Annotated in this window: 48 protein-coding genes (1 of these 48 cut by a window edge); 24 read left to right on the forward strand and 24 right to left on the reverse strand. The window is 60.4% G+C overall.

What is annotated here, in order from left to right:
- Nucleotides 1-574: 574 nt before the first annotated feature.
- The 5 genes from glgB to ACSQ8V_RS19185 all read right to left on the reverse strand — a co-directional run bounded on the left by glgB (nt 575) and on the right by ACSQ8V_RS19185 (nt 12,826).
- Nucleotides 575-2,791, reverse strand: a complete 2,217-nt coding sequence (gene glgB / locus ACSQ8V_RS19165) for a 1,4-alpha-glucan branching protein GlgB (RefSeq protein WP_436206772.1) — start codon at nt 2,789-2,791, stop codon at nt 575-577.
- Nucleotides 2,784-6,173: a maltose alpha-D-glucosyltransferase gene (treS, locus tag ACSQ8V_RS19170; RefSeq protein WP_436206773.1), complete on the reverse strand. Its 3,390-nt coding sequence runs from the start codon at nt 6,171-6,173 to the stop codon at nt 2,784-2,786. Before treS ends, glgB begins: the two co-directional genes overlap by 8 nt.
- A 100-nt stretch (nt 6,174-6,273) precedes the next feature.
- Nucleotides 6,274-9,654, reverse strand: coding sequence for a maltotransferase domain-containing protein (locus tag ACSQ8V_RS19175; protein ID WP_436206774.1), 3,381 nt, complete (start codon nt 9,652-9,654; stop codon nt 6,274-6,276).
- A gap of 431 nt (nt 9,655-10,085) precedes the next feature.
- Complete coding sequence (gene glgA / locus ACSQ8V_RS19180; protein WP_436206775.1) at nt 10,086-11,747, reverse strand: glycogen synthase GlgA; 1,662 nt, start codon at nt 11,745-11,747, stop codon at nt 10,086-10,088.
- A gap of 422 nt (nt 11,748-12,169) precedes the next feature.
- A complete protein-coding gene (locus ACSQ8V_RS19185; RefSeq protein WP_213766624.1) occupies nt 12,170-12,826 on the reverse strand; it encodes a DUF1345 domain-containing protein in 657 nt (218 codons plus the stop codon).
- A gap of 29 nt (nt 12,827-12,855) precedes the next feature.
- Between ACSQ8V_RS19185 and ACSQ8V_RS19190 the strand changes: the two genes are divergently transcribed.
- The 6 genes from ACSQ8V_RS19190 (at nt 12,856) to ACSQ8V_RS19215 (ending at nt 20,130) form a co-directional block, all read left to right on the forward strand.
- Nucleotides 12,856-13,116, forward strand: a complete 261-nt coding sequence (locus ACSQ8V_RS19190; RefSeq protein ID WP_436206776.1) for a hypothetical protein — start codon at nt 12,856-12,858, stop codon at nt 13,114-13,116.
- Nucleotides 13,113-13,667: a sugar dehydrogenase complex small subunit gene (locus ACSQ8V_RS19195; RefSeq protein ID WP_436206777.1), complete on the forward strand. Its 555-nt coding sequence runs from the start codon at nt 13,113-13,115 to the stop codon at nt 13,665-13,667. Before ACSQ8V_RS19190 ends, ACSQ8V_RS19195 begins: the two co-directional genes overlap by 4 nt.
- A gap of 149 nt (nt 13,668-13,816) precedes the next feature.
- Complete coding sequence (locus tag ACSQ8V_RS19200) at nt 13,817-15,418, forward strand: GMC family oxidoreductase (protein WP_436206778.1); 1,602 nt, start codon at nt 13,817-13,819, stop codon at nt 15,416-15,418.
- Between the two features lie 23 nt (nt 15,419-15,441).
- A complete protein-coding gene (locus ACSQ8V_RS19205; RefSeq protein WP_436206779.1) occupies nt 15,442-16,830 on the forward strand; it encodes a c-type cytochrome in 1,389 nt (462 codons plus the stop codon).
- Nucleotides 16,831-16,985: 155 nt separating this feature from the next.
- Nucleotides 16,986-17,723: a metallophosphoesterase gene (locus ACSQ8V_RS19210; protein ID WP_213766619.1), complete on the forward strand. Its 738-nt coding sequence runs from the start codon at nt 16,986-16,988 to the stop codon at nt 17,721-17,723.
- A 1,093-nt stretch (nt 17,724-18,816) separates the two neighbouring features.
- Entirely contained in the window at nt 18,817-20,130 is a 1,314-nt protein-coding gene (locus ACSQ8V_RS19215; protein ID WP_436206780.1) for a DNA topoisomerase IB, read from the forward strand.
- A 36-nt stretch (nt 20,131-20,166) separates the two neighbouring features.
- Here the strand turns inward: ACSQ8V_RS19215 and ACSQ8V_RS19220 are convergent, their stop codons facing one another.
- The 3 genes from ACSQ8V_RS19220 to ACSQ8V_RS19230 all read right to left on the reverse strand — a co-directional run bounded on the left by ACSQ8V_RS19220 (nt 20,167) and on the right by ACSQ8V_RS19230 (nt 21,752).
- A complete protein-coding gene (locus tag ACSQ8V_RS19220; protein ID WP_436206781.1) occupies nt 20,167-20,904 on the reverse strand; it encodes an RES family NAD+ phosphorylase in 738 nt (245 codons plus the stop codon).
- Nucleotides 20,901-21,323 (reverse strand): MbcA/ParS/Xre antitoxin family protein, encoded by a 423-nt coding sequence (locus ACSQ8V_RS19225; RefSeq protein WP_213768113.1) that lies wholly within the window; start codon nt 21,321-21,323, stop codon nt 20,901-20,903. Before ACSQ8V_RS19225 ends, ACSQ8V_RS19220 begins: the two co-directional genes overlap by 4 nt.
- 156 nt (nt 21,324-21,479) lie before the next feature.
- Complete coding sequence (locus ACSQ8V_RS19230) at nt 21,480-21,752, reverse strand: DUF2866 domain-containing protein (protein WP_213768114.1); 273 nt, start codon at nt 21,750-21,752, stop codon at nt 21,480-21,482.
- 211 nt (nt 21,753-21,963) lie between these two features.
- On the opposite strand from ACSQ8V_RS19230, the gene ACSQ8V_RS19235 reads away from it, so the two are divergent.
- Nucleotides 21,964-22,185 carry a hypothetical protein gene (locus ACSQ8V_RS19235; protein WP_213768115.1) on the forward strand — a complete coding sequence of 74 codons (222 nt, stop codon included), beginning with the start codon at nt 21,964-21,966 and terminating at the stop codon, nt 22,183-22,185.
- Nucleotides 22,186-22,204: 19 nt separating this feature from the next.
- Nucleotides 22,205-22,567: a hypothetical protein gene (locus ACSQ8V_RS19240; protein ID WP_436206782.1), complete on the forward strand. Its 363-nt coding sequence runs from the start codon at nt 22,205-22,207 to the stop codon at nt 22,565-22,567.
- Nucleotides 22,568-22,610: 43 nt separating this feature from the next.
- Here ACSQ8V_RS19240 and ACSQ8V_RS19245 read toward each other — a convergent pair whose 3' ends face one another.
- From ACSQ8V_RS19245 to ACSQ8V_RS19255, 3 genes are all read right to left on the reverse strand, one after another.
- Nucleotides 22,611-23,399, reverse strand: coding sequence for an SDR family NAD(P)-dependent oxidoreductase (locus ACSQ8V_RS19245; protein WP_436206783.1), 789 nt, complete (start codon nt 23,397-23,399; stop codon nt 22,611-22,613).
- A gap of 218 nt (nt 23,400-23,617) precedes the next feature.
- Complete coding sequence (locus ACSQ8V_RS19250) at nt 23,618-23,773, reverse strand: DUF3309 family protein (protein WP_213768117.1); 156 nt, start codon at nt 23,771-23,773, stop codon at nt 23,618-23,620.
- 319 nt (nt 23,774-24,092) lie between these two features.
- A complete protein-coding gene (locus ACSQ8V_RS19255) occupies nt 24,093-25,688 on the reverse strand; it encodes an inorganic phosphate transporter (protein ID WP_436206784.1) in 1,596 nt (531 codons plus the stop codon).
- A gap of 216 nt (nt 25,689-25,904) precedes the next feature.
- On the opposite strand from ACSQ8V_RS19255, the gene ACSQ8V_RS19260 reads away from it, so the two are divergent.
- Together ACSQ8V_RS19260 and ACSQ8V_RS19265 are read left to right on the forward strand one after the other, a co-directional pair.
- Nucleotides 25,905-27,338: a CHAD domain-containing protein gene (locus ACSQ8V_RS19260; protein ID WP_436183339.1), complete on the forward strand. Its 1,434-nt coding sequence runs from the start codon at nt 25,905-25,907 to the stop codon at nt 27,336-27,338.
- A 53-nt stretch (nt 27,339-27,391) separates the two neighbouring features.
- Nucleotides 27,392-28,234, forward strand: a complete 843-nt coding sequence (locus tag ACSQ8V_RS19265) for a TOBE domain-containing protein (protein ID WP_436183340.1) — start codon at nt 27,392-27,394, stop codon at nt 28,232-28,234.
- On the opposite strand, the gene ACSQ8V_RS19270 is transcribed toward ACSQ8V_RS19265, so the two are convergent.
- The 4 genes from ACSQ8V_RS19270 to ACSQ8V_RS19285 form a co-directional block, all read right to left on the reverse strand.
- Nucleotides 28,197-28,919 carry an ATP-binding cassette domain-containing protein gene (locus tag ACSQ8V_RS19270; RefSeq protein ID WP_436206785.1) on the reverse strand — a complete coding sequence of 241 codons (723 nt, stop codon included), beginning with the start codon at nt 28,917-28,919 and terminating at the stop codon, nt 28,197-28,199. The genes ACSQ8V_RS19265 and ACSQ8V_RS19270 overlap by 38 nt on opposite strands.
- 11 nt (nt 28,920-28,930) lie before the next feature.
- Entirely contained in the window at nt 28,931-29,605 is a 675-nt protein-coding gene (gene modB / locus ACSQ8V_RS19275; protein ID WP_213768122.1) for a molybdate ABC transporter permease subunit, read from the reverse strand.
- Between the two features lie 39 nt (nt 29,606-29,644).
- A complete protein-coding gene (gene modA / locus ACSQ8V_RS19280) occupies nt 29,645-30,385 on the reverse strand; it encodes a molybdate ABC transporter substrate-binding protein (protein WP_436207960.1) in 741 nt (246 codons plus the stop codon).
- 1,172 nt (nt 30,386-31,557) lie between these two features.
- Nucleotides 31,558-32,253 (reverse strand): phosphatase PAP2 family protein, encoded by a 696-nt coding sequence (locus ACSQ8V_RS19285; protein WP_213768124.1) that lies wholly within the window; start codon nt 32,251-32,253, stop codon nt 31,558-31,560.
- 269 nt (nt 32,254-32,522) lie between these two features.
- On the opposite strand from ACSQ8V_RS19285, the gene ACSQ8V_RS19290 reads away from it, so the two are divergent.
- Nucleotides 32,523-33,662, forward strand: coding sequence for an extracellular catalytic domain type 1 short-chain-length polyhydroxyalkanoate depolymerase (locus tag ACSQ8V_RS19290; protein ID WP_436206786.1), 1,140 nt, complete (start codon nt 32,523-32,525; stop codon nt 33,660-33,662).
- 132 nt (nt 33,663-33,794) lie between these two features.
- Nucleotides 33,795-33,968 carry a DUF3563 family protein gene (locus tag ACSQ8V_RS19295; RefSeq protein WP_075645337.1) on the forward strand — a complete coding sequence of 58 codons (174 nt, stop codon included), beginning with the start codon at nt 33,795-33,797 and terminating at the stop codon, nt 33,966-33,968.
- A gap of 163 nt (nt 33,969-34,131) precedes the next feature.
- Here the strand turns inward: ACSQ8V_RS19295 and ACSQ8V_RS19300 are convergent, their stop codons facing one another.
- The 5 genes from ACSQ8V_RS19300 to ACSQ8V_RS19320 all read right to left on the reverse strand — a co-directional run bounded on the left by ACSQ8V_RS19300 (nt 34,132) and on the right by ACSQ8V_RS19320 (nt 37,707).
- Nucleotides 34,132-34,551 (reverse strand): organic hydroperoxide resistance protein, encoded by a 420-nt coding sequence (locus ACSQ8V_RS19300; RefSeq protein ID WP_213768127.1) that lies wholly within the window; start codon nt 34,549-34,551, stop codon nt 34,132-34,134.
- 159 nt (nt 34,552-34,710) lie between these two features.
- Nucleotides 34,711-35,163 carry a MarR family winged helix-turn-helix transcriptional regulator gene (locus ACSQ8V_RS19305; protein WP_213768128.1) on the reverse strand — a complete coding sequence of 151 codons (453 nt, stop codon included), beginning with the start codon at nt 35,161-35,163 and terminating at the stop codon, nt 34,711-34,713.
- A gap of 164 nt (nt 35,164-35,327) precedes the next feature.
- The gene (locus tag ACSQ8V_RS19310) at nt 35,328-36,146 is read right to left on the reverse strand and encodes a BPSS1780 family membrane protein (protein ID WP_436206787.1); all 819 of its coding nucleotides are present in this window, start codon (nt 36,144-36,146) and stop codon (nt 35,328-35,330) included.
- Nucleotides 36,147-36,149: 3 nt separating this feature from the next.
- Nucleotides 36,150-37,127: a homoserine kinase gene (locus ACSQ8V_RS19315; RefSeq protein WP_436206788.1), complete on the reverse strand. Its 978-nt coding sequence runs from the start codon at nt 37,125-37,127 to the stop codon at nt 36,150-36,152.
- 181 nt (nt 37,128-37,308) lie between these two features.
- Nucleotides 37,309-37,707, reverse strand: a complete 399-nt coding sequence (locus ACSQ8V_RS19320; RefSeq protein ID WP_213768131.1) for a hypothetical protein — start codon at nt 37,705-37,707, stop codon at nt 37,309-37,311.
- Nucleotides 37,708-37,929: 222 nt separating this feature from the next.
- On the opposite strand from ACSQ8V_RS19320, the gene ACSQ8V_RS19325 reads away from it, so the two are divergent.
- Entirely contained in the window at nt 37,930-39,462 is a 1,533-nt protein-coding gene (locus ACSQ8V_RS19325; protein ID WP_213768132.1) for an AMP nucleosidase, read from the forward strand.
- Nucleotides 39,463-39,543: 81 nt separating this feature from the next.
- On the opposite strand, the gene ACSQ8V_RS19330 is transcribed toward ACSQ8V_RS19325, so the two are convergent.
- Nucleotides 39,544-40,293 (reverse strand): TIGR00730 family Rossman fold protein, encoded by a 750-nt coding sequence (locus tag ACSQ8V_RS19330; RefSeq protein WP_089160369.1) that lies wholly within the window; start codon nt 40,291-40,293, stop codon nt 39,544-39,546.
- A 1-nt stretch (nt 40,294) separates the two neighbouring features.
- On the opposite strand from ACSQ8V_RS19330, the gene polA reads away from it, so the two are divergent.
- The 3 genes from polA to ACSQ8V_RS19345 all read left to right on the forward strand — a co-directional run bounded on the left by polA (nt 40,295) and on the right by ACSQ8V_RS19345 (nt 45,523).
- On the forward strand, nt 40,295-43,033 hold the full coding sequence (gene polA / locus ACSQ8V_RS19335) for a DNA polymerase I (protein ID WP_436206789.1): 2,739 nt from the start codon (nt 40,295-40,297) through the stop codon (nt 43,031-43,033).
- A gap of 65 nt (nt 43,034-43,098) precedes the next feature.
- Entirely contained in the window at nt 43,099-44,457 is a 1,359-nt protein-coding gene (locus ACSQ8V_RS19340) for an NAD(P)/FAD-dependent oxidoreductase (RefSeq protein ID WP_213768134.1), read from the forward strand.
- Nucleotides 44,458-44,647: 190 nt separating this feature from the next.
- Nucleotides 44,648-45,523 (forward strand): dienelactone hydrolase family protein, encoded by an 876-nt coding sequence (locus ACSQ8V_RS19345; RefSeq protein WP_436206790.1) that lies wholly within the window; start codon nt 44,648-44,650, stop codon nt 45,521-45,523.
- A 255-nt stretch (nt 45,524-45,778) separates the two neighbouring features.
- Here ACSQ8V_RS19345 and ACSQ8V_RS19350 read toward each other — a convergent pair whose 3' ends face one another.
- Complete coding sequence (locus ACSQ8V_RS19350) at nt 45,779-46,648, reverse strand: sulfurtransferase (RefSeq protein WP_436206791.1); 870 nt, start codon at nt 46,646-46,648, stop codon at nt 45,779-45,781.
- Nucleotides 46,649-47,079: 431 nt separating this feature from the next.
- Between ACSQ8V_RS19350 and ACSQ8V_RS19355 the strand changes: the two genes are divergently transcribed.
- Nucleotides 47,080-47,970, forward strand: a complete 891-nt coding sequence (locus ACSQ8V_RS19355; RefSeq protein WP_436206792.1) for a hypothetical protein — start codon at nt 47,080-47,082, stop codon at nt 47,968-47,970.
- An 82-nt stretch (nt 47,971-48,052) separates the two neighbouring features.
- Here ACSQ8V_RS19355 and ACSQ8V_RS19360 read toward each other — a convergent pair whose 3' ends face one another.
- Entirely contained in the window at nt 48,053-49,159 is a 1,107-nt protein-coding gene (locus ACSQ8V_RS19360) for an aromatic ring-hydroxylating oxygenase subunit alpha (protein ID WP_436183348.1), read from the reverse strand.
- Between the two features lie 297 nt (nt 49,160-49,456).
- On the opposite strand from ACSQ8V_RS19360, the gene ACSQ8V_RS19365 reads away from it, so the two are divergent.
- From ACSQ8V_RS19365 to folE2, 4 genes are all read left to right on the forward strand, one after another.
- On the forward strand, nt 49,457-49,768 hold the full coding sequence (locus tag ACSQ8V_RS19365) for an exodeoxyribonuclease VII small subunit (RefSeq protein ID WP_158935703.1): 312 nt from the start codon (nt 49,457-49,459) through the stop codon (nt 49,766-49,768).
- Complete coding sequence (locus ACSQ8V_RS19370; protein ID WP_436206793.1) at nt 49,765-50,649, forward strand: polyprenyl synthetase family protein; 885 nt, start codon at nt 49,765-49,767, stop codon at nt 50,647-50,649. Before ACSQ8V_RS19365 ends, ACSQ8V_RS19370 begins: the two co-directional genes overlap by 4 nt.
- Before the next feature lie 127 nt (nt 50,650-50,776).
- A complete protein-coding gene (gene dxs, locus ACSQ8V_RS19375) occupies nt 50,777-52,711 on the forward strand; it encodes a 1-deoxy-D-xylulose-5-phosphate synthase (RefSeq protein ID WP_436206794.1) in 1,935 nt (644 codons plus the stop codon).
- Nucleotides 52,712-52,819: 108 nt separating this feature from the next.
- Nucleotides 52,820-53,638, forward strand: coding sequence for a GTP cyclohydrolase FolE2 (gene folE2 / locus ACSQ8V_RS19380; RefSeq protein WP_436206795.1), 819 nt, complete (start codon nt 52,820-52,822; stop codon nt 53,636-53,638).
- Between the two features lie 43 nt (nt 53,639-53,681).
- On the opposite strand, the gene tsaD is transcribed toward folE2, so the two are convergent.
- Complete coding sequence (tsaD, locus tag ACSQ8V_RS19385) at nt 53,682-54,710, reverse strand: tRNA (adenosine(37)-N6)-threonylcarbamoyltransferase complex transferase subunit TsaD (RefSeq protein ID WP_436206796.1); 1,029 nt, start codon at nt 54,708-54,710, stop codon at nt 53,682-53,684.
- 204 nt (nt 54,711-54,914) lie between these two features.
- On the opposite strand from tsaD, the gene ACSQ8V_RS19390 reads away from it, so the two are divergent.
- From ACSQ8V_RS19390 to dnaG, 3 genes are all read left to right on the forward strand, one after another.
- Nucleotides 54,915-56,126 carry an NAD(P)/FAD-dependent oxidoreductase gene (locus ACSQ8V_RS19390; RefSeq protein ID WP_436206797.1) on the forward strand — a complete coding sequence of 404 codons (1,212 nt, stop codon included), beginning with the start codon at nt 54,915-54,917 and terminating at the stop codon, nt 56,124-56,126.
- A gap of 367 nt (nt 56,127-56,493) precedes the next feature.
- Nucleotides 56,494-56,940: a GatB/YqeY domain-containing protein gene (locus ACSQ8V_RS19395; RefSeq protein WP_436206798.1), complete on the forward strand. Its 447-nt coding sequence runs from the start codon at nt 56,494-56,496 to the stop codon at nt 56,938-56,940.
- 84 nt (nt 56,941-57,024) lie between these two features.
- Nucleotides 57,025-57,671, forward strand: partial view of a DNA primase gene (gene dnaG, locus ACSQ8V_RS19400; protein WP_436183354.1) — the 5' portion only. Its footprint extends 1,243 nt past the window's final position; the window shows 647 of its 1,890 coding nt (coding positions 1-647); its start codon is at nt 57,025-57,027; its stop codon lies off the right edge, out of view.

A 57,671-nucleotide genomic window follows, 5' to 3' on the forward strand; every position in this document is an offset into this window, starting at 1 on the left:
CTCAAGAAAATAAGTGCGCAAACCGGGCGGCAAATCCACTAAGAAACGGAGCAGCAAATACGCGTGAGGTCGGCCGTGCTGATTCCTGGGCAATGGTGCTTGCCCGAGAGCGTTGGGGGCGAAGCGTGTTCGTGTCAGGATTCGCGAGAAGGAGGGGTTCAAACATCGGTGGTTCTGGCGAGCACCGTGCTTTTGGGGCACCTATGAATCAAAACTGCACGCTGTGGACACTTAGGGTAGCGGGTTGTAAAAGCGTTTTCTTTGCTTCGTTTCTTTGTCGCTTTGGACAAAGAAATGACGTGCCGCCACGCACAGTGGCTAATAGTGGTAAAGAGAAAATCCAACTCTCGCAGACCACCACGGCCGAAAGCAGCAACCCGGCATTGACTCCGACCACTAACCCCAGAACCTGGCACCCCGGCACTGACTCCGACTGCTAACCCCTTAAAGCACCCCCGTCACCCAACCTCACCCCCACCCTCTAACTCGCCCCACAACCATAAACCGCCCCACCAAACCCCAACCCGAGTGCGAACGAAAAATCCTCGACCAAGTGCGAACGAAACCCCCCCTGTTAATCGGCCCTCAAAACGATGGTCGCCAACGGCGGTAAAGTCAGAGCAGCCGACCACTCCCGCCCATGACTCGAAACATTCTCGGCGTGAATCACGCCCCCATTCCCCATATTCGATCCGCCATACACCGACGCATCCGAATTCACAATCTCACTCCACTTCCCACCCCTCGGCAACCCCACCCGATATCCCAGCCGCGGCACCGGCGTCATATTCGAAATCACCACGCACTCTCGCCCCTCACCATCCGTACGCCGGAACGCAAACACACTATTGGCCGCGTCATCGCCGATCAACCAGTCAAACCCGTGAGGATCGCTATCAAGCTTGTACAGCGCCGGCTCCTCTCCATACACCCGGTTCAAATCGCGAACGAGCTTCTGCAAGCCACCATGAAACGCATCGTCAAGCAAATGCCAGTGCGGCGATGCATCGTGATTGAACTCGCCAAACTGACCAAACTCACCGCCCATGAACAACAACTTCTTGCCCGGATGCGTCCACATGAATCCCAGATACGCACGCAGATTCGCAAACTTCTGCCAATGATCGCCCGGCATCTTCCCAATCAACGAACCCTTTCCATGAACCACCTCATCATGTGAAAGCGGCAACACAAATCGCTCGGAATACGCATACACCATCCCAAACGTAAACATGTTGTGGTGGTACTTCCGATTGACCGGATCCTCTTCCATGTAGTGCAACGTGTCATGCATCCAGCCCATGTTCCACTTGAAATCGAAACCAAGCCCACCGTGCTCAAGCGATGCCGTCACACCCGGCCACGCTGTCGACTCCTCAGCAATCGTAATCGCACCAGGAATCTGGCGGACTTCGTGGTTAAGGCGCTTGAGAAATGCTATCGACTCCAGATTCTCGCGGCCGCCATACATGTTCGGCACCCACTCGCCCGCCTTGCGCGAATAGTCCCGATACAACATGGAAGCCACCGCGTCCACGCGCAATCCATCGACGTGGTAACGCTTCAACCAGGCCAACCCCGACGCCACGAGGAACGCGCTAACCTCGTTACGGCCGAGGTTATAGATCATCGTGTTCCAGTCCTGGTGGTAGCCCTCTCGCGGGTCCGCATGTTCGTAAAGCGGCGTGCCATCGAACTCGATCAAACCATGCGCGTCGTTCGGGAAATGCGCCGGCACCCAGTCGAGAATGATCCCCAGCTCGGCCTCATGCGCGCGGTTCACGAACTCAGCGAATTGCTCCGGCGTCCCAAACCGCGCCGACGGCGCAAACTGCCCCAACGGCTGATATCCCCACGACCCGCCAAACGGATGCTCCGCAATCGGCATGAACTCCAGATGCGTGAACCCCATGCTCTTCGCGTACGGAATCAGGCGCTCGGCAAGCTCATGCCAGTTCAACCCGCGATTGCCTTCCTCCGGCACCCGCAGCCACGATTCCGCATGCACCTCGTACACGGAGATCGGCGCGTGCATGGTCTGCCTGGGTCCGCGTGAGTTCATCCACTCACTGTCGGTCCACGCGTATCCATCGATAGCCTCAGCATCCGCCACCACCGAAGCCGTCGCCGGCGGCAACTCGCTCTGCATCGCGCACGGATCGGCCTTCAGCGGCAACGTGTGGCCTTCTCGCGTGACAATCTCGTACTTGTAGCGCGTGCCCGCGCCAAGCCCCGGCACGAACAGTTCCCAGACGCCGGCGCTATGGCGCAGGCGCATGGGATGCCGGCGGCCGTCCCACGAGTTGAAGTCGCCCACCACCGAGACGCGTCGCGCATTCGGCGCCCATACCGCAAAGCGCACGCCGGCCACGCCGCCATGCACGACCGGCCGCGAGCCCAGGCATTCCATCACCGCGTACGGGTCCCCGCCGGAAATGCGGTTCAACGCTTCATCGTTTAATACGGGGCCGAATGAATAGGTATCGGCGACTTCCTGCGGCGTACCGTGCCAATCGATATTGAGCCGATACGCCTGCATCTCGTCGATAAACCCAATAAACAACCCCGCCGGATGAACCTGCGTCAGCGTGCCAAGCGGCTTGCTGCTGTCGCGATCGAGCACCTGCACACCGCTTGCACCGGGCAACAGCACGCGGACCACGGGGCCGGCGTCGGTCTGATGAAGCCCAAGCTTCGAAAACGGATCGGGATGGCGAGCTTCGACGAGCGCGTCGATATCGAGCGGATGCAGACCTTCGGTCAGCAGTTTTTCGTCTGTGCGCTTATTCATGTTCGGTTCCATCAGAGGTGTCCTTGAGTGCGGCGTCCACAGGTCGCGTGCCAGGGGCAGCCGGCGCGCCCGTATCGCCAAGCAGGCGGCTCGCGAGCGACGCGAGGCCACGCAACGGCAAGCCGATCCACGTCGGACGGTTCGCCGCTTCGTAGCGAATTTCGTAGGCTGCCTTCTCGATCAGGAAAAGATCGAGCAGGGCGGCGAAGGTGGCTGCATCGCCGGCAATCGGCTGTGGTGAAGCCTCTACCGCCGCGTGATATTCGAGCAGGAAACCTTCCTCGCCATGACCACGCAGGCGCTCGAACAGCGCACGCCTGCGATCGGCGGTCGCTTGTGGCGCGTTGCCGGTCGTCGGTTGCGCAGCGGCGCTGGCATACGACAAGGAACGCAATAAACCGGCCACATCCCGCAACGGACTCGATTTCTTGCGGCGCTCTTCCAGCGGCCGCGCAGGTTCGCCCTCGAAGTCGATCAGGAACGCGTCGCCCTGCGCCATCAGCACCTGACCCAGATGGAAGTCACCGTGAATGCGGATGCGCAGCGCATCGGCGTTTTCAGGCACGAGCCTTTGCACGGCCGCGAGCAGCAAATCACGGCGATCGAGCAGGCTCTGCGCCATCTCGCGGTCGTGCTCGCTGAACTCCAGAAGCTTCGATGCGAGGATATCGAGCGCAGTGACAAGCAGCGTGTGCGTGCCGTCGTTCCAGCCACGCACGTCCTTCTTCGATGCCTTCTCCGGCGCAAAAGCGGGGTCATCCGAAGGTTGAGCGAGCGCAACATGCAGTTCGCCCAGCCGCCGTCCGATGATCCCCGTGACTTTCCGATACCCCTCGATCCCGAGCATTTCCTTCTCGCGGTCCACCGAGTGGTCGCCGGTATCCACGGCCAGCGCGAGTTCATCCACGGTCCGGCGCAGGTAATCGAGCACGTAATTCCACGCATCGCCCTGGTTGTCGATAAACCCTTGCAAGATGCACAGCGTATGCGGCACGCCTTCCGGGTCCACCCGCACCACTTCGCCGAATAGCGGTCCCGTATTCTGGTAACCGAGCTTCGTCAGGTGCCGGCTCATTTCGGCTTCCGGATGAATCCCGCCGACAAGCCGGCGCACGAGTTTCAGTACGATCTGATCGCCGATCACGAGCGAGCTGTTGCTCTGCTCCGCCGCCAGCCAGCGAATTTCCGGCGGTGGTTCTCCAGGCTTGAAGTTGGCGGCAAGCGCGTCGAGCCGTTCGGTGGGAATAAAGCGGATCTCGCTCTTCTGCACCGTGGGAATGACCGCCCGCTGCAAGAGCTTCTTCAGCACGCCGTAGGTGAAGTTCGGGACGGCGAAGGCGTCCGTGATATGGCCGATATTACGAACCTGGCGCACACGGGCGAGCGCGAGCTGCATATAGAGCGGCGAAGTCGTTTCGGTGCCCCATGCAATGGTGAGCGGCAGCACGTAGCGTTCGACGTGATCGCCGACATCGGCTTCGATCTCCGTGAACGCAAAACCCGCTTCCGGAATGGTCGTCAATGCCGCCAGACGCACGCCTATCAGCTTCTTGTCCTTCGAAGCAAACCAGCGCCGCTTGCTCAAATAAGACGGCAGCACTTCCGACTCCAGCAAGCGCACGTTTTCCGGTGTTGGGCCGGTCTGGCCGGCGCGGATCACCATTGTCACGAATTCGGGCAATTGCTCGGACGGCGCCTGGCTCCATGCCGGACGCTGATTGCCCGGACACAACTGGAACCACAGGAAACCGTACGGCGGGAAGGTCAGCAAATACGTGAGCTGCCCGATCGGCGGGAACGCGGAATCCGCGGTCATTTCCAGAGGCACCGACCCGGCGTACTCGGACAAATCGAGTTCCACGGCCTGCGGCGCCCGCGACAGATTCGCCACGCACAGGATTGGCGGTTCACCCTCGACCTCACGCAGATACGCCAGGATCTTGCGGTTGTTCGGACGCAGGAAACGAATGGTGCCTCGGCCAAACGCCTGTTTCCCGCGACGCACCGTGAGCATCTTGCGGGTCCAGTTGAGCAGCGAGTGCGGGTCTCGGCTTTGCGACTCCACGTTGACGGCGTCATACCCGTAGAGCGAACCCATCACGGGCGGCAGCACGAGTTGCTCGGGGTCTGCGCGCGAAAAACCGCCGTTTCTATCCGATGACCACTGCATCGGCGTACGCACGCCGTCGCGATCACCCAAGTGAATGTTGTCGCCCATGCCGAGTTCGTCGCCGTAATAGATCACGGGCGTGCCCGGCATGGACAGCAGCAGCGAATTGATCAGTTCAATCCGGCGCCGGTCGCGCTCCATCAACGGCGCGAGACGGCGGCGAATGCCGAGATTCAGACGCGCGCGCCGATCGCTCGCATACGTGTTCCACAAATAGTCGCGCTCGGAATCCGTGACCATTTCCAGCGTGAGTTCGTCGTGATTGCGCAGGAAAATGGCCCACTGGTTGGTCGGTGCAAGATCCGGCGTTTGCCGCATGATGTCCGTGATCGGGAAGCGGTCCTCGCTCGCAATCGACATATAGATGCGCGGCATCAGCGGGAAGTGGAAGGCCATGTGGCATTCGTCTTCGTCGCCGAAATACTCCTTCACGTCTTCCGGCCATTGGTTCGCTTCGGCCAGCAACATCCGGTTCGGATATTCCGCGTCGATAGTCGCGCGGATCTTCTTCAAAATCGCGTGTGTTTCCGGCAGGTTCTCGTTGTTCGTGCCTTCGCGTTCGACGAGATACGGCACGGCATCCAGCCGCAAGCCGTCGATCCCCATGTCGAGCCAGAAGCGCATCACCTGCAGCACTTCCTTGAGCACGGCGGGGTTGTCGAAGTTCAGGTCCGGCTGGTGGTTGAAGAAGCGGTGCCAGTAGTACTGCCCCGCGACCGGATCATGGGTCCAGTTGGACGGCTCCGAGTCGATGAAAATAATCCGCGTGTCTTCGTACTTCTTGTCGGTGTCTGACCAGACGTAGTAGTTGCGATGATTCGAGCCCGGCTTCGCGAGGCGCGCGCGCTGGAACCACGGGTGCTGGTCGGACGTGTGATTGATAACGAGTTCGGTGATCACGCGAATGCCGCGCGCGTGCGCTTCCTGGATGAAACGCTTCACGTCGGCGAGCGTGCCGTAATCGGGATGCACGTTGCGGTAATCGGCGATGTCGTAACCGTCGTCGCGCCGTGGCGACGGATAGAACGGCAGCAGCCAGATCGTATCCACGCCGAGTTCGGAGATGTAGTCGAGCTTCGCCAGCAGGCCGGGGAAATCGCCGATGCCGTCGTTGTTCGCATCGAAGAAAGACTTGATGTGGATCTGATAGATGATCGCGTCTTTGTACCAGAGCGGATCGTTGCTGAGAGTCGAGTTCTTGTTACGCTTCACGTGTCGCTCCTTGAGCCGCGACGGTGTTTCGTCCCGGCTGTATGAGTTGTTCTGTGCCACGTCGGCGAGTGCCGTCGTGATGATGACTGTCAGGTGACGCTCAGAGGGGAGTCGGCGCCCGTGGCAAACCCCATGTCGGCGCGATTCTCCAGATCGCGAACGGCCGCGTGTTCGGGTCGAGGCGGATATGCTGCTTTTTGCCGCGCCATTCGAACCGCTCGCCCGTCATCTGGTCCTCCACGGCCAGTGCGTCCCATTCCTGCACGCCCCAATTATTCAACGTCTGCCACGGCAATTCCACGTCCGCGCCCTGTTCGTTGAACGGATCGAGATTGATTGCGACCAGCACGATGTTGTCGCGCGCGGCATTCGCTTTCTCGAAGAACAGGATGTTGTCGTTGTGAGCGGGAAGGAAGTTGACGCCGAGATGTGAATGCAGCGCCGGATTCGCCTTTCTGATCCGGTTCAGCGCCGTGATTTCCCCGACGATGTTGCCCGGCCGGTTCCAGTCCCAGGCCCGGATCTGATACTTCTCCGAATCGAGATATTCTTCGCTGTTCGGCAGCGCGGCGGCTTCGCAGAGTTCGAAGCCGCTATACACGCCCCATAGCCCCGACAGCGTCGCGGCGAGCGCGGCCCGGATCACAAAACCGGCGCGGCCTGAGCGTTGCAGGAAACGCGGGTTGATATCGGGCGTATTGACGAAGAAGTTCGGCCGGAAATAGTCCTTCGCGTCCGTCTGCGTCAGGTCATGCATGTATTCCAGGAAATCTTGCTTCGACTCGCGCCAAGTGAAGTAGGTGTACGACTGCGAGAAACCGAGCTTGGCGAGCCGGTTCATCACGCGCGGACGCGTGAACGCTTCGGCGAGGAACATGGCGTCTGGGTGACGCGAGCGCACGTCGCCGATCACCCATTCCCAGAACGGCATGGGTTTGGTGTGCGGATTGTCGACGCGGAAAATCTTCACGCCTGCCGCGATCCAGAACAGGAACACGTCGCGCAACGCGAGCCAGAGTTCCGGCTTCGCGTCCTGCGCGTAGAAGTCCGGATTTACGATGTCCTGATACTTTTTCGGCGGATTTTCCGCATAACGCAGCGTGCCGTCGGGGCGCCACGCGAACCACGTGGGATGCTCCTTCAGCCACGGATGATCCGGCGCACACTGCACGGCGAAATCGAGCGCGATCTCCAGACCGTGGGCACGCGCGGCTTCCAGCATCTGCTTGAAGTCGTCCAGGTTGCCGAGTTCCGGATGCACGGCGTCGTGGCCGCCTTCCTTGCCGCCGATAGCGTACGGGCTGCCCACATCGCCGGGTAGGGCCGTCAGTGTATTGTTCTTGCCCTTGCGGTTCGCCACGCCAATGGGGTTGATCGGCGGGAAGTACAGCACGTCGAAGCCCATCTCGCGGATGCGCGGCATCTTGCCGATTACATCGACAAACGTGCCGTGACGGTTCTCGTCGTCGCTCATGGAGCGCGGGAAGATTTCGTACCAGCTTGCAAAGCGCGCGGCGGCGCGTTCGGCGTCTATCCGATACGTCACCGGATCGCGCGACAGGAACGGCCGGTGCCGCGCCGCCTCGATCGCCAGCGCCGTTTCCGGTGCGAGCGCCAACGCGAGGCGGGTGTCTGCATCGGCCTTGGCGAACTGCTTGACGATCCGTTCCAGCGGTTCCGTCTGCACGCCTTCCGCGGTTTTCACTTCGGCCAGGATCAACGCGAACAAATGGCGCGCTTCCTCCAGTTCGAGTTCAACCGTCTGTTCGGCCTTCAGCTTCTTCTGCATGTGATCGATCAGCGAAGCGAAGTCGTCGCGCCACGCGATCACGGTGAATTCATGACGGCCTAAGCGGTCCAGCGGAATGTGCGTCGTCCACAGATCGTTGCCGAGCGGCAGGACCGGCACCATTGGCGCTTCGTGCCAGTCGGTTTCATCGGCGGCGCGCCATTGCACGGCGGCCGCGATCTTGTCGTGGCCTTCCGCGAAAATCGCCGCCGTGATTTCAACCGCTTCACCTACGATCCGCTTCGCCGGAAAGCGCCCGTGATCGACCGACGGCGTCACGCTTTCGATCGCCACCCGCGGCGCCACCAACGCCTCGTTCACCGACTTCTTGTCAGCTGCCTTGGCGCCGCGCTTGACCTGGGGTTGCGCCAGCAGGATGGGCGGCTCGGCCGCGCCGCGCAGCAGTCGCACTTCGCCAGGTTGCAGCAGGAAAGGCTCGAGCGGCAGCGGCGTTTCCGTCGTGTCCTCGTCAATTGCCCGAAACCGCGTGAAGTTGCCCGGTGCGCCGTCCAGCAAATGACGGGTATCGACATAAACCGGCGTGGTGAGGTCCGGGTTCAGCACGATCAGCGCCGCCTCGGCCGCGACCCGCAGGTCCGGGCCGCTGCCGCGCAGAATGGCCGCGTAAGGCGTGCCCGCGCCGGTCAGCGCGCGCAGTTCGCCCGTGCTCGCCAGCGCCGCCGAGTTGCGTTGCAACGCGTTGGCGTGCGCCACTTCCGCCGATACGTTAAAGCGCGCGCCTTCCCTCGCGCGCCGGAATTCTTCCGCGCTGCCGTGGTTGTAGGTGAGCGGCTGCGTGACGCCGTATTCGAATCCCATGGGCACGAGGAGGCCGGTGCCTATGCCCGCCGCCGTGTACAACGCGCGCCGGTAGGCACGTTCTACCAGCGACGAGTCGCCGGTGTCAGGCAGATCGTGGAGCAGGCGCGAGCCGTAGGGCTCTTCTGGAAACGCAATGGGCGGCGCGATGCGAAATAGCGCGGCGTGTTCATCGAAGAGCCAGTTGCTCTGGAAATCCCACCATCGCGACGATGAAAACACCGAGTCGAAACCGGCATCGGCGAGAGCGGCGAGGTCCTGACGGCTGATGCCGACGGTCCATGCCAGCCATTTCGTTTGCGGATGACGTTCGCGAACGGCCGCACCGAGCCTGCGCCACACGTGGGCCGGCACCTTGTGCGGCGCCTCGAAGCGAAAGCCGCCAATGCCGGCATCGGCCAGCAGCATCAGCTCGCGCGCCCACCATTCGGTGAGCGCCTGGGCCGCTTCGCCATCAGCGAAATTCGCATGCGCCGCGCTTTCTTCATGCGGCGCATGACGCGGATCGAGCCGGGCTTCAGCCGCTTCGAACGGATGGAACCAGTGCCGGTTGTCCCGGAACAAGCCGCCTTCAGCGCTCACCTGGTCGAGGGTGATATCGACCAGCAAGGTCAGGCCGTGCTTGCCCGCCTGACTTGCAAGCAGACGCAGGCCCTCGCTCGCGGGTGCGTCGGATTCGAATACAGAATGGAGTTTGTGATGATCGGCCACGGCCTGTCGATGGCCGTTGCTGCCTGGCTGGAACGGCGCGCCGATCAGGACGTGATCGAAGCCCAGCGCGGCGGCATGTTCGAATTGTGCGGACCACTCGCGCAATGGTCCGACGAGAAGCGGATCGATAAAATAGATTCTTGGTGCGTATGCTTGAAGCATGTGATGGTGTTCCATCGGTCGTCTTTTCCAGTTCGTCCTGCTATGGCGTGGATGCGGGAAAACGCGATCGCGCTCAACCAGGCAATAAACCAAACCGCAAGAACGGCTACGGCAGACGAGCCTCAGACAGTCTTCAAAGCACCAATTCCGGGGTAACGAGTGCGGTGCGTATCGACTATCAACCATCGACGTCAGGTCATCAGGCGATACGCCGTTCGGTGCGGCGCCAGGGTCGCTTGAGGGACACAGCACGTAGCGTGCCGCGCCTCTTTCGCGTTTCCTGGGGTATGTCGGAGCCTGAGCGTAGCCAATGGTTCGCGACCAGCATGCGGGTTCAGGTCAGACGACATGCGTTCGCGGCGCACTGCAATCCAGTGCGCTGCGAACGGCCAACCCTGTAACCGTACCATCGAAAAGGGGTGTGTGGAACGTCAGGCGCTGCGTGCGACGAATTGCGCCAATTGTGCCTGTTGCGCTTCACGACGCTCGGCCTCGGCCACCGCCATGACCGGTACTGCCCGAACCCTGCCCGGCACACGGCGCGTGCGCAACGGTGCTTTGGCGGGACGCATATCGGTGAGACTCGCGTATAGCTGGACATACTTCGCTACCGCTTGGTCCCAGCCGTAATCGCGCGCCATCGCGTTGCGTTGAAGCGCGCGCCATTGTTGCGGACGCATGAAGGCGTCGATGGCGCGCGTGGCGGCGGCGATCACGTCCTGCACACGGTCGCCATCGAAGAGGAACCCGGTCGCCGGGCGCGAGGACGTTGCGCCCTCGAAGCCGCCAACGGGAGATGCCTGGAAACCCGTCTGATGCCCCGCAGAGTCGGCTGCTTCGGCCGTATCCACGATCGTATCCGCCAGCCCGCCCACGCGCGATGCCACGGGCAATGTGCCATAACGCATGGCGTAGATTTGCGTGAGGCCGCAAGGCTCGAAGCGGCTGCCATGCAGCAGGATGTCAGCACCGGCATGCAGCACGTGCGCGCGGCGCTCGTCGTAACCTATATAGACACCCACCCGATCCGGCCAGGTCTGCGCCAGCCGCTGGAACGCGGCTTCTATATATGCTTCGCCTTTGCCGAGCACGGCAATCTGCAAACGCGGATAGTGTTCCAGCAGCGCGGGAATGGCTTGCACGGCGACATCGGCCATTTTCTGCGATGTCATCCGGCTGCCGAGCGCGATCACCGGCGCGAAGGGGTCGGTGGGAAGGCCGAACATCTGCTGCAACTCGCGCTTGCAGGCGTGCTTGCCGCGCATATCGTCGAAACAATAATGGCGGGCGATTTGCGGATCGGTCCTCGGGTCCCAGGTATCTACGTCGATACCGTTGATGATCCCCGACAGCTTGCCGGCGCAACTTTGCAGCACGCCTTCCATCAGGTGGCCAAAGCGCGGCGTGAGGATTTCGCGAGCATACGTTTCGCTGACGGTAGCAACGTGGTCGGCATGGACAATGCCGGCTTTCATCAGACTCAATGCACCATAAAATTCGATGCTCGCAGGTTCGGTCAACGCGGGCACGAGCCATTTGGCAGGCACGCCGAGCGCTGCACCAAGCGAGAGCGAATAGTTGCCCTGGAACGCCAGATTGTGGATCGTGAAAACGCTTTTTGCGTGCACGCCGGCTTGCTTCATCAAGAGCGGCGTGAGTCCAGAATGCCAGTCATGCGCGTGCACGATATCCGGCTTCTTGAACCCTCGAACGCCTTCGGCAATCTTCACCGCCGCCGCCGATAACGACGCGAAACGAATCGCGTTGTCTTCGTAGTCGCGTCCTTTCGCGTCTTGATAGAGGCCTTCGCGTGCGTACAAATGATCCATGCGCAGCAGGATCACGGGCACGCCGGTTTCTGGCATGCGGCCGCGATACAGCGCGCCGTCCCCGCCGGGGAGCCCCGTCACCGAAGCCACCTTCTGTAATCCCTCGACCATCTGCAGCGCTTTCGGATAGGCCGGCATGAGTATCGCGGCATCAACTCCGGCTTCACGCAACGCAACGGCGTACGCGCTGACCATGTCACCCAGTCCGCCGGTTTTGGCTAGCGGCACAGCCTCGGAAGCGACAAGCAAGACGTTCAAGGACAAAGCTGACTCCTGGCGTTTGATGGATGAAAAGCGATGGGATGCGCTTGGGGCCAGAAGAATCTGCGGCGCATGCGTCCGGTGCTTTTATCGGAGGGAAGAGAGGGTGCGGGATAGCTAGAGCAAGGCGTGTGCCATGTTCTTAAGAATCTGCTGAAACCGGGGAAAAGAGACGGGCTCTGATAAGCCCTGAGGTCGACGTCAGGCGGACCTGGGAAGCCGTGTAAAAAAGCACGCGCTGCGGGCGGCGTTTTTACACGGAGAGTTCGGGAATCGTTATACGAAAGACGGGGTTGGTGGTGCGCTTATCCATCGAGACGCAAGAATTGTCAGCCCTCCAGATTAATTTATCCGAGCCGGAAATTACGCCCGAAGGCATTCAAGCGTGACGGCAATATTTGCTTCTTGGGTCAGATCAAATCAGCTCAAGGCCCAAGTAAGCTGGCCGCCGTGTTGACACATAATCCGATCACCGCGGCGTTGAAGAAGAACGATAAGACGGATTGCGCGAGCGCCGCTCGCCGGACTTCATTGGAGCAGAGCACGACATCCGAAGTCTGCGACGCGACCGCGATCGTGAATGAGAAATAGAGGAAGTCCCAATAGTCCGGCTTGAGATGGGCATCCGGGAATCTCAGCGATGTCTCGTCGCCCTCTGACTGATAGTAGTGACGTGCGTAGTGGAGTGTGAAGATGGTCGGGATGAGGAACCACGCGCCCAGCATTGTGAATGCAGTCAGCAGATAGTGGAGCACCGCGCCGCGCAAGCCCAGGTTCTTGGCCATGGCGAGCTCGAACACAATGGCGATGAGGCTTGCTATAGCGGCCAGGCTGATGATGAGCAGCACCATGCCTGCATTCTCATCCTCGCGTTCGGCGAGCTTCTGCACTTTGTCTTGACGCGCAAGCGCCATCTGAATCCAGATAAGCACGAGATACAGCCATACAGCACTGTCCCATCCAATGAGGCCGCGCACGATCGGCTTGAAGTCATGTGGAACCAAAAGCGCCACGATCACACCAATCACGAGTGCAATGACTGCCCGCGGGCGATAGCGAAGTACTTGGGGAACGAGATTCATTTTTTATAGCGGTCTGGTTATGGCGGGTTATGGCGGTTATGGCGTTAAGCTGGCACGGAACGGTATCGGGCAAGACACAGCAAGATGCGGTGCTTCACGGTCCTAAAGTGCCGCGATTATTGCCCGTGCGCCTTTCAATTGCCAGCGGCCAAGGGCTGGTTGTTATCCGCTTCATCGTGCATGCCTCGGCCGCCGCAAGGCGTGCCTTAAAAAAACTGCTCGGGGGATATCGACAGGTGCAATCGATCATCGCCTCTCTGAACAACGCGAATTGGGACTTCACACCATGACACAACTCGATCACCCCATGGCGCGCGCACAGTCGGCCACACGCCGGCGTTTTGTTCTCGGCGCGTGTGCGTCAGCAGCCGCGCTCGCGTTCACTTCTGTGGGTTTCGGTTTCCCAACATTCTTTACCCGAGCTTTCGCCGATACCCCGCCTGCAGGTCTCGACGGTTTCCTGCTGCTCTCGCGCAAACTGACTGGCCGCACCACGTTCGATCCCGCGCTGGCGCAGCGCGTGTATGACGCGCTGTCGAAGTCGGACAGCGAGTTTGTGGGCAACGTGAGCGCCCTGAACGTGTGGCTCGCGGCGCATGGCGGCGTGCCGTCGGATACGGTGACGCAAGCGCTCAAGGCGGACACGCCCAAGCTCGCCGGCACGGTTACCGCGATCATGCGGGCGTGGTATCTCGGTCTTGTCGGCGATGCGCCGCGCGTGAGCGTGGTGGCCTACGAGCGCGCGCTGATGTTCGATCCCGTCAACGATGTGCTGACCATTCCGTCGTATTGCCGCGACGTGCCGTTCTACTGGGCGCAGAAGCCGCCTGGCGCGGCGTGAACCCAACGCATCGAACGTATCAAGAACGCATCAAGCCGGCGCGCTGCCTGGCAACATCTGCCTGACAACACAATTGACAGCAGGATTGTTGGCACGCTCGACAGCGCGACCGAAGCAAATAAAAACCACCCCTCACAGGACAACAACAAATGGCAAATTCGAATTCGGCCGATGTAGTGGTCGTCGGATCGGGGGTTGCGGGCGGACTCGTTGCGCATCAACTCGCGACCGCGGGCGCATCCGTGATCCTGCTCGAAGCCGGGCCGCGTATTCCGCGCTGGCAGATCGTCGAGAACTTTCGTAACTCGCCGGCCAAAGCCGACTTCGCTACGCCGTATCCGTCCACGCCTTACGCGCCGCATCCCGAGTATTCGCCTGAGAACAACTATTTGATCCAGAAGGGCGAGTATCCGTACGCGTCGCAATACTTGCGGCTCGTAGGCGGGACGACCTGGCACTGGGCAGCCGCTGCGTGGCGCTTGCTGCCAGCCGATTTCAAGCTGAGGACGCTCTATGGCGTAGGTCGCGACTGGCCGATCCCTTACGAGACCCTTGAACCCTGGTACTTCGCCGCCGAAGTGCAGCTTGGCGTGTCCGGTCCGGGCAATAACGTTGATCTTGGTTCGCCGCGTTCCAAACCGTATCCAATGGATATGCTGCCGCTGTCCTACATGGACCAGCGTTTCTCCGATGTCCTCAACGCGCAGTCTTATCATGTGGTGCCGGAACCGGTCGCGCGCAACAGCCGCCCGTACGATGCCCGTCCAACCTGCTGCGGCAATAACAACTGCATGCCGATTTGCCCGATCGCCGCCATGTATAACGGCATCACGCATGCGGAGAAAGCCGAGCGAGCCGGTGCGAAGCTGATCGCGCAAGCGGTCGTCTACAAGATCGAGAGCGACGACAAAGGCCTGATCACCGCCGTCCATTACAAGGACCCGAACGGCAACAGCACGCGTGTCACCGGCAAGCTCTTCGTGCTCGCGGCTAATGGAATCGAAACGCCGAAACTGATGTTGCAGTCCGTATCCGACAGATTCAAGAACGGCATTGGCAACAGTTCGGATCAGGTCGGCCGCAACCTGATGGATCACCCGGGCACCGGCGTGACCTTCCTTGCCAACGAACCCGTGTGGCCGGGACGCGGGCCGATGGAAATGAGCTCGGTAGTGAACTTCCGTGACGGCGCTTTCCGCTCGGAATACTCGGCGAAGAAGCTGCATTTGTCGAATGGCGTCCCTACCATGTCGGTCACGGCGGACCTGATCGCCCAAGGCGTGACCGGAGCGGAACTGGACCGCCAGATCCGCGACCGCGTCGCGCGCACGATGAACATCAACAGCTTCCACGAGCATCTGGCCGAGCCGCAGAACCGGGTGGTGCCCTCGTCGGATCGCAAGGATTCGCTCGGCATCCCGCAGCCCGAGATCTATTACTCGATCAACGACTACGTGAAGAAAAGCGCGGCGGACACACGCGTCCAATATGCGCGGATTGCGGAGTTGTTCGGCGGCACGGAGATCACCTTCGACGATAAATTCGCTCCGAACAACCACATCATGGGGACGACCGTCATGGGCGCGGACCCGAAGGATTCCGTCGTCGATTCCGAATGCCGCACGCATGATCACGCGAACCTCTTCATTGCCGGCAGCGCGGTGATGCCGACGGCGGCATCGGTGAATTGCACGCTGACGTTGTCCGCGTTGTCGCTGCGTCTCGCCGACAAGCTGAAGAAAGAACTTTGATTGCGCGCCGACGGAGATCCACGATGAAGAACCCCAAACCTCGCGACGCGAAGACCTTCAATAACCTTAGCATTGGCAAGCTTGGCAAGCGCCTGGGCGGCGCGCTCGCCGTTCTTGCGCTTGCCGTCACGGGCGTGAGTTTCCACACGCTGATTCAGTCGGCGCACGCGCAGACTGCCGCGACTGAGCCCACGGTCGTGCAGCGCGACACGCTGGCCGGCGCGGCGCTGATCAAGCGCGGCGAATATCTGGCGCGCGCGGGCGATTGCGTGGCGTGCCATACCGCCGACAAAGGCCGTCCGTTCGCGGGCGGTTTGCCGATCAGCACGCCGTTCGGGACTATCTATACGCCGAATATCACGAGCGATCCGGATACCGGCATTGGCCGCTGGAGCGACGCCGACTTCCTGCGCGCGATGCACGAAGGGATTGGCAAAAGCGGTGAGCGCTTGTACCCGGCTTTCCCTTACGCCGAATATACGAAGGTCACGGGCTCGGACGTTCTCGCGATCCGTGCCTATCTGAATACGCTTGTGCCGATCCACTACACGCCGCCGCGCAATGCGCTGTCGTTTCCGTTCAACCAGCGATGGCTGATGGTGTTCTGGAACATGTTCAATTTCAAGGAAGGGCGTTTCGTGCCCGACCCGCAGCAGAGCGCGGAATGGAATCGGGGCGCTTATCTGGTTGGCGGACTCGCGCATTGCGAGGAATGCCATACGCCTCGCAATGTGATGCAGGGCCTGAAGACGAGCGAGCGCTTCAGCGGCGCCGAGTTGTCCGGCTGGCATGCGTTCAACGTCACGCCTGACAAGACTGCGGGCATTGGCGGATGGACCGACGACGAGCTGACGCAATATCTTGCGACCGGTGTGGCGCATGGCCGGGCGAATGCGGCTGGCCCGATGGCGGATGTGGTGCAAAACAGTACGCAGTACATGACGTCCGAGGATCTGCGTTCGATCGTGGTGTACTTGCGCTCGGTGCCCGCGCAGAGCGGCGGCGACATCCATCCGCGTGATTCCTTTGGCAAGCCGACCAGCGCGGAGGTCACGGCAATGCGCGGAACGGCGATCAGCGGGGTGAATGGCGCGCAATTGTTTATCGCCAACTGTGCGACTTGCCATAGCTGGACGGGCGAGGGTCGGGGCGGCAACGCGCCGGGGGCATATCCATCGCTGATTCATAACGGCGTGGTGGGGGCATCGGCGGCTAACAATCTGACAATGGTCATATTGCACGGCGTGAGTCGTCAGACGAAAGACGCTACCGCTTTCATGCCCGCATTCGCGGATGAACTCAGCGATGAACAGATTGCCGCCATCAGCAATTATGTGACGAAGACGTTTGGCAATCCGCAATCGACGACGTCCGCCGATCGGGTCGCCAAACTCCGTTCGACACCGCAATAAATACGGTGTGATTCAGCTTAGCGCGGCAATTATTGCCGCGCTAAGCCGATCGTGTTGCACATTGATGGCGGTCGTTCCAGAATGTGCAGGGATGCGTTGTTGGAAAGCGAGTTGGCGCGCATAACTGTGCGTTTTGGAAGATTAAGATTACTGCCATGACTGCCTCTACTTACCCTGTCGTTTGCTGGCATCCGGCGAACAAAGTTGGCCGTGACCTTGTGGTTGGCGATTTGCACGGTTGCGTCGATGCCCTGCGTTATTTGCTTAGCGAAATTGCTTTCGATGGTTCGCGTGATCGCCTGTTTTCCGTGGGCGACCTGGTCGATCGCGGGAGCGATTCGCTTGGCGGCATCGACTTGCTCGATAAGCCCTGGTTTTACCCTGTGCTTGGCAATCACGAAGACGCGTTGTGCGCGGTTGCTGCGGGCAAGATGCAGCGCCACATGTGGTATTCGATCGGCGGCGCGTGGGCGGCGAACCTGACGGATGAGCAACTGAAGGGGATTGCGACGAAGTTGGCGAGTGTTCCTTTGGTGCGAATTGTCGGCGATGGTCCGACGCGGTTCAACGTGCTGCATGCGGAATTTTTTGGCAGCGACGCTGATCTGGAAGTGGCGTATTTTCCTGACGATGTGCGCCAGCAGTTGTTGTGGGGGAGGTCGCTTGCGCTGGGGACGGGGAAGGCTGCCTGGCAGCGGGGGTTATCGCCGACTTATTGTGGGCATACGCCGATGAAGGCGATCAAGCAGATCGGGTCGCAGATTTTTATCGACACAGGCGCTTATACCGATGACGGGCGCCTCACTATTGTCGAGGTGGGGACCGATCAGCGCTGGTCGGTCAAGCAGGGTTGGGCGAGTGCGGAAGGGGCTAGGGAGTTGGCATTACCGTAGGGGGGTCGTTCGCACTCGGGTTTGGGTTGGTGGGGTTTGGGGTTAGTTGGTCGGAGTTTATGCCGGGGTGCCTGGTTCCGGGGTTAGCGGTTCTGGGTCTGTGCCGGGGTGGTCGGTTCTGGGGTTAGTGGTCGGGGTCAGTGCCGGGTTGCTGCTTTCGGCGTTAGTGGTCTGCTTGACTCGGATTTTCTCTTTATCACTATTAGCCACTGTGCGTGGCGGCACGTCATTTCTTTGTCCAAAGCGACAAAGAAACGAAGCAAAGAAAGCGCTTTAACCGCTCTACCCTAAGTGTCCACAGCGTGCAGTTTTCATTCATAGGTGCCCCAAAAGCACGGTGCTCGCCAGAGCGGAGGATGTGTGAACCCCTCCTTCTCGCGAATCCTGACACGAACACGCTTCGCCCCGTACGCTCTCGGGCAAGCACGAGGCGCCCAGGAACCCCACGGCCTCACGCGTATTCGCTGCCACGTTTCTTGGAGCGTTGGCCAAGCGTGCGCTGTTTTTTGGTGGACTACACGGCCAAACGCATACTTACGGCTTCATGTTTAGTGGGCTATTGCGCGGCATGCACGATTCTTTTCGCCAGCTACGGCCCGATGCATCCGCGCGGCCCGTTTCTCGATGGGTTAGCGACGTGGTCCGTCGCGTACATATTTGGAGGGAGGTCGTCCGCGGATAGCGCGGGGTGCTCCTTGGGCAGGTTCAATCACTGGTGGCGAAGCGTGTGGGTATCCGTGTTCGGAGAAGGAGGGGTTCACACATCCTCCGCTCTGGCGAGCACCGTGCTTTTGGGGCACCTATGAATCAAAACTGCACGCTGTGGACACTTAGGGTAGAGCGGTTAAAGCGCTTTCTTTGCTTCGTTTCTTTGTCGCTTTGGACAAAGAAATGACGTGCCGCCACGCACAGTGGCTAACAGTGATAAAGAGAAAATCCGACTCTCGCAGACCACTAACACCGAAAGCACCACCCCGGCATTGACCCCAACCGCTAACCCAGAACCCTGGCAACCCGGCATAAACTCCGACCACTAACCGTGAACCCTACCAACCCAAACCCGAGTGCGAACGAAACCCCAGCGAGGCACGCAGTGACATCCCCCGAGCAACCCCACGACCAACAACCGCAGAGCGAGATCAAGGGCTGCCCGGAAGACCTGCCCCCAGGTCTGCGCTACGTCGATGACTCCCGCCCCGGCTACACTCGCACATGGAAAAACGGCGCCTTCGTCTATTTCAACACCCAGGGCAACCCCCTCTCTGACGACGCCGACATCAAACGCATCAACGCCCTCGCTATCCCTCCCGCTTACACCAACGTCTGGATCTGCCCCGACTCGCGCGGCCACCTGCAAGCCACCGGCCGCGATGCCCGCGGCCGCAAGCAATATCGATATCACCCGCATTGGCGCGAAACCCGCGACGCCACCAAGTACGAACGCATGCTGGCGTTCGGCGCCGTATTGCCGAAACTCCGTGCCCGCGTAACCCGGGACCTCGACCTCGAAGGTATGCCCCGCGACAAGGTCCTGGCCACCGTGGTCAAGCTCCTCGACACCACGCTGATCCGCGTAGGCAGCGAAGAATACGCGCGCGAAAACAAGTCCTACGGACTAACCACCCTGCGCAAGAAACACCTGAGCGTCAAATCCGGCACGCTACGCTTCCAGTTCCGCGGCAAAAGCGGAATAGAACACGATGTCTCGGTGAGCGACCCGCGCATCGCCAGGATCATAAAACGCTGCATGGACCTGCCCGGCCACGACCTGTTCCAGTACCTCGACGCGAATGGCGAACGCCACACCGTCAGCTCCTCCGATATCAACGACTACCTCCACGACATCACCGGCGCCGACTTCACCGCGAAGGACTACCGGACATGGGCCGGCAGCGTGTTCGCGCTGGCGGCGTTGCGCAAGCTGGCGTGGGAAACCGTGACCGAAGCGCGCAAGCACGTGGTCGGCACGATCAAGGAAGTATCGAAGATATTGCGCAACACACCGGCCGTATGCCGCAAATGCTATGTCCACCCAGCGGTGATCGAAGCGTTCGAAGCCGGTGAACTCGCCGATGAACTGCCACCCTCCCGCCGATCCGGCCTGAAAACCGACGAAACCTTGCTCGCCATTTTTCTGGAGAAGGACGCAAAGCGCCGAGCCCGGGAAGCGGCGCGCGGTCGCAAGAATCCCGCAAATGGCGCTGATCCGCAGCTCGCCGGACTGCTCGACAAGTCCAGTCAAAAAGCGAAAGCGGCTGCGCTAAAGAACTCGTCGAAGGACGTCAGCACGGAGGCGCTGGCGAAGGTGTCGAAGACCGCCACACCGAAAAATGCATCGGCAGCCGCGCGCCCCGCGAGCAAGAATATCGCGCGCGTACGGTCATCGACGGCGGTGGCTATCAGATAAATCAACTAATTGAGTTGCCCAGCTAAATTGCCCGGCCTAACCGACCTTGCTCATTTCGAAGACGTTGGTCACGGCCTCGCCATTCCATTCGTATTCCAGATAAGCAGCATGATGGCAATCGCGCAGCAACGTAGTGCGAAAAGCGGCGAGGCATTCGCCGCCGTGATCCCGCACCGACGGATACGCGATCCCCGGCGCCCCCGCTTCCCGCACAGCCCGTCCCAACGCCTGCCCCGCGACGTAACTGGATGGCGAAAGAATCGCGGGATCGAGCGCAGCTTGTTCCAGCCGGCCTTTGCACAGATCGATGACATCGCCTTGCGCCAGCACGGTGTAGAGCCGCATCTGCTGACGCAACGGCGCTTGTTTCGTATCCGCGAGAAACAGCGCGGAGTGGTAACGCGTTTCCTCAATGGCCGAGCGCCGGTCGCGCGCGCAATAAAACACGCCGTAGCTGCCATCGGAGAATCGGCTGCCGTTCGGGTTCAGATGGGTGAAGGCGGCCATGATCGGACCGTAACCGGCGCCGAACTGACGCTCGGCGAGCGGCACCAGATCCAGGTCGCCCACTTCCGTGCGCAAGCGGTCATTGGTCATGGCCTCGAGCGCGTAAAGGGCATCGAAATCCTGAGGCGACGCAACGCGATCGAACAGGTTCACGGCAGGGAAACGCGTAGGAATCACGCGATAAGCCGGCGACCAATTGAGGTCAGCGTGCGGCCAGTCAGCGTGCCAGTCGTTTTCAGCTTGCGGCAGATTGGATAGATCGCTCACGCCCAACCGCCTCGCATCGCATCGAGATATTGGCGAACCGCCACGAGATCGCTCACGTTGCCCGCGAGCATGCGGTCAAGCGCGCGTCGTCCGCCAAACGGCGGCGCGGTATTCGCGCGCTTGATCCAGCCATCCGCGGCTTCGGCTTGTGGCAACAGGATCTGCAACGCCTTGTAAATGCCGAGAATCAGCGAAAGCCGCTCGAGCGTGTCGCGCCCAAGACGCGCCGTTTGCGGCGTGGCTTTCCACTTGAAGAACGTAGACCGCCCCGGAGAACCGAGCAAAACGATCTGCTCATCGGCTGACAGGGCCCAGTCGCGCGCGATATTGAAAAATGCACGCAAACCTGCCGCGGACATGTCCGCGATCGACGGCTGTGGCGTAGCAATTGGACCCGGAACGCGTTGAGCGCGTGGCATATGGATAAGTCTCGTTAAGAACTTGATTCGTATATTAGTCTATTTGTGGACTAATTCAAGTTTTAACTGCGACCGGGAGCCGCGCCCCAAGTGTATGTCTGTTCGCAGCGGGGCCAAAAAGCGCCGCTGCTGGTGTTTAGCGTGGTATGGGAAGCGTTATTCCTGGACGTTCCCATCTGAATCCGTCGGACCGTAGCGCCGCCCCGACACGTGCGCGCGCAATACTTCTGCGATCTCTGATGTAGTGAACTCTGCCGGCACGACGCTGAACTGGCTGCAGGGATCACTCTTACGCGCCCATTCGACCATTCGATACGCCTTGCCCCACGGTCTTTCCACGGCCTCGGAAAGCCGGCATTCGTGCAGCGGCAGGGCGTGGTCGGTTTTCATCGTGGACTTGATGTTCTGAAACGATGCGCTGGCGGCCATGACGTGTCCTCGCGGTGAAAGCCCTGATTTAAAAGCCGCCGCCGGTGGCGGCGATAAAAGCTGGCGTTTGTAATGTGCCTTCCGACAATTAAGTGCAACTTAAAACCAGACGGGTTTACGTGCACACTGCTCATCGCCGCGCGAATGCTTTTCCGTCGCCCGGCATTACTGTATATTCATACAGGTGAATGCTTTTGCATGGACACGAAACATGAACAGTCATTCCTCTGCTGAAGCCGCTGCGCTCGCCCGTTACGTGCAGGCTACCCGCGCGGTATCGGCCGCTTTTGACGCTACGCGCAGCGAACCGGAACTGGACGCGGACGGCCGCACGGTCGCGCTGGCACTGCAACGGCTGGACAGCGCGTTGCTTGAACTCGACACTTCGCAGCGCTCCCTGGACGCTATACTTTTGCGCGCTGGTGGGCACTGAACACTCTGGAGCACTTGCTGTGAGACCTGTTTTATCCACACTCTCTTCGAACGTCGTGCTTGCGGTCCTGGCCGGATTCATGGGTCTGGGCTCGCTCGCCGCCGCTGCGGCGCAGCGGTACGTCGAAGTCTGGAATCCGCCCGAAGCGCAAATGCATAAATCGAAGGCCAAACCGCGCTGCGTGCAGTCGGCGCAGGTAAAGAAAAAGCGCAAGAGCGGCCCAGCCGTCAAGCAGGTCGCCGATAAAACCAGCATCGCACCACCGGCGCTCGCGCCTGCCCCGGCGAATCCGGGACACGCGAAAATGGCGCCCAAAGGGACGGACTCAACGCCGCGCCTGCCGCCGCTGATCGGACCGGACGGACGCGTATTGCGCGTGTGATCCTGAGTTCGGGGCGTTGATCCAGTGCGCGGTGTACACCGTTCTAAAAAGCGGACCGCACAACTCCGCCGTCCACCCGCAGCGCAGCGCCATTCGTAGCGGACGACGCTTCCGAGCACACGTACACCACCATATTCGCCACTTCTTCCGTCGTGGCAAAACGCTTCAGCAGCGAACTGGGCCGCGCCGTTTCGAAGAAGCCTTTCTCGAACTCTGCGAACGATTTGTCGCCCATGCCCTTCGCGGCCATTTCGTCGAGACCGTCAGAATGCGTCGGACCGGGTAATACCGCGTTCACCGTCACGCCGGTGCCTGCGCAGTGTTCGGCGAGCCCACGCGACAATCCCAGTTGCGCCGTCTTCGTCACGCCGTAGTGAATCATCTCGACGGGAATCTGTATGCCACTCTCGCTGCTGATGAACACCACGCGACCCCAGTTCTTCGCTTTCATCTTCGGCAGATAAGCACGCGCCAGCCGTACGCCTGACATCACGTTGGTATCGAAGAAACGCAACCATTCGTCATCCGGAATTTCCTCGAACGGCTTTGGATCGAAAATGCCGAGGTTGTTCACCAGCACATCGACAGCCGGATAGCGTGCAACCAGAGAATCGATCTGGCTGGCGTCGGAGAGATCGCCGGCGAAACCTTCCGCGTTCGCGCCGGGCACCCCGGCACGTAGTTTCGCCAGGGCTTCATCGACGGATGCCTGTTTGCGCCCGTTCACGATCACACGCGCACCTTCACGCGCCAGTCCGGTGGCAATGGCGAGGCCAATGCCTTTCGTCGATCCCGAGACGAGCGCGAGTTTGCCTTCCAGATGCAGGTCCATGAAATGTGTACTCCTTGATCAGTCAATTTCGAAGAGCGCTCAGAAGCGAATGAAAACCGCCCGCCACAAGGGATGTTCTCCTTCTGGCAGGCGGTAACACAACAGTCTGCAGCAGTTTCACGAAACGCCGCTGCACCTGAGCGCCCTGGCGTTCGCCGTTTATCTTGCATCATCGCCACATAGTGGGGCGGGCGGATGACGCAGCGATTGACTTAAATCTATAGTCGTCCCATGAGCAGCAGCACGATCACAACGATCACGACCACGCCCAGGATCCCACTTGGGCCATACCCCCAGCTACGGCTGTGCGGCCATGAGGGGAAAGCGCCGAGCAGCAGCAGGATCAACACGACAAGCAAGATTGTTCCGATCATTCCACTTCCCCTTAATTATTAAAGTCTGCTGAAGAGTGAATGGCGATGCCGCGTTTGATGCGGCGTGAGTATCGGCGGATTGCTTCTTTACGTGTCCGCTGCGCCAATACCCTCGCGATTACCGCTTTCTTACAGCAAGCGCTGTGCCCGTCGGGAAAAGCATGTGGAGTAAGGCGGGTGGCCGAAAGAGGAACAAACAGCCGTCGGCTATCGGCAAATTCTGCAAGCACGCGAGGGGTTTGAAAAAACCGCTCGCGCTTTAATACGAAGGGGCTTAAAACCGCGTTTGGAAAAGCCCGTCAAGTCTTCCATGTGCCGCTTAGAACAGCCCGCGGAACACCCAGAACAATCCCGCGGCCAGCGCAATCGAAACCGGCAAGGTCAAAATCCAGGCAAGCGCGAGGCTGCGCACGGTGCGCCACTGCAGTCCTGAACCGTTCGCAGCCATAGTTCCCGCGACCCCTGAGGACAGCACGTGGGTCGTACTGACGGGCAAGCCGTAGACGTCTGCCGCGCCAATGGTCACCATCGCGACCAGTTCGGCCGACGCCCCTTGTCCATACGTCAGATGGGTCTTGCCGATCCGTTCGCCGACCGTCACCACGATCCGCTTCCAGCCGACCATCGTGCCCAAGCCGAGCGCCACCGCCACGGCCACTTTCACCCACGTCGGAATGAACTTGGTCGCATGGTCGAGCTGGCCTTTGAAGTTCTTGAGCACGGCGGCGTCATCGGCGGCGAAAGCAGGGGCGTTTTGCTTGTCCATCAGGCGCAGCGCTTCGGAGGCCACATACATATTGTTGCGCACGTTATTCACGATATTTTGCGGCACGGCCGCCATCGAGGACGCAGGCCCGACTTGTCCGTCGATGATCTCGGTGAGCTGCTCCAGCGCGACAACCGTGTCCGGCGCGACCGTCTTGGTCTGCACGTAGCGCTGCACCGTACCGCGCGGGTCGGCAACGGGGGCGGCGCCGTTGGTGTACTTGCTGAGCACTTCGGAGGCGTGATGGCCGACCGACAGGAAGGTCTGCGTCTCGGCCGGCGTAACGGCCTTGTTCAGCGCATAGGCGGTCGGCACGGTGCCGATCAGGATCAGCATGATGAGGCCCATGCCTTTCTGGCCATCGTTGGAACCGTGCGCGAACGACACGCCCGTGCAGGTCAGGATCAACAGGCAGCGAATCCAGAATGGCGGCGGCGTGTTTTTCTTCGGCTCTTTATAGAGCGCGGGAACGCGCACCACGAGCTTCATCACGTAGAGCAGCAAACCCGCCAGGATGAAGCCGACCACCGGCGAGAACAGCAGCGACTTGCCCACCGCGACCGCCTGGCCCCAGTCGACGCCCGAGGTTCCCGACGGGCCGTGCATCATCTGGTTCATCAAGCCGACGCCGATCACCGAACCAATCAGCGTATGGGAGCTCGATGAAGGAATGCCCAGCGCCCAGGTGCCGAGATTCCAGATGATCGCGGCGATCAGCAACGCGAAGACCATCGCAAAACCCTGCGATGTCCCGACGCCCAGGATCAGTTCCACCGGCAGCAGTTGCAGGATGCCGAACGCCACCGCGCCGCTCGACACCAGCACACCGAGAAAATTCCACATGCCCGACCAGACGACGGCGAGGTTCGGCGCGAGCGAATTCGTATAGATGACGGTGGCGACGGCGTTTGCCGTATCGTGGAAACCATTTACGAATTCGAACCCAAGCGCGATCATCAAGGCGACGCCGAGCAGGATGTAAGGCAGCATTGAAGACTGTTGGACCGACTCCAGGTCGTGCATCAGGTGCGTCACGCAATAGATAATGCCAACGCCGATCACGACGAGGAATATCGGCATGCTCAGCCTGCGTCCGAGCGAGCGAGGTCCGTTGCTGTCGTTGCTGTCGGGAAGAGTCAAGTCAGGCATGGAACGTCCTTTGGGCTAGAGGCTGCGCGAGTACGGAAGGGAATTCAGGCGTAAGGAAATACCGGCAAGGCGTCGCTTCTGGCGAAATGCGTTGCTCATGGTTGCATAGGCTTTATGTCGGTTTGATGACGCTTGAAACAATGAAATTCGTCTGATCTGACGGTGTGGTTTGCGACTTGCTGCCCGGCAAGGACAGCCGCTCATCATGGGGAAGTTATGTTGCAACTCGTCGAGTTGAGGATGGTTGCTCTGGATGCGCCGAACGGTCCGCCAGCCGAAGCGCTGGCGCGATTGAGCCGGTTCGCAACGGCGCGCCGGACGGATTTCGTGCTGCGATCGCACAAAGCCAGGACGAAGCTGGCTGATTGGGAAGTCGCAATCGAGACTGACGATGACCATCGGGTTTTCGTGGCAAGGCGCCGTGACTGGCCGCTGATCCGGCGAATTGAAACCGAGGCAGGGCCTTTTGACACGCTGCATGCCTGGATCAAGTCGGAGGCAGTGCTAACTGATCTCAAGAACCTTCTCGGCGATACCAGCTTTGCATTGAGCGAAGCCACCGAGACGGCGATCGTCGAGTGGGATACGCCCGGCGAGATGGATACCGGTGTGCACGTGCGCGCCACGCTGCGGCTTGACCCGGATCACCCGGCAATGCTCACGCTAACCGCTGCCCCCGACGCACGCGAGGCGCTGTTCGCGACCGCCCATGAGATCGCGGAGACGCTGTCGTTCCTGATCGTGCCGATCGCTATCGACCGCTCTTCGCGTGAGCCGGTCAGGGCCGGCAAGCTGAAGTTGTCGAAAGACGCCAGTCCGACCGATGCATTCGTCGAGATCGGCAAGTCGGTTGCGGCGCAATGGTTCGGCAACGACGCTGCATCGCGCGGCGGGCTCGAGGTGGAACACGTGCATCAGTTGAGAGTGGCGCAGCGCCGCTTGAAGACGGCGCTCAAGCTTTTCCCCGAATGGATCGACGGCACCTGGACCACCCGGGTCACACCCGATCTGAAATGGTTCGGCGACTTGCTGGGTGATGCCCGCGACTGGGACGTCTTCGCCGACGCTACGCTTGCCGCCTACGCGGCATCGGATGACTCGCAGCATAAGGACACGTGGAAACCGACGCAAAGCGCCGCCGATATCCACCGCATCGCGGCCCGCCAGCGCCTGCAGGACGCGATGAATTCCCCGCGCTACGCTCTTCTCGCGCTGTCGTTTGTCGAGTGGTTCAGCACGCTCGAAGCGCCCCCGAAGCATGCAGACCAGACGCTCGCCGCTTATGCGCAGAAGCGCATCACGAAGCATTATCGGAAGATCGAGCGGGCGCCGGATCTCACCACGCTCGATGCACCCACGCGACACAAAGTGCGGATACACGCCAAGCGCCTGCGTTACGCACTCGAATTTTTCAGCTCGCTGCTGACCCGGAAAACCCGTAAGCAAGTTGAAGACGCATTGGGGAATCTGCAAAGCGTCCTGGGCGATGGCAACGACGCGGCCGTCGCTGCTCAGCGGCTGGCCGATCTGAAAGAAGCCAGCGATTTCCAGAAGGGTTTGGCGAAGGGCTTTGCCGTCAACGCGCAACGGATGAGCGCAATGGAAGGCGAGCGCATTCTGCGCAAGATAAAACCGCCGCGGATCAAGTGAATGCATCGATATAATCTTCCGTACTCTCTTGCCACGCGCCCCGCGCTCGCCCCATGACCGAAGAATCCCGTAGTACACCGCACGATGCTATCGAAGTAGGCGGGTCAGTCTGGCTTCGCAGCGGAGAGGTCACGCTTGGCGGAGCAGCGCGCATCGCGTTGCTCGCGGCCATCCAGCAGACCGGTTCGATCACGGGCGCGGCGAAGGCAGTCGGAATGAGTTACAAAGCGGCGTGGGACGCCATCGACACCATGAACAACCTCGCCGGCACCACGCTCGTCGTCCGTGCCACGGGCGGCAAGGGCGGCGGCGGGACCACGCTGACGGCGCAGGCGCTGAGACTGATCGATACCTATCGGGTTATCGAACGGGAGCATCAGGCGTTTCTCGAACGCGCGGGCGCGGCGATTGAAGGTTTCGCGCAGGACTGGCGGCTTATTGGACGAATCGGTATGAAAACAAGCGCACGCAACCAGCTGTTTGGCACGGTCAGTAAAGTCACGCGCGGTTCCGTCAACGATGAAGTCGAACTCGCGTTGCCCGGCGGCCAATTCATTGTCGCGGTGGTCACGCACGAAAGCACCGCATCCCTCGGTCTCAAGGAAGGCGTTGAGGCGTTTGCGCTTGTGAAGGCGTCGTGGGTAATGCTGATGGTCGATGACGCCGGAGGGTCTTCCGGACCCGTGCGGATCTCGGCGCGAAACCAGTTGCGCGGCAAGGTGTCGAGCGTGACGCCGGGTGCGGTGAACGCGGAGGTTTCTCTCGCACTGGACGACGCTACCACCGTCACGGCAATCATCACCAATGAGAGCGTGACCACGCTCGGCCTCGTGCAAGGTCAGGTTGCCATCGCGGCGTTCAAGGCGTCGAGCGTGATTCTTGGCGTGACGGATTGAGGGTGTCGAGCGCATCGTCCGGCTGCACGATGCCTTCGCGCAAACTCACGACCTGATCGCCGAACATGGCAACGTCGTCTGGATCGTGCGTAATGAGCACCATTGGAATATCCAGGCGGCTTTGAAGATCAGCCAGTTCCTGGCGCATGCGCTGGCGCAAGGTCATGTCGAGCGCTGAAAAAGGCTCGTCGAGCAAGAGCAATTGCGGATGCGGGACCAGTGCGCGCGCCAACGCAACGCGTTGCTTTTGCCCACCCGACAATTGCGCCGGAAACTGCCGGGCAACCTGGGTCAGATCGAACGCGTTCAACCAGTAGTCCACATTGGTGTGCGCAACGTGTTTCGACGGATTCCACCAGCCGCGCTTCAGGCCGAAGGCAATGTTCTGGCGCACGTTCAGGTGCGGGAACAGCGCGTAGTCCTGAAACAGGTACGCGATCCGGCGCGCTTGCGGGCTCAGGTCGATTGCGTTGGCTGTATCCAGCAGCGTGGTTCCATTCAGGACGATTTCGCCTTCATCCGGCTTGATCAGGCCTGCAATGGTTTGCAGCGTCAGGCTTTTGCCTGCGCCCGACGGCCCGAACAGCACGATGCGCTGACTGGTTGAGCGAAACGCGATATCGAGCATGAAATCGCGCTCGGGCGTGATGAAATGCTTGCGCAGGCGGACGGAAAGGGCGGTCATGGCGGTTACGTTTAACGCACCGATGCGGTGGAGCGCTGCGGCAGCAGCCGTCCGGCTGCGAGCAGGATGACCACGCACGTGACCGAGGTCACGATCACGAGGATGTTTGCGGTGCTGTCATCGCCGGCCTGGACTGCGGCATAGACGGCGACCGAGAGCGTCTGGGTCCTGCCCGGCAAGTTCCCCGCGATCATCAGCGTGGCGCCGAACTCCCCCAGCGCACGCGCAAATGCGAGCAGCGCGCCGGCCAGGATGCCGCGGGCGGCGAGCGGCAGCGTCACGCGGAAGAACACGGCGGCTTCGCTGACGCCGAGTGTGCGTGCCGCGCGTTCGAATTGCGGATCGACCGTCTCGAATGCGGTACGCGCCGACTTCAGCACGAGCGGAAACGCGACCACGGCGGACGCGATTACCGCGCCTTGCCAGGTGAATACCAACTGGATGTCGAACTTGTCGAGCCATGCGCCGATCACGCCGCGCCGGCCTAGTAACACGAGCAGGTAATAACCGAGCACGGTCGGTGGCATGACCAGCGGCAGCGTTAGCAACGAGTCGACGAGCTCACGCGCCGACGAACGCCAGCGTGACAAACCGAATGCCACGGCGACGCCGAGCACGACATCGATTGCTGTCGCCCATCCCGCTACTTTCAGCGACAACAGCAATGGAATCCACGCCTGGTCCATGGTTTTGCGTTCTATCTGGGTTCTATCTATATAGCAGCGTTATTTCACTGGCGGTTTGAAGCCGAATTGCGCGAGCGTTTTCTGGCCGTCCGGTGACAATACGTACGCGATGAACTGCTGGGCATCGGCGGCGTGTTTGCTCTGGGCGACCTGGGCGATGGGGTAGGTAATCGATGTTTGTGTCGGCACGTTCAGCGCCACTTTCACGCGATCCGGCATCACGGCGGCGTCGGTGCTGAATACGAAGCCCGCGTCCACTTCGCCGCGCGCCACGTAGTCCAGGCTTTGGCGCACGTTGGCCGCGAGCACGCCCTTGGCGCTGACTGCGTCCCATACGCCGGCTTCCTTCAGCGCGCCTTCCGTATAGCGGCCGACCGGCACCGATGCCGGGTCGCCGTAGGCCACGCGTTTCACGCTGGCGGCCGTGAGATCTTTGACGCTGGCGGGCGCAAACGTGCTGTCTTTCGGGACGATCAGTACGAGCGAGTTCGCGGCAAAGTCGCGACGCGAGTCGGTATCGATGACCTTTTCGTCGATGGCCTTGTCCATGGCCTTTTGATCGGCGGAGGCGAACACATCGGCGGGAGCGCCTTTCACGATTTGCTGCATCAACACGTCGGAGGCGCCGAAGTTCATCAGGACTTTCGTGCCGGGATGCTGTTTCTCGTAGGCGTCGCCGATGGCTTTGAACGCATTGGTCAGGCTTGCCGCGGCGGAGACGACGATTTCATCGGCGTGGGCGGCGGATTGCAGCGTGAATGTGAAGACAGCGGCGATCAGCGAGTGTTTGAGATTGAACACGATGGACAGGTCGAAGGGAATGGAAAGCGTATCGTAATATAGTTGGGGTTATAACGGGAGGGGGTTTTCGTTCGCACTCGGGGTTTGGGGTGGGGGGGGTTGGGCGTTGGGGTTGGCGATCGGGGTCTATGCCGGGTTGGTGCTTTCGGCCGTGGTGGTCTGCGAGAGTCGGATTTTCTCTTTATCACTATTAGCCACTGTGCGTGGCGGCACGTCATTTCTTTGTCCAAAGCGACAAAGAAACGAAGCAAAGAAAACGCTTTTAAACCACGCTACCCTAAGTGTCCACAGCGTGCAGTTTTCATTCATAGGTGCCCCAAAAGCACGGTGCTCGCCAGAGCCACGGATGTGTGAACCCCTCCTTCTCGCGAATCCTGACATGAACACGCTTCGCCCCGTACGCTCTCGGGCAAGCACAGTTTGCCAAAGGACCCGCACGGCCTCAGGAGTCTTCACTGCTTCATGACTTGCAGGTTGGCGGCGTAGTTAGCGCGGTCGTCTTTGCAGGTTACGGTCGGACGCATATTTACAGCGTCGTTCTTTTTTGATTGCTTGCGTGGCCTGCACCTTATTTTCGCCTACTATGGCCTTGCGCATTTCGATGGCCTCGTTTTTGTGCGGGTTTGTAATATGGTTCGAAGTGCGTACTAATCTGGTGGTTGGTTGTCCGTGGATAGCGCGGGGTGATTGGCGAAGCTGGCCCGGGGGCCCTCCAGCGCAAGCCACTCACCCAACCTACCACGAAACGAAGCCTTAAATGCGGGTGGGGCCGAGCGGGTTGCCGGGCGAATGGTGCTTGCCCGAGAGCGTACGGGGCGAAGCGTGTTCGTGTCAGGATTCGCGAGAAGGAGGGGTTCACACATCCGTGGCTCTGGCGAGCACCGTGCTTTTGGGGCACCTATGAATCAAAACTGCACGCTGTGGACACTTAGGGTAGCGTGGTTTAAAAGCGTTTTCTTTGCTTCGTTTCTTTGTCGCTTTGGACAAAGAAATGACGTGCCGCCACGCACAGTGGCTAACAGTGATAAAGAGAATATCCGACTCAAGCAGACCACTAACACTGAAAGCAGCAACCCGGCATAGACCCCGACCACTAACACTGCCAACCCGAACCACCCCATCCCCCAAACCAAGCGCGAGCGAAAACCCTTTTACGATTCCGACGTCCCCGAAAACCTAACATCGATATGTTGCGCCGGCGGTGCAATGGGCTTGTCATAGCGCCCCGCTTTCCATCGAGCACGAATATAAGGTTGCTCACGGCCTGACAAATGCAGGGCAATATCAGTGATCCAGCGCTGCGAAGGCACCGAAATCCCATAGAGCGTGATGGCCACCATCGCAAGACTCACCACAACCGGCGCCCCTGACAACTTGCCGGGTTCCGCCCGCCACGCGAACACTACGAACACCAGCGCAGCGAGCGCGCCGAGCCCGCATCCTGTCACCACTTCCGACACTGAATGCGCATTCAACAAGATTCGCGACACGCCGACCACAATTCCGATCAACACGCCCACCGACACTCCCGACGCGCGCACCCACCTACGCCCCGGCAAACACGCGACGAACAACGCAACAGGCAACACCGCCGACGACACCATGGCATGACCGCTGATTCCGGTGAAATCCAGATCGCGCACACCGACACCCCATCCTATGAACGCGATTTTCGTCAACGCCACGAGCCCGCTGGCAGCGCCGAGCACACCAAGCCAGCACGCTGCGTAACGCCATGGATAACCAAGCGCCAGCCATGCGGCTACCGCGAGTGCGAGCGGAATCATGACCCCGACGCTGCCGAGCAAAGTAATGGAGAGCCAGAGTGAATGCGGCAAGTCAGGCATGAAGATTGATTCTGCAGAGCAGGGAAAGCCCACAGTATATCTGCCCAAGCGCGCTCCGAAATTTTTAGAGGGAATCTAAAAATAACAATGGATTGAATCAAAGTTCCTGCAACGTACCGTATCAACTGCGTACATGTCGGCAACGTGACGCAATGTGAAATTCAGTGGTACGCGCACGGTCCCGGAATAGATGCTATTGTGCACTGCACAACATTCGTCATTCTCGAACGGGTTTGGCGATCCATTCTTCTGTGCGGACCCTTAATTCGATGCCAAAAAGCCTGACAAAACTCTGGCTACGAGGCTTGAAACGCCTTGTAGCGACTCAGATCGCTCCGCCCCGAGCGCCCAAAACGCGCGCTCCGGCGCGGCCTGTTCGCGCCAAGGCGGCCAAACCGGTCGCGGCGAAACCGAAAATCTCGGCCAAACCACGCGTCACTCGCGAGTCACGGGTGAGGCCACGAGCCTCGGCGTGGGCAGCGGGAAAGTGGAGCCGGTCGTTCCATTCGGCCCCGCCGGCCGCGGGCCGGTTCGTCAATCACCTGGCGTACGCGTTGTATCTGCCGACTGGCGCATCCCTCACGGACATGCCGCTCGTCGTGATGATGCACGGCTGCCAGCAATCGGCCGAAGAGTTTGCGCAGGGCACGCGCATCAATTTGCTGGCGGACCGTTACGGATTTGCCGTGCTGTACCCCGAGCAATCGAAAACCGCGCACGTCCACCGCTGCTGGCACTGGTACGAAGATTCCGCCAATTCCGGCGGAGGTGAAGCGGCGGCGGTTGTTTCCCTCGTGCGCGAGATTGTTGCGCTTCACCATTTCGACTCCGAACGTATCTATCTGGCCGGTATGTCAGCCGGTGCGGGGCTGGCAGTCATGCTCGCCGTCAAATATCCGTCGCTGTTCGCGGCTGTCGGATTGCACTCAGGCGTGGTTTTCGGCGACGCAAACTCCGCGATTGGTGCAATGGACGCTATGCGGCGCGGCACCCGTAGCGACCCTGTCGGCTTGATCGATGCCGCAGTCGACGTCGCCGATTACCCCGGCATGCCGGCCATCATCGTGCACGGCGAGCTGGATTCGGTCGTATCGAAAATCAATGCCGAGCAACTGACGACGGAATTCCTGCGCCTGAACCGTTTCATCGACGCAAACGGTGCGTGGCGCAACGGCGAACGCCGCGAGGAAACTCAAGCCGACGGCACTGTTGTGACGGACTACGTCAAAGGCGGCCGGCGAGTGATCAAGACGTGCATCGTGCGCGGGTTGGGCCATGCCTGGAGCGGCGGTGACGACACCGTGCAGTTCCATTCGTCCAAAGGCCCGGACGCGTCGGCCATGCTGTGGGAGTTCTTCAAATACCAGCGCCGCGTGCAATCGGCCGTGCGTGACGAGACCCTGGTTTAGCCCTCAAGTGTTGTAAAAAAGTCTTTCGTATCAACGTGATTCTTTTTTGAGCGCTAGCATTTGCTTAGGGATTACCCTATACTTCGTTCAAAGCACTAGGTAATTACCCTAATCAATCAAGCGAGGTTCACCATGTATCTGCTCAGCCGCCTCTTCCTGTTCCTGACGAAATCCGCCGACCAGCGTGACAAGGAGCGTAACGATGCTTATCTGGCCGAAGCCACTGACATTTACGACCTCGAATACCGCATGCAGAAGCTGGATCGTCGTGCATCGTCGCGTCATCCCTCGTGGCTCGCGCAGTAATTCGTTAGTCAGAGTAGAAGGACAAGCAGGATTCGCCACGCTGAAAACGGCGTTGTCGAAGCAAAAAAATGCCGGCCACGAAGGCCGGCATTTTTGCGTCTGGTGATTGCTGGAGCAACAAGCGCGGGCTTTCTATTGCTTAAGTCTCTCCGCGCCTTCGAGCTCAGACCAACTTGACGCGTACGTCGACGTTATTGCGCGTCGCGTTCGAGTACGGGCACACTTGGTGAGCCGTCTCTACCAGCTTTTGCGCTTCAGCCGCGTCCAGTCCCGGCAGTGAAACCCGCAATTCAACGTCCAGTGCAAAGCCACCCTTGTCGTTCGGGCCCACGCCCACGTCGGCGGTAACCGTCGTGTCGGCGGGAACGGTCTTCTTTTGCTGACCGGCGACAAACTTCATCGCGCTCAGGAAACAGGCCGAATAGCCAGCGGCAAATAGCTGTTCCGGGTTCGTGCCGGCGGCGCCCGAGCCGCCCAATTCCTTCGGCGCGCTCAATTTCACATCCAGGTTTTCATCCGACGATACTGCCCGGCCGTCGCGGCCACCCGTGCTCGTTGCGGTTGCTGTGTAAAGGATGCTCATGATGTTCTCCTGTTCAATGGTTGCCGCTCGGCGGCAGAAAGAGGGTACTGCAGGTCTGAATCCGGTAACGCGGTGTCAACGGGATTAAATATATCGCGATAATGATTTGTGTGCAAACTAAATTTGCGAGTGAGCGATTGGTTGTGACTATCGGAGTTTTTAGGCTTCGTTGTGTTCCATCAGCGACGCGCGTAATCGCATCAGATCGTCGCGCAGCTTGATGAGCCGGTCGGCGTCCGATCCGGCGGCGCAATAGATTTCGCCGGGGATATCGCGGATAGCCTTCTTCAATTCACGACCGGCGTCGGAAAGATGGACATGCACCTGCCGTTCGTCTTCAATACCCCGTACGCGCTTGACATACCCCTGCGCTTCAAGGCGCTTGAGCAGAGGTGTCATGGTCGCCGAATCGAGGCTTAGCCGTTCGGCCAGCTGCTTGACGGTCAGATTGTCGCTTTGCCACAGGACCAGCATGGTCAGGTACTGCGGATAGGTCAGTCCGACCTTGTCCAGCAGCGGTTTGTACGTCTTGGTCATCGCGAGCGAGGTCGAGTACAGCGCGAAGCAAAGCTGGGCGTCGAGTTCGAGCGGGATTTGCGGGGAAGAGGTCATGGCAGTCGCGCCTGAGTACGCTAAAACGGATATGACGCTAGTGTACGCAAATATTTAGCGCACTAAGCAAGCCGCGTGTTCTCGCTTCACGGCACGCCACAAAACAAAACAAAACAAAACGTCGATGACTGGACAGTCATCGACGTTCGTTCATCCGGGAAGGTTCACACCGACGGTTCGGACGGATCCGGGATATCCGGTGAATCTTCCGATTGCACACCGAAACAGCCGCGATACGTGGCGTAAAACGAGCAATACAACGCGGTCGTGACGAGGATGGACGCCGGCATCAATACCGCGAGCGCCATTTCCTGCGCGGTGCCGAGCACTTGCATGAGCGCGCTGAGTCCGAAGGACACGGCGAGCGCAATTCCAATCCACAACACGCCGTAGATGACGAACGCACCGCGATTGCGCCAGCAACTGACGAAGCTGAAAAACAGCGCTTTCACCGGCGGCACGTCGTGCCAGGCGACCAAAATAGGTGCGAACCAGAACAGCATGGCGACCGGCAGGTAACAGACCATGGCGACCAGCACCGCGAGCGGGTTGAAGCTTGCTGCCACGGTTTCCGGATCACCGGCCGGGCCGTTGCCGAGCATCATGTTGAGCAGCAGGCCGTCATCGACCAGCGCGGACGCGGCGAAGATCAGACCCATGGCTGCCACATAAATCACGCCGAGCACAAGCAGGCGGCGTGCGACGATTTGCCCATAGGCACGAAAGCCGTCGACGAGCACCGTCGGCCAGACCGGTTTCTTCGCGATGGTATTGCGGCAAGCCGCCATGAACCCCACTGCCACGCCTGGAATCAGCAGCAGCGGCAGCACCGGACCGATCACCGGCAGCCGCGAGATCAGCGTCATGGCAAACAGATAGGCGAAGAACACCGTGAGAAACGCGAGCGGATTCCGGCGAAACAGCCAGATACCCTGTCGGAACCACACATAACCGGTTTTGGCGGGGACTTCGATCAATTGCATTGATTAATTACCGTGAACGGAAGGAGGCGCAACGTTGATGCGCTCGCGCAAAATGCGTTCGAAATGGCCGGGATCGTGAGGTTTTAGCATCTCGGCTTCGCGTGGCCGGTAAAAATCATAAAGACGCGACACCCAGAAGCGCAACGCGCCCGCGCGCAGCATGTCGTTCCAGTGATGCGCTTCGGCCGGCGTGAACGGCCGCACCGTCTGATACGCGCGCAACAACGCGTCGACCCGCGCGATATCCAGCGTGCCGCTTGGCCAATCAATGCACCAGTCGTTCACGCACACGGCGACATCGAAGAGCCATTTGTCGTTGCCGGCGAAATAGAAGTCGAAAAACCCGCCGAGCCGCGTTTCATTCGCCGTCGGATGCGCGAACAGCACGTTGTCGCGGAACAGGTCGCAATGGCACGGCCCTTCGGGCAGCGACCGATACGCGTCCGATGCAAAAAACGCCGTCTGATAGGCGAGCTCGCTCGCGATCAGCGTGCGCTGTGCGTCGCTCAAATGCGATAACACGGCGGGCACGTTCTCCTGCCACCACGCGAGACTTCGCAAGTTCGGCTGATGCGTGGGGAAATCCCGGCCGGCCAAATGAAGCCGCGCCAGCATCTGGCCCACTTCGATGCAGTGCAAGGGGCCCGGCGCCAGTTCCGGCGCGCCTTCCAGTTTCGTCACGATCGCCGCCGGCTTGCCGTTCAGCGTGCCGAAAAGCGTCCCGTCTCGACGTGGCATGGGGTCCGGTACCGGCACGGCGTGCGACGCCAGATGGCGCATCAAATCGAGATAAAACGGCAATTGCGTGGCCGTGAGGTTCTCGAAGATCGTCAACACATACGCGCCGCGCGTGGTCGTCAGGAAGAAGTTGCTGTTCTCGATACCGGATGCAATGCCACGGAAATCGACGGCTTCGCCGAGTTCGTACTGTTGCAGCCAGTCGGTGAGCTGGGAATCGGTGACAGCGGTGAATACGGCCATGCGGGAGAGCGTCGGTGAGGTTGAACAAGCAGGATGACCGACAGGCGCGTCAGTCAGGCGTTGCGTGGCCGGGAAGCGGCGGCGCGGCGCAGGGCTCAGCGGATGAAACGGGCAGCGGTCGCGGGTTGTCGAGCACTCAAGCACTCACTCGTTAAGCGCTCGGCAACCCTTTACTAAGCGCTCAGTACGTCAGGTTCCACGAAGGCAGGCGCGTGCTGGGCTTGCCATTATCGCGCACGGTCGGCGACGTATCGGCGGGCGCGCTCATCTGATAACGCGTGCCGAAGTTCGAGCGCACGTCGATTTCAACCGGTTTGCCTTTGTCGCGATACTCGGTGATTTCAGTGCCGTTCGTGCTTTCTTCGTGGTAGCTCGGCAGGCGCGGCGGCGAAATTTCGACCTTCGAGGTGACTTGTGCGGCGGGCCGGTTGATGGCCTTCAGGTCCGGCAGTCCGGCATTCTCTTCAGGCGACATGACATGCGCCGGAGGAGCATCCGTCGCGACGGCCGATTGCGCGTAGGCGCCCATGCTGGCTGCGGCGAGAATGGCCGCGATGGCGACAGATTGAAGCGGCTTCATGATGTTTCTCCAGATGAGTGCCCGGATTTTAGCAAAACGCACTCGCTAAAGGGACACTAAAGGGACGTTAAGGCCCTAGCAAAAGTCTTATTTTGCGCTGGTTTCATTGAAAGCGTGTTGGCGCGGTGGAACGTGTTGAAGAAACGCATCGCCGGGAGGGGTGTTCATGGGCATGTGGTTCTTCCGTGTTAATGTCGATTCATCACAAGAGCGCAGAAGATCATGACAAACGACCGGACTCAAGCAAGCCATTCCACGCCTGCCAACAATTTCCCCACGGAGTCCTTCGACGACCCCGTGGCCGCGGTCGCGCGGGTATCGGCAATCTACGAAGCCAACACCTCTTTCCTGCGCGACGCGTTCGCGCGCTATAGAAAGCATGAACCTTTTTCACATCGCGTGCGGGCGTGTTATCCGTTCGTGCGCGTGCGTACCGAGTTGAATACGCAAATCGATTCACGCCGTTCATATGGCTTTGTCGCGGGGCCGGGCATATTCGAAACCACGCTGACGCGGCCGGATTTATTCGGCCATTATTATCGCGAGCAATTGCGGTTACTGACCAAGAATCATCACGTTGGCATTGAGGTGGGTGTGTCGGCGCAACCCGTGCCCATTCACTTCGCGTTTGCGGAAGGCATTCATCTGGAAGGCGACCTGGACCGTGACCGGCTGCTCGCCATGCGCAATATCTTCGATATGCCCGATCTCGCATTGCTCGACGACCGCATTGTGAACGGCACGTATGAGCCGGCTCCGGGCGAACCGCATCCGCTCGCCTTGTTCACGGCGGCGCGGGTGGATTTCTCTTTGCATCGGCTGAAGCATTACACCGCGACTTCGCCTACGCATTTCCAGAACTATGTGCTTTATACGAACTACCAGTTTTATATCGATGAATTCGTGAAGCTCGGGCGCAAGATCATGTCCCGCGCGGATGATGAAGAAACACGCGCGTATAGAAGCGAATATACGTCGTTCGTGGAACCCGGCGACGTGATCACGGGCAATGAGAACCTTGGTGATTCGCAAGAGGAGCAGCAGGGCGTCGCCCCTCCTCGCTTGCCGCAAATGCCCGCCTATCATCTGAAACGTGCCGATGGCAGCGGCATCACCATGGTCAATATTGGCGTGGGGCCGTCGAATGCGAAGACGATCACGGACCATATCGCGGTACTTCGGCCGCATGCGTGGATCATGCTTGGGCATTGCGCGGGATTAAGGAATACGCAACGTCTGGGCGACTATGTATTGGCGCATGGTTATGTGCGTGAGGACCACGTGCTCGACGCAGACTTGCCGCTCTGGATTCCGATTCCCGCATTGGCTGAAGTTCAGGTCGCGCTGGAGAAAGCGGTCGCGCAAGTGACGAAACTCGAAGGCGTGGATCTGAAGCACGTCATGCGCACGGGAACCGTGGCGAGCGTGGATAACCGTAATTGGGAGTTACGCGATCACCGCGAGCCGGTACAGCGTTTGTCGCAAAGCCGCGCCATTGCGCTCGATATGGAAAGCGCAACCATTGCTGCCAATGGATTTCGGTTTCGCGTGCCTTACGGAACCTTGCTTTGCGTCTCCGATAAACCTTTGCACGGCGAATTGAAATTGCCAGGCATGGCGGACCAGTTTTATCGCGCGCAAGTGGATCAGCATTTGCAGATCGGCGTCAAGGCGATGGAGTTGCTGCGAATGAACGGGCTATCGAAACTACACAGCCGGAAGTTGCGAGGGTTTGCGGAAGTTGCATTCCAGTAACGCATTCCAAGAACGCAAAAAAGCGGCTCCGAAAGGAGCCGCTGATTGAGCGCTTACGTTATCGAATCCGCGATCAAACCATCAAAGATAGAACATCCGGTCTTCGTCCGACTTGCCTTCGGCCGGCTGTTCTTCCGCGGTCTCGCGGTCTTCGTAGAACTGGAGCACCGCTTCCAGCACCTGATCCGGATCGTCGATCACCTGCATGAGGTCGAGATCCTTCGCGCTGATCACGCCGGTCGGGATCAGCGTGTTGCGGAACCACGAGAGCAAGCCTTCCCAGAACTCGGCGCCCACCAGCACAATGGGCACATGCCGCGACTTCTTGGTCTGGATCAGCGTCAGCACTTCGGCCATTTCATCAAGCGTACCAAAGCCGCCCGGCATGACCACCACCGCGTCCGAATTCTTCACGAACGTGACCTTGCGCGTGAAGAAATGCCGGAAGCGCAGCGAGATATCCTGCCACTGGTTGCCCGACTGCTCGTGCGGCAACTCTATGTTGAGCCCCACCGACGGCGACTTTCCCGCATGGGCGCCCTTGTTGGCCGCCTCCATGATGCCGGGGCCACCGCCGGAGATGACGGCGAAGCCGGCGTCAGAGAATTTCTGCGCGATTTCCATGGTGAGCTTGTAATACGGCGACTCCGGTTTCAGGCGCGCCGAACCATAGATGCTGATGGCAGGGCGAATCTCCGACAGGTACTCGGTCGCCTCGATAAACTCTGCCATAATCGTAAACATCTGCCACGATGCGCGGGCCTTCTTGGCCGTCGCGCGCTCTTGATCTGCGAGCGATCGCAGACTCGGAATCACTTTTCTTTTGTTCATAATGCCTGAAGAACTTAATCTTGAAGGTAAGACCCTGCTATTGGTCGACGGATCCAGCTATCTCTATCGGGCCTACCACGCCATGCCGGATTTACGCGGCCCTGACGGCGGTCCAACCGGCGCGTTGTATGGAATGGTCAACATGCTGCGGCGGTTGCGAAAAGACATCAACGCAGAGTATAGCGCGTGCGTATTCGACGCCAAAGGCAAGACATTTCGTGACGACTGGTATCCAGATTACAAGGCAAACCGGGCGTCCATGCCCGAGGACCTCTCGAAACAGATAGAGCCCATCCACGTGATCGTGCGAGCGCTCGGCTGGCCGCTTGTAATGATCGAAGGCGTGGAGGCCGACGACGTCATTGGCACGCTTGCGGTTGCCGCCGAAAAGCGCGGCATGAACGTGGTCGTGTCGACCGGGGACAAGGATCTGGCGCAGCTTGTGACGGATCATGTCACCCTCATCAATACGATGTCCAACGAGACGCTCGATCGCGCCGGGGTGCTGAATAAGTTCGGCGTGCCGCCGGAGCGGATCGTCGACTATCTCTCGCTCATCGGCGATACGGTCGATAACGTACCGGGTGTCGAAAAATGCGGGCCGAAGACGGCGTTAAAGTGGCTTGCACAATACGAAACCCTTGATGGCATCGTGGCACACGCGGACGAGATAAAAGGTGCGGTGGGAGACAATCTGCGCAAGGCTTTACCGTTCCTCCCCATGGCGAAAAAGCTCGTTACCGTACAGACGGAATGCGACCTGACGGAGCAGATCGTGTCGATCGAGGAAACGCTTCCGGCGCGGCCCGAGGCCCGCGACGAATTGCGCGACCTGTTCACGCGCCACGGTTTCAAGACCTGGCTGCGGGAAGTGGAGATTGCGGACGCGGTGGAAGGTCCGGTCGACACGCCACCCGCGCCGGCCACGGAAATGGAGCGGCATTACGACACCGTGCAGACGTGGGAACAATTCGACGAATGGCTCGCGCGCATCAACGCCGCCGAGCTGACTTCCTTCGATACCGAAACGACCGCGCTCGACCCAATGCTCGCGCAACTGGTCGGGTTGTCCGTGTCGGTCGAGCCGGGGCATGCGGCTTATATTCCGGTCGCGCATCGCGGACCGGACGCGCCCCTGCAGTTGCCGCGCGACGAAGTCCTGCAAAAGCTTAAATCGTGGCTTGAGGATCCGTCGAAGAAGAAGGTCGGCCAGCATATGAAATACGACGAGCAAGTGCTGGCGAACTACGGTATCGAATTGAACGGCGTCGAGCACGACACGCTGTTGCAGTCGTATGTGCTGGAGTCGCATCGGCCGCACGACATGGACAATCTCGCGCTGCGGCATCTGGGCGCGAAGACTATCAAGTACGAAGAGGTGGCGGGCAAGGGCGCATCGCAGATCGGCTTCGACGAAGTGGCGCTGGAGCAGGCCGCGCCCTATGCAGCGGAAGACGCGGACATCACGTTGCGGCTGCATCAGGCGCTTTATCCGCAACTCGCCGATGAAGCGCAATTGCTCTACGTGTATCGCGATATTGAAATGCCGACGTCGCGCGTATTGCGCAAGATGGAGCGCAATGGCGTGCTGATCGACGGCGAATTGCTGCGTGTGCAAAGCGGCCAGATCGCCACGCGTTTGATCCAGCTCGAAGCCGAGGCGTACATGCTCGCGGGCGGCGAATTCAATCTTGGTTCGCCGAAACAGATCGGCCAGATCTTCTTCGAGAAACTGCAATTGCCGGTGGTCAAGAAGACGCCGAGCGGCGCGCCTTCCACCGACGAGGAAGTGCTGCAGAAGCTCGCCGAAGATTATCCGCTGCCGAAGATCTTGTTGGAACATCGCGGGTTATCGAAGCTGAAGTCTACTTACACCGACAAGCTGCCGCGCATGGTCAACGCCAAGACCGGCCGCGTGCATACGAACTATGCGCAGGCCGTGGCGGTGACGGGGCGGTTGTCGTCGAATGAGCCGAACTTGCAGAACATCCCTGTGCGGACCGCTGAAGGCCGGCGGATTCGCGAGGCGTTCATTGCGCCGCCGGGAGCCAAGATTGTTTCGGCGGATTACTCGCAGATCGAGTTGCGGATCATGGCGCATATCTCCGGCGATCCCTCGCTCATGCGCTCGTTCGCCGAAGGCGAAGACGTGCATCGGGCGACTGCCTCGGAGATTTTCGGCATCACGCCTATCGAAGTGTCGAACGATCAGCGGCGCATCGCGAAGGTCATCAACTTTGGCTTGATCTATGGCATGAGCGCGTTTGGATTGGCGTCGAATATCGGCATTTCGCGCGATGCGGCGAAGCTTTATATCGACCGGTATTTTCAGCGCTATCCGGGGGTCGCCAACTACATGGAAGAAACGCGCACGAAGGCGAAGCGCGATGGTTTTGTGGAGACCGTGTTCGGACGGCGCTTGTGGCTGCCCGAGATCAACGGCGGCAGCGGACCGCGCCGGCAAGGCGCCGAGCGTGCCGCTATCAATGCGCCCATGCAAGGCACCGCTGCCGACCTCATCAAGCTCTCCATGATCGCGGTGCAGGACTGGCTGGAAGCATCGAAGATTGAAAGCAAGATGATCATGCAGGTCCACGATGAGCTCGTGCTCGAAGTGCCCGAAGGCGAATTGGCGGAAGTCCGCAAGCGCCTGCCGGAGTTGATGTGCGGCGTTGCCAAACTGAAGGTGCCGCTGGTGGCGGAAGTTGGCGTGGGCAATAACTGGGAAGAGGCACACTGAAGGCGCGTTGAGCGTGCCGGGTGGTCCATCCAGCTAGTTTTGATTGATGTCATAGGGGAGTTTGAATGCACCGTTTCATCATCGTCGGCGGCGGAGCGGGCGGGCTTGAACTGGCCACGCGTCTTGGCGACAAGTTCGGCAGCGCCGACGGCAAACGCGAGCCGCGTGCGCAAGTCACGCTGATCGACCGCAATTCCACGCACATCTGGAAGCCGTTGCTGCACGAGGTCGCGGCCGGCAGCATGGACCCGTTTTCGCAGGAATTGCCGTATGCCGCGCAGGCGCGCTGGCATGGTTTCGAATTCCAGCAGGGCGATCTGCTCGGCATCGACCGCACGGCCAAACGCGTCACGCTCGGCCCCCTTCTAGACGATGAAGCCGGCGAGTTGATGCCGCAGCGCGATCTCGAATACGACACGTTGATTGTGGCGATCGGCAGCACGACGGCTTTTTTCGGCGTTCAGGGCGCGCAAGAAAATTCGCTCGCCCTCGATACCGTCGATCAGGCCGAGTTGTTCCGCAAACGGCTGATCGCGGCGTGTATTCGAGCGGAGTATCGGACGCCGGAGCCGGACGCGACCGGCGCTTCCAATGCCGGGCCAAGGCAGCCGCGGATCCAGGTGGCGATTGTCGGCGGCGGGGCGACGGGCGTGGAGTTATCGGCGGAATTGCGCAACACGGCGCAAGTGCTGCACGCTTACGGGTTGCACAAGCTCGATCCGAAACACGATATCGGCATTGTGCTGATTGAAGCCGGGCCGCGCATTCTCCCCGCGCTGCCCGAGCGCGTGTCCACCGCAACCGCCGACTTGCTGGACAAGCTTGGCGTCGCGCTGATGACCAGCGAGACGGTGGCCGAAGTGTCGCGCGGGTTTATCCGCACGGCGAGCGGCAAGACTATCGCGGCGGATCTGACCGTGTGGGCGGCCGGTATTCGCGCGCCGGGCGTGCTCGCGAAACTCGACGGCTTGGCCACCAACCGGATCGGGCAGTTGATCGTGCGCCGCACGCTGCAAACCGAAACCGATGACAACATTTTCGCTCTCGGCGATTGCGCCGCGTGTCCGTGGCCCGGCGGCGAGAAGGAAGGACGTAACGTGCCGCCGCGTGCGCAGGCCGCGCATCAGCAGGCAAGTTTCCTGCTGAAATCGCTGGAGCGCCGGCTTGAAGACAAGCCGTTACCCGACTACACGTATCGCGACTTTGGATCGCTGGTGTCGCTCGGGCATTTCAGCGCGGTCGGGAGTCTGATGGGCGGGTTGATCGGCGGCAACATGCTGATTGAAGGGCTGTTCGCGCGTTTCATGTATCAGTCGCTGTACCGCATGCATATTGCGGCGCTGCATGGCTGGGCGCGCATGGCGCTTGATACCGTCGCGCACTGGCTGCGGCGCTCCACCGCGCCGCGCGTCAAGCTGCATTGAGGCTGTTTAGAATGGGCAACCACCTTGAAGCGCAGTGCGCGCTTCAAGGCCGGCTGCCGTGTAGTGATCGCGTAGTCGTTGCCGTGCTTTCGGCTTGGCGGCCGGTAGCGCGGCGTTCCCGTACCGGACGTCTGGTTCGCTAGCATCGTGTGCCAGTGGTCCTTCGCGGCCCATGCCGCTGGAGCTTTGCATGCTTACGCCTGAAATCGACAGCCTCGTTCCGCATGTCCCGTTCAACCGGCGCACGTTTATCAAGGCCGCGGTCGGCAGCGGTTTTGCCGCCTGCGTGATGCCGGTGTCCGCGCAAACCATCATTACCGATAGCAACGGTCTGGAAGCCGGTCCGGTCGGCTTCAAGGCCGCCGACGGCACGCTCGTGCCCGCGTACCGGGCGCAGCCTGAAGGCAAGACGCACTTGCCGGTGATCATCGTGATTCACGAGATTTTCGGCGTGCACGAGCATATTGCCGATGTCTGCCGGCGCTTCGCCAAACTCGGTTATCTGGCCGTCGCGCCTGATCTTTATGTGCGCGAAGGCGATGCGTCGAAATTCACGTCGATGCAGCAGTTGAACGATCAACTCGTCTCCAAAGTACCGGATGACCAGGTGCTCTCCGATATCGACTCGACCGTCGCCTGGGCGGGCGAACATGGCGGCGATTTGAATCGGCTGGGGATCACCGGTTTTTGCTGGGGCGGCCGGATCACGTGGCTTTATACCGAGCGCAATCCCCGCCTCAAAGCGGCGGTGGTCTGGTACGGGCGCGTGGTGGGGCTCAAGACGCCGAACAATCCGGCGAATCCGCTCGACCTCGCGTCAAACTTGAAAGCGCCGGTGCTTGGTCTGTTCGGCAAGCTCGATCCAAGCATTCCACAGGACTCGCTTGAGCAGATGAAGCAGGCAATAGCCACGGGGCCGGCGGTCGCGCGCGGCTCGCAAATTGTGGTCTATGACGACGCGCCGCATGCGTTTTTCGCGGATTATCGGCCGAGTTACCGGAAAGCCGATGCGGAAGATGGCTGGAAGCGCACGCTGGCGTGGTTCAGGGAGCACGGGGTGAAATGAGCGGGAAGGAGGACGTTGCCGCCGCAATCCTGTCTGTTTCAAACACCGCATGTGAAGTTGGCCGCGCCGCCGTTTTGTCCAGCGCGGCGCGTGATTCCTGCAATGGGCGGTGAGGGGCCGCCCATTTATGCCGTTGCGCCTTCCTCCGCTCCTGGCAGAGCAACAGTCCCAAGTTCTTGCGATGAGCGATGAGCGAAGAGCGAGCCTCTCACTTATACCGCTGCGCGTTCTTTCACTCCCGGCAGAGCTAAGATCTCACGCAGCCGCGCCGGCAGCCACCGGTCGCGATGCATCCGCACACCATTCGCTCCACGATCCCCCATAAAGCGCCGCGCCATGCAGGCCGGCGATTTCCATAGCCAGTGCGTTGTGGCAGGCCGTCACGCCCGAGCCGCATTGCAGCACCACCCGATCCGGCGACGTCGCCCCAAGCAGCCCGCTAAATGCCTCGCGCAGTTCGTGCGCGGTCTTGAAGCGGCCATCGGCGTTCAGGTTGTCCTTGAAAAAGCGATTCAGCGCGCCCGGAATATGGCCGCCGACCGGATCGAGCGTCTCGTTCTCTCCGCGATACCGGTCCGCCGAGCGGGCATCGATCAGCACACGCTCGTGCGTGGTCAGGTTGCGCATGACGGCGTCGACATCGAACGTGACGGCCAGCGGCGCGCCGGCCTTGAACGTGCCTTCGGACTCGGGTGGGGTGGCTGTATCGAGGGGCTGGCCGGCCGCTTGCCATGCGTTGAGGCCGCCGTCGAGCAGCGCGACGGAATCGTGGCCGAGCCAGCGCAACAGCCACCACAGACGTGCCGCGTACATCCCGCCCTGGGCGTCGTAGGTCACGACTTGCTGGCCTTCTTTCAGGCCCAGGCGCTTGAGCGTGGCGACCAGCGCCGCGCGTTCCGGCAACGGGTGGCGGCCGTTCTTGCCGGTCTTTGCACCCGACAAATCGCGATCGAGATGCAGATAATGCGCGCCCGGAATATGTCCCGCTGCGTAAGCGGCTTGCCCGGCTTCGGGCGCGGCAAGGTCGAAGCGGCAATCGACGATAAGCACGCTGCCGGGCGCGGCGGCGAGGCGTTCGACAAGATTGGTCGCGGAAATAAGCGTGGTGTGGTGCGTGTGCGGCATGACAGCTCCCGGAGCGAACGCGCGGCTTGGTGGGCCGAGGGACGGCGCGTTGCGGTAGTTAAGTTTCAAGTCTAAACAAAAAAGACCAAGGATTGAGCACATCGTCAATGTTTGTCGTTGCTGGTCAGACGGTACGGCTTGCTCTTGACGCCACTCCCCGCCACTTCGCCCGGCGCGCGTTCGGGGTAATACAAAAAATCGTCACTGAATTAGGACATTTCGTGTATCGAGGCCCCGTCCTTCGCCGCCAGTATCAATCACCGCGCAACTGTTCCGGCGCGGGCAATCCATACGCGTAACTCGTTTTACACCGGACATGCCCCGGGTCGAGCGCGCTATCCCACGTTACGCAACGAGCCGAAAACCAAGGATTGCAAATGGCGACAAAATCACCCGGTGTTCTCACCCCGCGCGTTATAAACTCCGGCTCAATGAGCAACCACGAACAATTCCACGTCGTCTACGACGGCCCGGCGCTCGACGAGCACCGGATGAATATCCGCGACCTCGCGCCCGCGCTCGTCGCCATTGCCGATTTGTTCTCGGCGGCCAATACCGAGCTCAACGGCAATTCGGCGGATGTACGCGTCGAGGTCAAAGGCAACTTCAAATCAGGTTCTTTCCAGATCGAATTGATCTTCACGCAGGCGCTGCTCGTTCAACTGCGTGACATGTTTGCCAGTTCGACCGCAACAGCGGTGTCCAATGCTTCGGCAATCCTGGCGGTAGTGGGTCTTGTTGGTGGCGGCGGTCTTATCGGTTTTCTCCGGCAATTGCGCGGCCGGCGCCCCGAACATATTGAAGACAACGGGGAATCCTTCAGCGTCTGGATGACGGAAACTGAAGTGATGGAGGTTTCGAGGCCGGTTTTTCGGCTTTATAAAACGAGGGCCGTGCGCGTTTTCCTGCAAAAGGCTTTGTCTCCGCTTGAGCTCGAGGGCATTACGAGCTTCGGTGTTGTCCGAGGCAACGATATCGACCTGGACATCGACAGCGCGGAACTGGCGGCGTTTGCGTTTTCGGATGAGCAAGAGGACGTGGTCTCTGATTCCACGACGAGAAAAATGCTGCTGATTGAGTCGGTGACGTTTAAAGACCAGAACAAATGGCGCGTGCACGATGGTCAGTCGGCGTTCTTTACCGCCATGGATGACAGCGAATTCCTGAAGGAAGTCAACGCAGGCGAGCGTTTCGGAAAGGGCGACGTGCTTGTGGTCGATCTTCAGCAAATCCAGACCGTCGCCAACGGCATCCTACGCACCGAGTTTCGCATCCTCAAGGTCCACGAGCATCGCGCGCCGCTGCAGGCGGCATTGATCTAAGAGCTAAGAGCAGCTAAAAAAAAGCCCATCGATCCGATGGGCTTTTTTTCATGGCTTGCGTTGGTGACCGAGTGAAGCGTCCTCAAATCTCGCCCAACTGCCGCCGCAAGAACTCATGGAAGTGCTGCATCCCTGACTCCATCGGGCTCTGATACGGCCCGACTTGCGACTCGCCGCGATTCATCAGCGCGCGCCTTCCGGCGTCCATGCGCTCGGCGATCTCATCGTCCTCGCGCGCCGTTTCCATATACGCCGCCCGTTCCGCCTCGATGAAGTCACGCTCGAACAGCGCGATTTCCTCCGGGTAATAGAACTCGACGATATTCGTGGTCTTCTGCGGACCCTGCGGAATCAGCCACGACACCACGAGCACATGCGGATACCACTCGATCATGATGCCCGGGTAATACACCATCCAGATCGCGCCGAATTCGGGCGGTTTGCCGTCGCGAAAACGGAGCACTTCGTCGTGCCACTTGCGGTACGTCGGGCTACCCGGTTTTTCCAGGTTCTTGTGCACGCCAACCGTCTGAACGCTATACCAGTCGCCGAATTCCCACGTCAGGTCATCGCAGGAAACAAAGCTTCCCAGACCCGGATGGAACGGCGCGACGTGATAATCCTCGAGGTACACCTCGATAAAGCTCTTCCAGTTGTAATTGCACTCGTGCACTTCGACGTGATCGAACATGAAGCCCGAGAAGTCGAAATGTTTCGCCGTGCCGAGCTTGGCCAGATCGGCGGCAACGTCGCGTCCGCTGGACTCGAACAGCAGCCCCTGCCAGTTCTGCAAGGGCGATTTGCCGAGGTTCAGGCACGGGTTGTCGGCGAAATGCGGCGCGCCGAGCAACTGGCCGTCGAGGTCGTAGGTCCAGCGGTGCAGCGGACACACAATGTTTTCCGCTGTGCCGCGTCCGTTGAGCATGATGGCCTGACGGTGGCGGCACACGTTCGAGAGCAACTCGATTTCGTCCTGTTTATTACGGACGAGCAGCCGCCCTTCGCCTTCGCCGGGCAAAGCAAAATAACTTCCCGCCTCGGGCACCATGAGTTCATGCCCGATATAGCGAGGACCGCGTTTGAACAGCGTGTCGATTTCGCGCTTGAGAAGCGCTTCGTCAAAGTAAGCCGTGACTGGCAACTGACTGTGAATGGCGTTCAGTTGCAATGCATTGCTCAGATTGGACATTCCCACTCCCGTGAAGACGTGAAAGCAGTGAACAACCCAACCATCGAAAATTCGATTTAGGGAGCCCGCGATTATACCGAAAAGCCTCTCAATGGGGCGCTTAGGGCCTTGATTTGGGTCAATTCCCGCTGAGTAGTTCCGCACGGCGCTGCGTTTTTCATCGACTTTCGGAGATAGGCGCTGATAGCCTGAGACAGGCCACAGGCATGGGTAAGAGCACGCTGAAGGTCGGAAAAGCAGCTTTTGCCGTAGAATGTCCGACTTGTTTCCAAAAATCCGACACCACACTCACGATTCATGGCGAAGACCGCAACGCAGGAAGGCTCGGCAAGCGCGGACAACGCGCCGCTCCCGGAGAACTACGAAACGGCGCTGGCCGAACTGGAGGGGCTCGTGGCGCGCATGGAGGGCGGCGCGCTGAGCCTTGAAGAATCGCTGGCGGCTTACCGGCGCGGCGCCGCGCTAGTCGGCTTTTGCCAGCAACAACTAGAGAAGGTCGAGCAGCAAGTTCGCGTGCTCGACGGCGACACACTAAAACCGCTGCCCGCCGAGGTCCAGCGCGCCACTCAGGGCGCCGGCACAACGGCAGATAACGGGGACGACTTATGACTTTCGATCAATGGATGCGCGCGAGCCTTGACCGCGTGGAAACGGCGCTGGAGCATTACTTGCCGGGAACGGACATCGCGCCCGCCAAACTGCATGAAGCCATGCGCTACGCGGTGCTTGGCGGCGGCAAACGGGTTCGCCCGCTGTTGTGCCACGCAGCAGGTGAGTTGACCGGCGCCGGTTCGCAGCAACTGGAAGCGGCGAGCGCGGCGCTCGAGATGATTCACGTGTATTCGCTGGTGCATGACGACATGCCGGCCATGGACGACGACGCTTTGCGTCGCGGAAAACCAACGGTACACGTGCAATATGACGAAGCGACGGCATTATTAGTCGGCGACGCCCTGCAGTCGCAAGCTTTCATTGCGCTGACGACGGACAACGGCCTGAGCGCGGCGCAGCAGGCGTCGCTGACGCGCGAACTGGCGCTGGCAAGCGGTTCGATCGGCATGGCGGGCGGCCAGGCAATCGATCTGGAAAGCGTGGGCCGCAAGCTGTCGCGCCCGGAACTTGAAACCATGCATCGCAAGAAAACCGGCGCGTTGCTGCGCGCGGCCGTGCGAATGGGTGCACTCTGTGGCGAAGCGCCGGATGCAGCCGCCATGAACGCACTGGACGCCTACGCGGCTGCGGTCGGACTCGCGTTTCAGGTGGTGGACGACATTCTCGACGTCACGGCCGACTCCGCCACGCTGGGCAAAACAGCGGGCAAGGACGCGAAGGATGACAAGCCGACCTACGTGTCGATCATCGGGCTCGATGCATCGCGCGAACTGGCGGCGCAACTGGGCCGCGATGCGCACGCCGCGCTCGCGCCCTTTGGCCCGCGTGCCGGTCGGCTCGGGGAATTGGCTGACCTGGTTGTGAACCGGGTGCACTGAAACATACGATAAAACGCGGGACCGGCGGGCGTGCCTGATGCAACTTGCGGCACCTTACGCATGCTGTCTTAAGCAGCGCCGGGTAACAACCGAACGGCTTCCGCCAGTTTTCCTAAATGGGACGACGATGTACGACTTGCTGAAAACCATCGACGATCCGGCCGCCTTGCGCGCCCTGGACCGCCACGAACTAAAACCGCTGGCCGAAGAACTGCGTGCCTACGTGCTCGACAGCGTGTCGCAGACGGGCGGGCATTTGTCGTCGAATCTCGGAACGGTCGAACTGACGATCGCGCTCCATTACGTCTTCGATACCCCGCACGATCGCATTGTCTGGGACGTGGGTCATCAGACTTATCCGCACAAGATCCTGACCGGCCGTCGCGATCAGATGAAGACGCTGCGCCAGGCCGGCGGCATTTCCGGCTTCCCGCGCCGTAGCGAATCGAAATACGACACCTTCGGCACCGCGCATTCCAGCACGTCCATTTCGGCGGCGCTCGGCATGGCGATCGCCAGCAAGCTGCAGGGCGACAACCGCTATTCCATCGCGGTGATCGGCGACGGCGCGATGACCGCCGGCATGGCGTTCGAGGCCATGAACAATGCAGGCGTGGCCGACGACGTGCCGCTGCTCGTGATCCTGAACGACAACGACATGTCGATCTCGCCGCCGGTCGGCGCGTTGAATCGCCATCTGGCGCGCTTGATGTCGGGGCGTTTCTACGCGGCAGCGCGTGCCGGGGTGGAGCGCGTGCTGCGTGTCGCACCGCCCATGCTGGACCTCGCGCGCAAGCTCGAGGAACACGCGAAGGGCATGATTGTTCCGGCCACGTTGTTCGAGGAATTCGGCTTCAACTATATCGGTCCGATTGATGGACATGATCTGGAATCGCTGATTCCGACGCTGCAAAACATCAAGGAATTGCGCGGCCCGCAGTTCCTGCACGTCGTGACGAAGAAGGGGCAGGGTTACAAGCTTGCCGAAGCCGATCCGGTTCTCTACCACGGTCCCGGCAAGTTCAATCCGGCGGAAGGCATCAAGCCGTCGACGGCGCCATCGAAGAAAACTTATACGCAGGTCTTCGGCGAATGGCTGTGCGACGCTGCCGAGCAGGATTCGCGGGTCGTCGGCATCACGCCGGCCATGCGCGAAGGCTCGGGCATGGTGGAATTCGAGAAGCGTTTCCCGGATCGTTATTTCGATGTGGGTATCGCGGAACAACACGCTGTGACGTTCGCGGGCGGTCTCGCCGCCGACGGCATGCGCCCGGTTGTAGCAATCTATTCCACGTTCTTGCAGCGCGCCTACGACCAGTTGATCCATGACGTCGCGTTGCAGAACCTGCCGGTGGTATTCGCTATCGATCGGGCTGGTCTGGTGGGCGCGGACGGCGCGACGCACGCGGGTAATTACGATCTCGCGTTCCTGCGCTGCATCCCGAACATGACGGTGATGGCGGCTTCAGACGAAAACGAATGCCGTCAAATGCTGTACACCGCTTTGCAGCAGCCCAATCCGTCCGCGGTGCGTTATCCGCGCGGTGCCGGTACGGGCGTGAAGATCGTCAAGAAGATGACCGCGATTCCGCTCGGCAAGGGCGAAATTCGCCGTGAGTCCACGCAGAAAGTGGGTTCCGGCAAGCGCATCGCGATCCTTGCGTTCGGGACCATGGTCGCGCCAGCGCTGGCGGCGGCCGAGGAACTGGACGCTACGGTTGCGAACATGCGTTTCGTGAAGCCTATCGACGCCGAATTGCTGCGTGAACTCGCCGCCACCCACGACGCGCTCGTGACCGTGGAAGAAGGCGCGATCATGGGCGGCGCGGGTTCGGCATGCGTGGAAAGCCTGTTGGCGAGCGCGGTCATCAAGCCCGTGTTGCAATTGGGCTTGCCCGATGTATTTATCGATCACGGCGATCCGGTCAAGCTGCTGGCATCGTGCGGACTGGATGGCGTGGGTATCGCCAAGTCAATTCGCGAGCGCTTTCTCGATAACGTCAGTAGCACCACTAGCGCCGTCGAAACCGATGCGGGCAAGCTGACGAAACGCGTCGCCTGACGCGAAGAACGTGTGGTGAAGACGGGCGTCGGGGACGCCTGTCTGGTGGTTCATCCGTGCGCGTCAAGGTTCGCGCGACGAGATTCACGCCACGGACAAGGAAAAAGAATGAATCAGATGAATCCCGCCTTTGCGATGCCCGATGTCCAGAGTTCGCTCGACGTCAGGCAGATTCCAATCCAGCGCGTGGGCGTAAAAGCGGTTCGATATCCGCTGACCATCCGGACGTCCAGCGGCGAATTGCAGCCGGGCGTTGGCGTGTGGAATCTCGACGTTCATCTTCCCGCCGATCAAAAAGGCACGCACATGTCGCGCTTCGTCGCTTTACTCGACGAACACCGCGCGCCGCTCGACCAGGCTGCATTCCGCACCATGCTCGCGTCGATGCTGGCGAAGCTCGAGGCGCATTCGGGGCGTATCGAGGTGTCGTTTCCGTACTTCGTCATGAAGACCGCGCCGGTGTCCGGCGTGCAAAGCCTGATGGATTACGAGGTTACGTTGACCGGTGAGGTGCGTGGCGGCGAGACGCGGATATCGTTGAAAGTGCTCGTACCGGTTACTAGCCTGTGCCCGTGCTCGAAGCAGATTTCGCAGTACGGCGCGCATAACCAGCGCTCGCATGTGACTATCGCGGCGGAGCTGAAGGGCGATGTCGCGATCGAGGATTTGATCCGTATCGCGGAAGAAGAAGCCTCGTGCGAGTTGTGGGGTTTGCTGAAGCGGCCCGACGAGAAATTCGTGACCGAGCGTGCTTACGAGAACCCGAAATTCGTTGAAGACCTGGTTCGCGATGTCGCCACGCGACTGAATGCGGACGAACGAATTGTGGCGTATGTGCTGGAAGCCGAGAACTTCGAGTCGATCCACAATCACAGCGCCTACGCCGTGATCGAGCATGACAAGCGGGTTTCAGGCGCGGCTGCCTGAACGAAGTCGGGTAGCTTTTTTAGCGCTTGCAGCTACTTAAGCCTTAAGCCGCCGCCAGCGATGTCAAATCCCAACGCGGCTTCACGGTGAACGCGTAATCGCGCACGGCCTGATCAGGCCAACGCGCGAGACGCAGGGCTCCGGCGAGGGCGATCATCGCGCCGTTATCGGTACATAGCGACAAATCCGGGTAATGCACTTCGAAGCGACGCTTTTTCGCGGCGGCGGACAACGCCTCGCGCAATTGCCGGTTCGCTCCCACGCCGCCCGCCACGACCAGCCGGTTCAGGCCCGTCTGCTTTAACGCAGCGATCGACTTTGTGGTCAGCACATCGACGGCGGCATCGACGAAACCCCGCGCCAGATCCGCTTTCGATTGCTCGCAGATGTTCGCGCCAAGCTTGCGGCTGTGAGTCAGTACTGCGGTTTTTAACCCGCTGAAGCTGAAATCCAGATCGCCGGAATGCAGCATCGGGCGCGGCAGTTTAACTGCGCCGGATGTACCGAATTCGGCGAGCCGCGAGACTTCCGGGCCGCCCGGATAACCCAGGCCCAGCAATTTCGCGGTTTTGTCGAAGGCTTCGCCGGCGGCGTCGTCCAGCGTCTCGCCGAGCGTTTCATATTCGCCTACGTCGGTCACGCGCATCAATTGCGTATGGCCGCCCGACACCAATAACGCGACGAACGGAAACGGCGGCGGCTCGCTCACCAGCAGCGGCGACAGTAGATGCCCTTCGAGATGATGAATTCCGACGGTCGGCAGGTCCCACGCCATAGCCAGCGCATTGGCGATGCTCGCGCCCACCAGCAGCGCCCCGGCGAGGCCGGGGCCTTGCGTAAATGCAATAGCGTCGATATCCGTTGGCACCGTGCCGACTTCCGCCATGACTTGTTCGAGAAGAGGCAATGCCCGCCGGATGTGGTCGCGAGAGGCCAGTTCCGGCACTACGCCACCGTATTCCCGATGCATGGCGATTTGCGAATGCAGCGCGTGCGAAAGCAGGCCCCGCTCGGTGTCGTAGAGCGCAAGGCCGGTTTCGTCGCAGGAACTTTCGATGCCTAGAACAAGCATGGGGCAGAGGTGTTTGGATTAACAGATGAGTATAGCAGTGGGCGGGTTTGGCTTCGCTTCACCCAATGGCGTTTGCTTTTGGACGGTAGTGGAGGTGGACGCCGTGGTCCACGCACCGCGACCCGCGCACTGCGGCGAACCGTGAACCACGGCCCGCACTCCACCCCTTCGAACCCAGGCACACCAACCGTTACAATGCGCGCCATGGAAACTTACGATATCGCAGTCATCGGAGCGGGCGCCGCGGGCATGATGTGCGCCGCGGTAGCCGCGCAAAACGGCCGCCGGGTGGTCCTGATCGACCATGCCGAACGGCTCGCGGAAAAAATCCGCATCTCGGGCGGCGGCCGCTGCAATTTCACGAATATCAATGCCGGACCGGCCAACTTCCTGTCGGCAAATCCGCATTTTTGCCGCTCTGCGCTTGCTCGCTACACACCGCAGGATTTTCTCGCGCTGCTCAAGCGTCATCGCGTGGATTGGCATGAGAAACATAAAGGCCAGCTTTTCTGCGATGACTCCAGCGAATCGATCATCCAGCTCCTGAAAACCGAATGCGACGCGGGCGGCGTGACCTGGCGCCGGCCTGTCACCGTCGAGTCGATCCGCCACGATGGCGCCCGGTTTTTCCTCGACAGCAGCGCCGGCACGATCTCAAGCGCAGCACTCGTCGTAGCAACCGGCGGCCTGTCGATCCCGAAAATCGGCGCGACGGATTTCGCGTATCGGCTGGCGAAGCAATTCGGTCACAAGCTGATTGATACCCGTCCCGCCCTGGTGCCGTTGACCTTCGCGCCCGCCGACTGGGAGCCGTTTGCGGCGTTATCCGGATTGTCCGTGCCCGTGGAGCTCAGCGCAGGCGCTGGCCGCAGCCGTGGGGAATTCAGCGAGGATCTGCTGCTCACGCACCGCGGTTTATCGGGGCCGGGCGTGCTGCAGATTTCGAGTTACTGGAACCCGTCGGAGCCTATTTGCATCGATTTGTTGCCCGGCGTCGATGCCACCAGCGAACTGATCGCGGCCAAGCGGGAAACGCGCAAACAGGTCGGCACGTTTCTCGCCGAGCGCGTGCCGGCGAGGCTCGCCCAAACCTGGCTCGACGTGCAGCGTGTGCCCGCCGACGCCCGTCTCGCCGATCTCCCCGATAAAACGCTGCGTCAGATCGGCGAATCCCTGTCCCGCTGGACACTCACGCCGAACGGCACGGAAGGGTACCGGAAGGCTGAGGTCACGCGCGGCGGCGTGGACACCCGCGAGCTTTCATCCACGACCATGATGAGTTCGCGCGTCGCGGGTTTATATTTCATCGGCGAGGCGGTCGATGTCACTGGCTGGCTCGGCGGCTACAACTTCCAGTGGGCATGGGCTTCGGGCGTGGCGGCGGGCAAAGCGGCGGCCGAACTGGTTCGCATCTAGAACCGCAAAGGCACGACCAGTATGGCTTTCACCCGTAAGGGCGGGTATCCGTGCAAGGCCGTTTCCCCCGGGAAATCCTGATTTCGACCTGCTATACTGCTTCGTTCGTAGCGGCAATCGGCACCAAGCGGGCGCGAGCGCAAAATGAGTGAAAACCGGGCGGTGATCCATGAAGATAGAAGACGATCCCTGCCGCGAACGGCCACTCGATCCTGCCTCGGCGTCATGCCGGCCGGCTTCAAAGGTACCCGAATCACCCCGTTCATGATCCCGCTTGAGGAAACGTCCCAAGCGGGTTTTTGCTTTAGCGCCATGAACGGCTGACGTCCGCATTCTCTCAACACAGCACCAGCAGAGTTCCCAAGCGATGAGCCTCAAAGACCAGATCACCGACGACATGAAAACCGCGATGCGCGCCCGCGAAACCGATCGCCTCGGCACCATCCGGCTGCTGCTCGCGGCAATCAAGCAGCGCGAAGTCGACGAGCGCGTGACGCTGGACGACGCAGCCATCACGGCGGTCATCGACAAAATGATCAAGCAGCGCAAGGACTCGATCAGCCAGTTCCAGACGGCCGGCCGCGACGACCTCGTGGCGAAGGAGCAAGCCGAACTGGTCGTTCTGGCAGCCTACATGCCCGAGCAGATGTCCAATGAAGCCATCGACGCCGAGATTCAGGCGGCTGTGACGGCAACCGGCGCTGCCGGACCACAGGACATGGGCAAGGTGATGGGCGTGCTGAAACCGAAGCTGGCGGGCCGTGCAGATATGACCGTGGTGTCTGGGCTGGTCAAAGCGGCGCTTGCGAAATAAGCTTGCGAAATAAACCTGCAAGATGAGTTTGCCAAATAAGCCCGCTTAAGTACTTAAGAAAGTCTGATCCAGAAAACTCACTAAGTGATTCCGCATTCGTTTCTTCAGGACTTGCTGAACCGCGTCGATATCGTCGACGTGGTGGGCAAGTTCGTCCAGTTGAAGAAAGGCGGCGCGAACTTCATGGGCCTGTGCCCGTTCCATAACGAGAAGAGCCCGTCGTTCACCGTCAGCCCGACGAAGCAGTTCTATCACTGCTTTGGCTGCGGCGCGCACGGCACGGCGATCAGCTTTCTCATGGAGCACACCGGGCTTACGTTCCCCGAAGCAGTCAAGGAACTCGCCCAGTCCTGCGGCCTGACCGTGCCGCAGGAACCGTCGATGCGCGGTGGAGTTGGCGGCGTGTCGGGCGGCGAAGGCTACGCTCCCGCGCCGAGCAAAGCCGTCAGCGTTGCGTTGACCGAAGTCATGCAGACCGCCTGCGAGTTCTATCGCAAGCAATTACGCGGCGCGCCCAACGCTATCGAATATTTGAAAAAGCGCGGCCTGACGGGCGAAATCGCGTTGCGCTTCGGGCTCGGCTACGCGCCGGACGGCTGGCAGAGCCTCGAAGCGGCATTCCCCGATTACAAGAACGACAACCTGGTGGAAGCGGGTCTGGTGATCGTCAGCGAGAAAAGCGACAACCAGGGCCAGTCTCGCCGATACGACCGCTTCCGCGAACGCGTCAT

The sequence above is a fragment of the Caballeronia sp. LjRoot31 genome (assembly GCF_964253885.1).
Taxonomy (GTDB): Bacteria; Pseudomonadota; Gammaproteobacteria; order Burkholderiales; family Burkholderiaceae; genus Caballeronia.

Coding starts and splice junctions, on each gene's coding strand:
- ACSQ8V_RS19395 (WP_436206798.1), top strand. CDS start 56,494: ATGAGCCTCAAAGACCAGATCACCGACGACATGAAAACCGCGATGCGC.
- ACSQ8V_RS19345 (WP_436206790.1), top strand. CDS start 44,648: ATGCTTACGCCTGAAATCGACAGCCTCGTTCCGCATGTCCCGTTCAAC.
- ACSQ8V_RS19295 (WP_075645337.1), top strand. CDS start 33,795: ATGTATCTGCTCAGCCGCCTCTTCCTGTTCCTGACGAAATCCGCCGAC.
- ACSQ8V_RS19290 (WP_436206786.1), top strand. CDS start 32,523: ATGCCAAAAAGCCTGACAAAACTCTGGCTACGAGGCTTGAAACGCCTT.
- ACSQ8V_RS19315 (WP_436206788.1), bottom strand. CDS start 37,127: ATGGCCGTATTCACCGCTGTCACCGATTCCCAGCTCACCGACTGGCTG.
- folE2 (WP_436206795.1), top strand. CDS start 52,820: ATGAATCAGATGAATCCCGCCTTTGCGATGCCCGATGTCCAGAGTTCG.
- ACSQ8V_RS19330 (WP_089160369.1), bottom strand. CDS start 40,293: ATGAACAAAAGAAAAGTGATTCCGAGTCTGCGATCGCTCGCAGATCAA.
- ACSQ8V_RS19230 (WP_213768114.1), bottom strand. CDS start 21,752: ATGGCCGCCAGCGCATCGTTTCAGAACATCAAGTCCACGATGAAAACC.
- ACSQ8V_RS19185 (WP_213766624.1), bottom strand. CDS start 12,826: ATGAATCTCGTTCCCCAAGTACTTCGCTATCGCCCGCGGGCAGTCATT.
- tsaD (WP_436206796.1), bottom strand. CDS start 54,710: ATGCTTGTTCTAGGCATCGAAAGTTCCTGCGACGAAACCGGCCTTGCG.
- ACSQ8V_RS19205 (WP_436206779.1), top strand. CDS start 15,442: ATGAAGAACCCCAAACCTCGCGACGCGAAGACCTTCAATAACCTTAGC.
- ACSQ8V_RS19175 (WP_436206774.1), bottom strand. CDS start 9,654: ATGCTTCAAGCATACGCACCAAGAATCTATTTTATCGATCCGCTTCTC.
- polA (WP_436206789.1), top strand. CDS start 40,295: ATGCCTGAAGAACTTAATCTTGAAGGTAAGACCCTGCTATTGGTCGAC.
- ACSQ8V_RS19325 (WP_213768132.1), top strand. CDS start 37,930: ATGACAAACGACCGGACTCAAGCAAGCCATTCCACGCCTGCCAACAAT.
- ACSQ8V_RS19285 (WP_213768124.1), bottom strand. CDS start 32,253: ATGCCTGACTTGCCGCATTCACTCTGGCTCTCCATTACTTTGCTCGGC.
- ACSQ8V_RS19340 (WP_213768134.1), top strand. CDS start 43,099: ATGCACCGTTTCATCATCGTCGGCGGCGGAGCGGGCGGGCTTGAACTG.
- modB (WP_213768122.1), bottom strand. CDS start 29,605: ATGGACCAGGCGTGGATTCCATTGCTGTTGTCGCTGAAAGTAGCGGGA.
- ACSQ8V_RS19310 (WP_436206787.1), bottom strand. CDS start 36,146: ATGCAATTGATCGAAGTCCCCGCCAAAACCGGTTATGTGTGGTTCCGA.
- ACSQ8V_RS19350 (WP_436206791.1), bottom strand. CDS start 46,648: ATGCCGCACACGCACCACACCACGCTTATTTCCGCGACCAATCTTGTC.
- ACSQ8V_RS19190 (WP_436206776.1), top strand. CDS start 12,856: ATGGCGGTTATGGCGTTAAGCTGGCACGGAACGGTATCGGGCAAGACA.
- ACSQ8V_RS19245 (WP_436206783.1), bottom strand. CDS start 23,399: ATGGACCTGCATCTGGAAGGCAAACTCGCGCTCGTCTCGGGATCGACG.
- ACSQ8V_RS19365 (WP_158935703.1), top strand. CDS start 49,457: ATGGCGAAGACCGCAACGCAGGAAGGCTCGGCAAGCGCGGACAACGCG.
- ACSQ8V_RS19300 (WP_213768127.1), bottom strand. CDS start 34,551: ATGAGCATCCTTTACACAGCAACCGCAACGAGCACGGGTGGCCGCGAC.
- ACSQ8V_RS19225 (WP_213768113.1), bottom strand. CDS start 21,323: ATGCCACGCGCTCAACGCGTTCCGGGTCCAATTGCTACGCCACAGCCG.
- ACSQ8V_RS19260 (WP_436183339.1), top strand. CDS start 25,905: ATGTTGCAACTCGTCGAGTTGAGGATGGTTGCTCTGGATGCGCCGAAC.
- ACSQ8V_RS19390 (WP_436206797.1), top strand. CDS start 54,915: ATGGAAACTTACGATATCGCAGTCATCGGAGCGGGCGCCGCGGGCATG.
- ACSQ8V_RS19255 (WP_436206784.1), bottom strand. CDS start 25,688: ATGCCTGACTTGACTCTTCCCGACAGCAACGACAGCAACGGACCTCGC.
- ACSQ8V_RS19235 (WP_213768115.1), top strand. CDS start 21,964: ATGAACAGTCATTCCTCTGCTGAAGCCGCTGCGCTCGCCCGTTACGTG.
- glgB (WP_436206772.1), bottom strand. CDS start 2,791: ATGAATAAGCGCACAGACGAAAAACTGCTGACCGAAGGTCTGCATCCG.
- ACSQ8V_RS19360 (WP_436183348.1), bottom strand. CDS start 49,159: ATGTCCAATCTGAGCAATGCATTGCAACTGAACGCCATTCACAGTCAG.
- ACSQ8V_RS19305 (WP_213768128.1), bottom strand. CDS start 35,163: ATGACCTCTTCCCCGCAAATCCCGCTCGAACTCGACGCCCAGCTTTGC.
- ACSQ8V_RS19270 (WP_436206785.1), bottom strand. CDS start 28,919: ATGACCGCCCTTTCCGTCCGCCTGCGCAAGCATTTCATCACGCCCGAG.
- ACSQ8V_RS19250 (WP_213768117.1), bottom strand. CDS start 23,773: ATGATCGGAACAATCTTGCTTGTCGTGTTGATCCTGCTGCTGCTCGGC.
- ACSQ8V_RS19195 (WP_436206777.1), top strand. CDS start 13,113: ATGACACAACTCGATCACCCCATGGCGCGCGCACAGTCGGCCACACGC.
- ACSQ8V_RS19210 (WP_213766619.1), top strand. CDS start 16,986: ATGACTGCCTCTACTTACCCTGTCGTTTGCTGGCATCCGGCGAACAAA.
- ACSQ8V_RS19200 (WP_436206778.1), top strand. CDS start 13,817: ATGGCAAATTCGAATTCGGCCGATGTAGTGGTCGTCGGATCGGGGGTT.
- ACSQ8V_RS19355 (WP_436206792.1), top strand. CDS start 47,080: ATGAGCAACCACGAACAATTCCACGTCGTCTACGACGGCCCGGCGCTC.
- dxs (WP_436206794.1), top strand. CDS start 50,777: ATGTACGACTTGCTGAAAACCATCGACGATCCGGCCGCCTTGCGCGCC.
- ACSQ8V_RS19320 (WP_213768131.1), bottom strand. CDS start 37,707: ATGAAGCCGCTTCAATCTGTCGCCATCGCGGCCATTCTCGCCGCAGCC.
- ACSQ8V_RS19265 (WP_436183340.1), top strand. CDS start 27,392: ATGACCGAAGAATCCCGTAGTACACCGCACGATGCTATCGAAGTAGGC.
- ACSQ8V_RS19370 (WP_436206793.1), top strand. CDS start 49,765: ATGACTTTCGATCAATGGATGCGCGCGAGCCTTGACCGCGTGGAAACG.